Origin of the sequence: Pseudomonas sp. NY15463 (assembly GCF_048068415.1) — a bacterium.
Lineage (GTDB): Bacteria > Pseudomonadota > Gammaproteobacteria > Pseudomonadales > Pseudomonadaceae > Aquipseudomonas > Aquipseudomonas mosselii_C.
This window is the reverse complement of the sequence record NZ_JBLUQD010000006.1, coordinates 279767-336542: the sequence shown is the minus strand read 5'-3', so window position 1 is coordinate 336542 and position 56776 is coordinate 279767. Positions and strand designations below refer to the sequence as shown.

Genomic DNA, 56776 nt, shown 5'->3' with positions numbered 1-56776 from the left:
GCGCCTGGGTGTGGATTGCGTGTACCTGGACATCACCCACAAGCCGGCCGACTTCATCAAGAGCCACTTCCCCACCGTCTACGAGCGCTGCCTGACCTTTGGCATCGATATCACCCGTCAACCCATCCCGGTAGTACCTGCGGCGCATTACACCTGTGGCGGCGTGATGGTGGACGATCGCGGCCACACCGACGTGCCGGGGCTCTACGCGATTGGCGAGACCAGTTTTACCGGCCTGCATGGCGCCAATCGCATGGCCAGCAACTCATTGCTCGAATGCTTCGTGTATGGCCGCGCCGCCGCGACGGACATCCAGGCGCACCTGGAAGCGGTCGGCATGCCACGCGCCCTGCCCTGCTGGGACGCAAGCCAAGTCACCGATTCTGACGAGGATGTGATCATCGCCCACAACTGGGACGAGCTGCGGCGATTCATGTGGGACTACGTGGGCATCGTGCGCACCAGCAAGCGCTTGCAACGCGCCGAGCACCGGGTACGCATGCTGCTTGCCGAGATCGACGAGTTCTACAGCAACTACAAGGTCAGCCGCGACCTGATCGAACTGCGCAACCTGGCCCAGGTGGCCGAGCTGATGATCCGCTCGGCGATGCAGCGCAAGGAAAGCCGTGGACTGCATTACACCCTGGATTATCCAGGCATGCTGCCAAAGGCGGTGGATACGGTTCTCAGCCCGACCTGAATCAGGCGCCGCATGCCCAGCGGCGCCGACCGAACTTGAGCCTGACCCGTAAACGGCGGTGCTGCTCAAGGTCCAGTGCATCCTGCGCGATGCACTGGGATTCAGTCCACCAGCGCCCTTCACGGGCGAAACGCAGCACCACGCAGCGTGGCACCGCAACACTGTCGCGGCGCAAGCGCACCGACTGCCACCCCTGCGAACGGCTGAACACCCACCAGCCAAGCGCGTCGCGGCGTAGCCCCGTGATGGCGTGCGGGTGACTCAACAGGATACGACGGGGAATGGCCCAGCCCGCGTGGGCAACGCAGGCGCCCAGTACAGCCAGGCATACCCACCCAGGCAGAGCACTCAGCCACAATGCCGCCAGCGCCAGAGCCTGGCATGCGAGGTAGAGCACCAACAGCCGGCGCGAGCCGTGCCAGTGGCACTCGAAACCATCACTTGGGCTGAACACGGTCCAGAATGATCCGCACCATACGCTGAAGCTCGGGGTCTTCGGACTCGGTGCGCTCCATGAACCAGCCAAACATGTCCTGATCCTCGCAGCTCAACAGGCGCACATACAGCTCGCGGTCGGTCTCGCTCAGGGTGGGGTAGACCTCCTGGGTGAAAGGCACCAGCAGCACGTCCAGTTCCAGCATGCCACGACGGCTGTGCCAGAAAAGCCGATTGAGTTCAGTTTGTTCGACCATGGGGCCCTCCTCGAATGGTCGCGCAGTATACCGCGACGCAGACGAAGCGACACCGGGCGTTGGTCTAGTCACCTACCTATTTTGTTACCGCCGTTCTATGATGACCGCCAGTCTTTAAGCCACCGCGATGACCCATGGCCGATTCCGCTTTCTTCTGTACGCTCGCCCACGAGGGCGTCCTCGCCGTCCGCGGCTCCGATGCCGGCAAATTCCTGCAAGGCCAGCTGACCTGCAACATCAACTACCTCAGCGACGCGTATGCCAGCTTGGGCGCACGCTGCATGGTCAAGGGGCGCATGCAGTCCAGCTTCCGCATCGTGCCTGAGGGCAACGGCTACCTCCTGGCGATGGCCAGCGAGCTGCTCGAAGCGCAACTGGCCGACCTCAAGAAGTACGCCGTGTTCTCCAAAGCCACCCTCACCGACGAGAGCGCCGCCTGGGTACGCTTCGGCCTGCAACACGGCGATAGCGCGTTGCAGGCACTGGGCCTGGCCCTGCCGGACAGCCCGGGGGCGACGGTTCGCCATGAACGCCTGTTCGCCATCCGCGCCAGCGCCCAGCGCGCCGAGCTGTGGGTGGCCGCCGAACAGGCCACGCAGGTGCGTGAACAGCTCGCCGCCACACTGCCCGAAGGCACGCTCAACGACTGGCTGCTCGGCCAGGTGCGCGCAGGCATTGGCCAGGTAATGGGCCCGACCCGCGAGCTGTTCATCCCGCAAATGATCAACCTGCAAGCAGTCGATGGCGTGAGCTTCAAGAAAGGCTGCTACACCGGGCAGGAAATCGTCGCGCGTATGCAGTACCTGGGCAAGCTCAAGCGTCGCCAGTACCGCCTGGCCCTAGAGCAGACCGAGCTGCCGGCACCGGGCGCCGAGATCTTCTCGCCTACTCACGGTTCATCGGTCGGCGAGGTGGTGATCGCCGCGTCCACCGGTCATGGCATCGAGCTGCTGGCGGTGCTCAGCGCCGAGGCGGTGGCCGACGACAACCTGCACCTGGGCGACCTTCAAGGCCCACGCCTGACACTGCTCGACCTGCCTTACGAACTGGACCGCGACCGGGAAATCCAGCGCTGACCAGCCCGCCCCGCCTGCCTGCGGGGCCGCACCACCTTTGCGGTAGAGAAGTCCCATGAACAAGCTGGCCGAGATGGTCCAAGCACAATTGCTGGCAGCCATCGACAACGACGACCTGGTCCTGCCGACCCTACCAGAGGTCGCCCTGAGCATCCGCGAGGCGGCCGAGGACAGCGAGATCAGTGTCTCGGCCCTGAGCAAAGTGATCGGCCGCGACGCCGCCTTGTCGGCGCGCCTGATCAAGGTGGTCAACAGCCCGCTGCTGCGCGCCGCCGTCGAGGTCACCGACCTGCATACCGCCATCACACGGCTGGGCATCAACTACAGCAGCAACCTGGCCATCGGTCTGGTGATCGAGCAGATCTTCCACGCACGAGCGCCGGCAGTCGAAACGAAGTTACGCGATATATGGACCAATAGCCTTGAAGTTGCAGGCATCAGCTACGAAGTATGCCGACGCCACACCACACTCAAACCCGACCAGGCGGCCTTGGGCGGGCTGGTTCACCAGATCGGCGCCCTGCCGGTACTGATCTACGCCGAGGAGCACAACGAGCTGCTCTCGGACCCGGTCTGCCTGCATTATGTGATCGAGCAGATCCAGCCGGCGCTGGGTGACAAGATCCTCAGCGCCTGGGAGTTCCCCGAGCAACTGGTGAACCTGCCCAGCCAGGTCCAGGACCTCGATCGGCGCACCGACCAGATCGACTACATCGACGTGGTCCAGATCGCCCGCTGCATCAGCCAGCGCGGGCGCAGCCGTCCGCTCGCCGCCCTGCCCGCCTACCGACACCTTGGGCTGCCCTTCGGCACCGAGCTGGAGATGGACGAGTTGCTGGACGCGCGCAGCATGTTGCGCTGAAAGCGCTGTCCGACCTGGGCGCCGCGCACTACAACGCAGGCACGCCGCTCAATCGGCGATGAAACTCACCCGTACCTTCAACCCGCCTCGCTCACCATCGTGCAGGCTGATCTGCGCCAGATGCGCCCGGCAGATCTCCCCGACAATCGCCAGGCCCAAGCCGCTGCCTTGGGCACTGCGCCGGTAGAAGCGCTCGAACACCCGCTCGCGCTCGCCCTCAGGGATACCAGGGCCATCATCTTCGACCTCCAGCACCGCTGGCGCCAACACGCGCAGGATCACATCGCCTCCGGCAGGGGTGTGAGCCAAGGCGTTGTCCACCAGGTTGCTCAGCAGTTCGTTGAGCAGGGTCGGCTCGCCCTTGAGCCATACAGGTGCCTGCGCCTCCAGCGCCAAGGCCACGCCACGGGCATGGGCCAACGGCGCCATGGCCATCCCCAGCTCGCGCGCCAGTTGGCTCAGATCAAGACGCTGGGCGCCGCCTTCGGCGATGGCCCGAGCGCCGTTCTCGACCCGCGCCAGCGACAGCAACTGATTAGCCAGGTGGGTGAGCCGATCGGTCCCTTGTACCGCGGACGCCAAGGTCTGACGCCACTCCTCGGGCGCCTTGGAACGTAACCCAAGCTCCACCCGCGCCTTGAGCGCCGCCAACGGCGTACGCAGCTCGTGGGCGGCATCGGCGATGAACTGCGCTTGACGCTCGAACTGGCCTCGCAGGCGCTCGGTAAAGTGATTGAGCGCACGCACCAACGGCCCCAGCTCGCGTTGCACCTGCACCACCGGCAAGGCACGCAGGTCGTCAGGCTGGCGCTCCTCAACGGCACTGCGCAGGCGCTCCAACGGCCGCAGGGCGGCGCTCACGGCGAACCACACCAGCCCCAGCGCACCCAGCGCCAGCATGCCCAGACGCAGCAGGGTATCGGCCATCAGGCTGCGGGCCATGCGCACCCGCGCCTCTTCGGTTTCGGCGACGCGGATCTCGGCCATGCCGTTCATGTTCGGCTCGCTGACCGCCTTGAGCAAGCTCACCACCCGCACGTCCTGACCCAGATAGGTGGCATTGTAGAAACGCGCCAAGGCCGGATAGTCGTCAGTGCGCGGTGTGCCCGGCGGTGGCGGTGGCAGGCGCTCGTAACCGGAGATCAGTTTCTGGTTGATGTCCAGCACCTGGTAGTAGATACGCCCGGCGCTGTCGTAGGCGAAGGTATCCAGGGCCACGTACGGCACGTCGGCACTGAGGGTGCCGTCACGTTGCGAAAGGCCGGCGGCGATGGTCCGCGCCGAGGCCAGCAGGGTGCGGTCGTAGGCGGTATCGGCCGCTTCGCGGCCGTTCCAGTAGGCGCTCAAGCCGCTGGCCAGCATCAGCACCACCAGCAACAGCGCCAGGTTGCCCAGCAAACGACCGCGCAGGCTTCCGTTGTCACGCATCGCGGTGCTCGAGCAGGTAACCCAGGCCGCGGAACGTGACGATGGCCACCGGCTGGCCATCGAGCTTCTTGCGCAGGCGATGGATGTAAATCTCGATGGCGTCAGGGCTGGCCTCTTCGTCCAGGCCAAATACCTGGGCGGCCAATTGCTCCTTGCTCATCACCCGCCCCGGTCGGGCGATCAAAGCTTCGAGCACACTCTGCTCGCGCTGGGTCAAGGTCAGGGGGTCGTTTTCCAGGCTAAAGCGCCGGGTATCCAGGTCGTAGACCAACGGGCCGCAGCGCTGCTGGCGCTCGCCACCGAGCACGCTGCGCCGCAGCAGGGCCTTGACCCGCGCTTCGAACTCGGCCAATTCGAACGGTTTGGCCAGGTAGTCGTCGGCGCCAAGGTTGAGCCCGTGGACCCGATCCTTGACATCGCTGCGCGCGGTCAGCATCAGCACCGGCAAGGTCTTGCCACGCCCACGCAGACGCGCCAGCACCTCGAAGCCGTCCATGCGTGGCAGGCCGACATCCAGTACAGCCACGGCGTAATCCTCGCTGGCCAGGGCCAGGTCGGCGGCCACGCCATCGTGCAGGACGTCCACGGTCAGGCCTTGGCTCTTGAGGGCCTGGGCCACGCTTTCGGCCAGTTGCAGGTGGTCTTCGACCAGCAGCACACGCATCGGATTCTCCCTGCTCGGGTGGGTCGGTGGCGCGGAGTTTACCGCTGTCCAGGGGCCTGTGAAGCCCCTTGTAACAAACCTTTCACGCTGAAAGGTTAGCGAAAGGTTCGTTACCTAGCATCGCACCACGGTCGCCCTACGCGCCGAAAAAAGCACCAGCAAGGTGCAACGAATAAGAACAATAAACGGAGTCATCCCGATGCTGTCATCGCAGCCTAAGGCGTTCGCGCCTAGCCGTTCCCTGTCCGCACGTCCATCGGCGATTGCCAGCGCCCTTGCGCTTGCAGGCGTAGCCCCGCTGAGCCAGGCCGCCTTCTTCGAAGACAGCACGGCCACCTTCGAAACCCGCAACATGTACTTCAATCGCGACTTCCGCGATGGCACCAGCGCGCAACAATCCAAACGCGACGAATGGGCCCAGGGGTTCATGCTCAACTTCGAGTCCGGCTACACCGAAGGCCCTGTAGGCTTTGGCCTGGACGCACTGGGCATGCTGGGGGTCAAGCTCGACTCCAGCCCTGACCGTACCAACTCCGGCCTGCTGCCGACCCACGACGATGGCCGCGCCGCCGACGAATACTCTAAGCTTGGCCTGACCGGCAAGGTGAAGATTTCCAAGACCGAACTGAAGATCGGCACCCTGATCCCGGAACTGCCGACCCTGCAGCCCAACGACGGGCGCATCCTGCCGCAGACCTTCGAGGGCGGCCTGCTCACCTCCCAGGAGATCAAGGGCCTGACCTTCACCGGTGGGCGCCTGGACCACGCCAAGGACCGCAACGACACCAACTGGGAAGCACTGGCCCTCAACAACAAGAACGGTCGCTTTGGCGGCACCTTCAGCTCCGACCACCTGAACTTGGCGGGCCTGGACTACAAGTTCACCGACCGTATCACCGGCAGCTACCACTTCGCCCAGCTCGACGACATCTACCGCCAGCACTTTATCGGCATGGTCGCCACCCAGCCTTGGGGACCGGGCACCTTCGGCGCCGACCTGCGCCTGGCGGTCAGTGACGAGGCAGGCTCGGCCAAGGCCGGGCGCATCGACAACACGACCTTCAGCAGCATGTTCAGCTATGGCCTGGGCGGGCATAAGCTCAGCGCCGGCTGGCAGCAGCTGTCCGGCGACAGCGCCTTCCCCTACGTCGACGGTGCCGACCCCTACTTGGTCAACTTCGTCCAGATCAACGACTTCGCAGATGCCGACGAGCGCTCCTGGCAGGCGCGCTACGACTACAACTTCGCAGCCCTGGGCATCCCCGGCCTGACCTTCATGACCCGCTACATCAATGGCGACAACGTCAGCCGCGCCGCCGCTGGCGAAGGCAAGGAATGGGAACGCAACACCGAGCTGAAGTACGTGGTACAAACCGGCCCGTTGAAGAACGTCGCCGTGCGCCTGCGCAACGCCACCTTCCGCTCCAACTTCGCCCGCGATGCCGACGAAGTGCGGCTGCTGGTGAGCTACAGCGTGGCCCTGTGGTAACCCATAACAACAATGCTCACGGAGATAGACGATGACCTTTTCACTGCGCCACCTCGCCCTCGTCACTGGCTGCCTGCTGCTGGCCGGCAACGCCCTGGCCGCCGAGCCCAAACGTCCTGAATGCATCGCCCCGGCCTCGCCCGGTGGTGGTTTCGACCTGACCTGCAAGCTGGTGCAAAGCGCCCTGGTGCAGGAGAAGATCCTCAGCAAACCGATGCGCGTCACCTACATGCCCGGTGGCGTGGGTGCGGTGGCCTACAACGCGGTCGTCGCCCAGCGTCCGGCAGATGCCGGCACCTTGATCGCCTGGTCCAGCGGCTCGCTGCTCAACCTGGCGCAAGGCAAATTCGGCCGTTTCGACGAGAACGCCGTGAAATGGCTGGCCGCCGTGGGCACCAGCTACGGCGCCATCGCGGTGAAGAGCGACTCGCCCTACAAGACCCTCGACGATCTGGTCGCGGCCTTGAAGAAAGACCCAAGCAAGGTGGTGATCGGCTCCGGCGGCACCGTCGGTAGCCAGGACTGGATGCAGACCGCCCTGATCGCCAAGGCCGCTGGCATCAATCCACGCGACCTGCGCTACGTGGCCCTGGAAGGCGGCGGCGAGATCGCCACCGCACTGCTCGGCGGACACATCCAGGTCGGCTCCACGGATATTTCCGACTCCATGCCGCATATCCAGAGCGGCAACATGCGCATCCTCGCGGTGTTCTCCGAAAAGCGCCTGGACGAGCCAGAAATGAAAGACATCCCGACCGCCAAGGAACAAGGCTACGACATCGTCTGGCCGGTGGTACGTGGTTTCTACCTAGGGCCAAAAGTCAGCGACGAGGACTACGCCTGGTGGAAGCAGTCGTTCGACAAGATGCTCGCATCGGAAGACTTCGCCAAGCTGCGTGACCAGCGCGAGCTGTTCCCGTTCGCCATGACCGGCGAGGAGTTGGATGGCTACGTGAAGAAGCAGGTGGCGGACTACAAGACCCTGGCCAAGGAATTCGGGTTGATTCAGTAATCGAGCCCCCTGTGGGAGCGGGCTTGCCCGCTCCCACAGGGAAGTGTGAAAGCCGCTTCAATCGAGGATTCCCCGATGATCCTGCAACGCCTCTTCGCCCTGGTCCTGCTCGCCGTGTGCGCAGCCCTGGCCGTAATGGCCTGGCCCTACCAGGCCGCGTTTTCCTATGAGCCGGTGGGCCCGCGCGCTTACCCGTTGCTGATGCTCGGGCTGATGAGCCTGGGCCTGTTGTACCTGGCCATCCGCCCCACCCCCATCGTACGCAAGGATGACGAACCGGAGCTGGACCGCGAAACCCTGATCAAGATCGCCATCTGCGTGGGCCTGCTGATCGTCTTCGCCGGCACCTTCGAGCCGCTGGGCTTCATCCTCAGCGCGATCCTGGTCGGCCTGCCGATGGCACGCCTGTATGGCGGCCGCTGGCTGCCCAGCGCCGTCGTGGTAGTGGGCATGAGCCTCTTCCTCTACTGGCTGTTCGACCGGGTCATGGACGTCCCCCTGCCCCTTGGCCTGCTGAGCGTACTGGAGAACTGATACATGGATACCTTGAGCTACCTCGGCCAGGGCTTCGGCGTCGCCCTGAGCCCGTATAACCTGGTCACCGCCCTGAGTGGCACCCTGATCGGCACCGTGGTCGGCCTGTTGCCAGGCCTGGGCCCGATCAACGGCGTGGCCCTGCTGATCCCTATCGCCTTCGCCTTGGGGCTACCGCCGGAGTCGGCGCTGATCCTGCTGGCGGCGGTGTACCTGGGCTGCGAATACGGCGGGCGCATCAGCTCGATCCTTTTGAACATCCCCGGTGAAGCCTCCACTGTGATGACCACCCTCGACGGCTACCCGATGGCGCGCCAAGGGCTGGCAGGTGTGGCCCTGTCGCTGTCGGCCTGGAGTTCGTTCATCGGTGCCTTCATCGCCACCTGCGGCATGGTGCTGTTCGCCCCGCTGCTGGCCAAGTGGGCAATCGCCTTCGGACCAGCGGAATACTTCGTGTTGATGGTCTTCGCCATCGTTGCCCTGGGTGGCATGGCCGGCGACAAGCCGTTGAAGACCTTCATCGCCGCGTTGATCGGGCTGTTCCTGTCGGCAGTCGGCATCGATGCCAACAGCGGTGTGTACCGCTTCACCGGTGACAGCGTGCACCTGGCCGACGGCATTCAATTCGTGGTGCTGGTACTGGGCCTGTTCTCGATCAGCGAAATCCTGTTGCTGCTGGAAAAGACCCACCACGGACACGCAGCAGTCAAGGCCACCGGCCGCATGCTGTTCAACTTCAAGGAAGCCGCCTCGGTCTTCGTGGTCAACATCCGCTGCGGTCTGCTCGGTTTCGTCATGGGCGTACTGCCTGGAGCAGGCGCCACCCTGGCCAGCGCCGTGGCCTACATGACCGAGAAACGCATCGCGGGTGACAGCGGCAAGTTCGGCAAGGGCGATGCCCGCGGCCTGGCCGCCCCGGAAACCGCCATCGGCGCCTCGTGCTGCGGCGCCCTGGTGCCAATGCTGACCCTCGGCGTTCCAGGCTCGGGCACCACGGCGGTGATGATCGGCGCCCTGACCCTGTACAACATCACCCCAGGCCCGCTGCTGTTCGAACAGCAACCGGACATCGTCTGGGGCCTGATCGCCTCGCTGTTCATCGCCAATATCATGCTGGTGATCCTGAACATCCCGATGATCCGCATCTTCACCCGCATCCTGGCCGTGCCGAACTGGGCGCTGGTGCCGGTGATCGCAATCATCACTGCGATTGGTGTGTACGCCGTGCACGCCACCACCTTCGACCTATTCCTGATGGTCGGCATCGGCATCATGGGCTATATCCTGCGCAAGCTGGACTTCCCACTGTCGCCGATCCTGCTGGGCTTCATCCTCGGCGGGTTGATGGAGCAGAACCTGCGCCGCGCGCTGTCGATTTCCAACGGTGAGCTGGGCATTCTCTGGTCGAGCCCGATCAGCCTGTCGGTGTGGGTGCTGACCGCCTGCATGCTCTCCCTGCCGCTGCTGCGTATCTGGCGCAAACGCACCTTGCAGCGCCGAGCGATGGCCGGTGCCTGATCGCAGCGTGCCTGTGTTTTGGGCAACCGGGCTGGTTGGCCTGGCAGGCGGCTTTGCCGCCAGCCAGGTCGGCTGGCCTTTGCCGTGGATGGTCGGCTCGTTGCTGGCGATCATCCTGGTGCGCTGCCTGACGCCCTGGCAACTCAGCGAAATCCCCAACGGGCGCAAATGCGGACAGTGGATCATCGGGATCGGGATCGGCCTGCACTTCACCCCGCAGGTGATCGAACAAGTCGCCAACCACTTCGCCTTGATCGTGTTCGGCGCGCTGTTCACCACACTCTCCAGCGTCATCAGTATCTGGCTGTTGCGGCGTACCGGCGAGGACCGCGCCACGGCGTTCTTCGCCAGCATGCCGGGCGGTTCGGGCGAGATGGTCAACCTGGGGGCACGCAATGGCGCAGTCCTCAGCCAGGTGGCCGCCGCGCAGAGCCTGCGGGTGCTGACGGTGGTGCTCTGCGTGCCGGCACTGTTCAAGCTACTGCTCGGTGATGGCGTGGCGCTGGACCATGCTGGGAGTGTCAATTGGGCCTGGCTGGCGCTGATCGCGCCGCTGGGCGTGGCAGTGGCGTTGCTCTGGCAGCGCCTGCGCCAGCCCAACCCATGGTTGTTCGGCCCGCTGCTGGTGGCCGCCAGCGTGAGCCTGGCGGGTAACCTGCAAATCGGCTTGCCCAACGGCGCCAGCCAGGTTGGCCAGTGGCTGATCGGCAGCGGCTTGGCGTGTCACTTCAACCGGGCCTTCTTCCGCCGCGCTCCTGCGTTCCTCGGCCGCACCCTGCTGGCCACCGCCTTGTGCATGCTGATCGCGGCAGCGGCGGCCTGGGGCTTGAGCCTGCTCACCCAACTGGACCTGCGCTCGCTGACCCTGGGCATGATGCCTGGCGGCATCGCCGAGATGAGCCTGACGGCCGAGACCTTGCAGTTGTCAGTGCCGCTGGTGACCGCGCTGCAGGTGATGCGCTTGTTGCTCGTGCTGTTTTTGGCCGAGCCGTTGTTCAGGCGCTGGAACGCCAGCCAGGAATAATGTGCTGGCCTCTTCGCGGGTAAACCCGCTACCACAGGTACGGCGCAGGCTCTGAGGGCGGCGTATTTGCTGTGGGAGCGGGTTTACCCGCGAAGAAGCCAGCACCACGCGTCAGCCGATCACAGTGGCGGCACCGCCCAGTCGATTGGCGTCATCCCGCGCTGCTCGAGAAAACCATTGGCCCGGCTGAAATGCCCGCACCCAAAGAACCCACGGTACGCCGACAATGGCGAGGGGTGCACCGACTTGAGCACCAGATGCTTGCTGGCATCGATCAGCTTCTGCTTGCTCTGGGCATGTGCGCCCCACAGCAGGAACACCACGCTCGGGCATTGTTCGCTGACCACCTGGATGATCCGGTCGGTGAAGAACTCCCAGCCTTTCTTGGCGTGGGAAGCAGCGTTGGCGCGCTCCACGGTCATAGTGGTGTTAAGCAACAACACGCCCTGCTCGGCCCAGCTCTGCAAATACCCATGGGACGGAATCGGCAGGTTCAGGTCGCGCTGCAGCTCCTTGTAGATGTTGACCAGCGAAGGCGGCGTGGCAACGCCCGGTTGCACCGAGAAGCACAGGCCGTGGGCCTGGCCTGGGCCGTGGTACGGGTCCTGGCCGAGAATCACCACCTTGACCTGGTCCAACGGCGTGGAGTTCAAGGCATTGAAGATCATCGGCCCCGGCGGATAGATCTGCTTGCCAGCAGCATACTCGGCACGCAGGAACTCGCGCAGTTGGTGCATGTACGGCTGGTCGAACTCGGCGCGCAGGGCGGCCTTCCAGCTGGATTCGAGCTTGATGCGATCGTCGTCGGTCATGGGCCTGTCCAGAAGCAAAGTGGCGCGACACTAGGAAAGCTGCGCCGGGTTGTCAATCGAAGCGACCGGCGACCTGCAGCTTCGCCTCGACGAGCCATACTGATGGGATGACTTGCGCGAGGTAGCTCATGTCCATTCAATGCGAAGTACTCACTGGCGCCGACGGCGCCCGAATCGGCATCGCCAGCCTGGATGCTGCCAAGACCCTCAATGCCCTGACACTGCCAATGATCGAGATGCTCCACACGCAGTTGCAGGCCTGGGCCCGCGACCCAAGGGTGGTTTGCGTGCTCTTGCGCGGCAACGGCCCCAAGGCGTTCTGTGCCGGGGGCGATGTACGCGCGTTGGCCCAGGCCTGCCGTGACGCTCCCGGCAGCGTGCCTGAACTGGCCGCCACCTTCTTCGCCAGCGAGTACCGCCTCGATCACTGCTTGCACACTTACCCCAAGCCCCTGCTGTGCTGGGGGCACGGCCATGTGCTAGGCGGCGGCATGGGCTTGTTGCAAGGGGCTGCGGTGCGCATCGTCACCCCCAGCAGCCAGTTGGCGATGCCAGAGATCAGCATCGGCCTGTACCCCGATGTGGGCGCCAGCTGGTTCCTCTCGCGCCTGCCCGGCAAACTCGGCCTGTTCCTCGCCTTGACCGGCGCCCCCCTCAACGCCCGCGACGCCCTGGACCTCGGCCTGGCCGACCGTTTCCTCGGCGAGGGGCAACAAGACGTTCTGATCGAGGAACTGCTGCAACTGAACTGGCAGGAGCAAACGGCGCTTCAGCTCAACAGCCTGCTCAAGGCCGAACAACACCGCGCCTGGGCCGAGCTGCCCGAAGGTCAGTGGCTGGCACGCCGGACACAGATTGACGCAATGCTCGATGTGGCTGATCCGGTTGCCGCCTGGCGCGCCTTGAGCAGCCTGTCAGGGCACGCCGACCCTTTGCTGGCCGAGGCCGGCCAGCGCTTGCAGAAAGGCTGCCCGCTGACCGCGCACCTGGTTTGGGAACAACTGCGCCGAGCCCGGCATCTGTCACTGGCGCAGGCGTTGCAAATGGAGTACGGCCTGAGCCTGAACTGTTGTCGCCACCCCGAATTCAGCGAAGGCGTACGCGCCAGGCTGCTGGACAAGGACCACGCACCCCATTGGCATTGGCCGGATGTGGCGCAGGTTCCCAACAGTGTGGTGCAGGCGCACTTCTCGAAGGTGTGGGAGGGACGTCATCCGCTGGCCGAGCTGGATTGAACGCATCGCCGTGCGCAGCGGACGATCCGACACGCACGGCGATGGCTTCAACGCTGCCAGTTGCGGTCCCCGCCGCGTCCATTGCCGCTGTCGTTACCGCCGCCAGCGTTCGGCCTGCGGTCGCGGTTACCCTGGCCTTGCGAATGCCAACGATCACCGCCATTACCGCGGTTGTCGTTGCGGTAGTCTTGCCGGTCACGGTCGCGCCCATAGTCATAGCGCTGCCGGTTGCCGTAGTCATGGCGCGGGTTGCCTTGCCACTGCGTTGGCCTGCCAGGAGGCGGGCCAGGGCGGTAGTGAGGCGCAGGCTCAGGCCGGTAATAACGCGGAGCCGGTTGGTAGTAACGCGGCGCAGGCTGGTAGTAGTAGCGCGGCTGTGGCGTCACGTAATAGCGATCCTGGCGGTAATAACCGGGGTAGACGTAACGATCGCTGCTGTAATAGTCGCTACGGTAATAGCCGTCGCTCTCGTAGTACGGCGCGCAGGCGGATGTCAGCAGTCCCAACAGGACAATGATGAGGATTCGTGGGTACATGGCGGCCTCCTGGACCGCAGGGGTGCCCGGTTCAGCGGCGCTGACGGGCGTCGACGATAGGCGGATCACCGACACCTGATAAGACCGCGAGACCGGTAAACAGTGCCATTTCGGCAACAAATTGAAACAGCTCGTATAACCCTGAAAAACATGCAGTCATTTATCGGCCATCTCACTAGAATGTGAACTCTGGCACATATCACGGGACGATCATGCCTTCGCCTTCCGCCCTGTTTTCGCAACGCTCGCTGATCTTCACGCTCCTGCTGTTGCTGGCCTGCGGCTTTTTGGCTACGTCGCTGCTGAGCTACTACGCCTCGCGCGGGGCGATCCGTGATGGCATCGTCAACACCGAGTTGCCGCTGACCTCCGATACGGTCTACTCCGAGATCCAGAAAGACCTGATCCGTCCCGTGCAGATGTCGGCGATGATGGCCCAGGACACCTTCCTGCGCGACTGGGTACTGGCCGGTGAACAGGACAGCGAACGCATGACCCGCTACCTGAGCGAGGTGATGGATACCCAGAACACCTGCACCAGTTTCTTCGTCTCCGACCGCAGCCTCACCTACTACCAGGCCAAGGGCGTGCTCAAGCGAGTCAAGCCCGAGGCCTGGCGCGATGCCTGGTATTTTCGCCTGCGCGAGTCGACCGAACCCTACGCGATCAACGTCGACCTGGACATGGCTAACCAGGACACGCTCACCGTGTTCATCAACTACCGCGTGCTCGACTATCAGCAGCGCTTCCTCGGTGCGGTCGGCGTGGGCCTGAGCGTGGAGTCGGTGGTGAAACTGATCGACGATTACCAACGCCGCTACCAACGCTCGGTCATTTTCACCGATGCCAAGGGCAAGATCATGCTCACCGGCTCCGACGGCGGCCCCCATGGTTTGCGTGCAGGTCAGCAACTGGCTGACAGCGACCAGTGGGAGGAACTGCTCACGCGCATGCCCACCCCTTCTGCGGGCAGTCACGAGTACCGCGACAGCAATGGCCACAGCCATTTCCTGAATATACGCCTGCTGCCCGAGCTGGATTGGTACCTGCTGGTGGACAAGCGCGAGACCGACGCACTGGACCGCATCCGCCAGTCGCTGTACCTGAACCTGGCCATCTGCACGATGATCACGTTGGTGGTGTTGTCGCTGCTCAACGCCATGATCAAGCGCCACCAGGCCAACGCCGACGCCCTGGCGACCCTCGACAGCCTCACCGGGCTGCCCAACCGACGCAGCTTCGACCTGCTGGCCGGCCAAGCGCTGATCGAGGCCCAGCGCGACAATGCGCCCTTGGTCGCCTTGCTGATCGACCTTGACCACTTCAAGGTGCTCAACGATACACACGGCCACCTGGCAGGCGACGAAGTGCTGCGCCAATTCGCCCACGTGCTGCAAAGCAGCCTGCGTCAGTCCGATATACTGTGCCGCTGGGGCGGCGAGGAGTTCATCGTGCTGCTGCGCGAAGCCGAGGGCCGCCAGGCCATCGAGGTGGCCGAAAAGATCCGGCGGCGCACCGAGCAACTGACCTTCAGCTACGCCGACCAGCCGCTGCGCCTGACCACCAGCATCGGCCTGTCGGGCTTGCAGCGCGGCGACTCGCTGCACACCCTGCTCAGCCGCGCCGACCACGCGCTTTATCGTGCCAAACAAGGCGGACGCAACCGTGTCTGCAGCGAGATGCTCGGAACCGACCATGACTGACGCCAGCCACTGTCCCGCTTGCGGCGCCGCCAACCGCTGCGGCCTCGCCGCCCCACGCAGCGCCGCGCGTGGCTGCTGGTGCTTCGAGGTGAGCATCGACCCGGCAATCCTCCAGGCCCTGCCCGCCGAATTGCGCAACAAGGCCTGCCTGTGCCCGCGCTGCGCGGCGGTAGACGACCAGCTCAAGGCAGCGCCAGCACCTGGGATCGGTTAGACTGCGCGCCGATCCACGGCCACCGTCAGCCCATGCGCCTCGACCGATTTCTCGCCAACCTGCCCACCTACAACCGCCAGCACGTGCGCCTGCTGCTGGCCCAGCGGCGTGTGCGGGTGGATGGCCAGGCAACCGCCGACCCGCTGCATGAGGTGCGTGAGTTCAGCCGGGTAGAAGTGGATGACCAGTTGCTGCAAGCAGGCCGAGCGGCCCGTTACCTGATGCTGCACAAACCCACCGGCTGCGTCAGCGCCACCCGCGACCCGCAGCACCGCACCGTGCTCGACTTACTGCCGCGCGAACTGCACGAGGACCTGCACATTGCCGGGCGCCTGGACTACAACACCACCGGCCTGATGCTGCTGACCAACGATGGCCAATGGTCACGGCGTCTGACTCAACCGCGCACGCGGCTGGAGAAAATCTATCGGGTACACACCGAAGCCCCGATCGGCGAGCATTACATCGACAAGTTCCACGAGGGTTTCTACTTCGCCTTCGAAGACCTCACCACCCTACCCGCCCGGCTGGAGATCCTCGGCCCGCACGAGGCACGCCTGGCCATCGTCGAGGGACGCTACCATCAGGTCAAACGCATGTTCGGCTATTTCCAGAACAAGGTGGTGGCGCTGCATCGCGAACGCATGGGCCCGATCGCGCTCGACCCGGCCCTGGCGCCTGGTCAGTTCAGGGCGCTGACAGCACAGGAAATTGCCCTGATCTGACGGGCTGGCGCGGCTGTCTGCGCGCAAACGATTGGGTAGCCGGGCACGCGGCGCACTACATATACCGCCCGGCGGTTTGCCTTGAAAAATCCCTTGAATGGCACTTGCGCGAGCCGCGCCCCACTGCTTGACTCCTCACTTGTCGGTCTGCATGTGACCCAACAGTCACAGGTGCAGTCCAAGACACCTTTTTGCCGGCCACCCGGGGTCTCGATGCCTTGGGGCACGGCAAATCGCCCGCCACAACAATACCGTCGACGCTGCGTCAAGGATCGACACAAGGGCCCACCGGTTGTACTTCCAGGCGAATGCCTACCTGTCATAAAGCACGTGCACCCTAGGTGACGCGAATACCCTTTTGGCGCCAGGAGTCGATGACATGAGGCCAGAAATCGCTGTACTTGATATCCAAGGGCAGTACCGGGTTTACACGGAGTTCCATCGCGCCGAAGGCGCCGAAAAAACGATCATCCTGATCAACGGCTCATTGGCCACCACGGCTTCCTTCGCCCAGACGGTGCGCAACCTGCACCCGCAATTCAACGTGGTGCTTTACGATCAGCCGTACGCTGGCAAGTCCAAGCCCCACAACCACCAGGAACGCCTGATCACCAAGGAGACCGAGGCGCACATCCTGCTGGAGCTGATCGAGCACTTCGCTGCCGACCACGTGATGTCGTTCTCCTGGGGCGGCGCCTGCGGGTTGCTGGCCTTGGCGCACCAGCCGCGGCGCGTGAAGAAGGCCATCGTCAGTTCGTTCTCGCCCGTGATCAACGAACCGATGCGCGACTACCTGGAGCGGGGTTGCCAGTACCTGGCTGCCTGCGACCGCTACCAGGTGGGCAACCTGGTCAACGACACCATCGGCAAGTACCTGCCGTCGCTGTTCAAACGGTTCAACTACCGCCACGTCAGCAGCCTGGACAGCCACGAATACGCGCAGATGCACTTCCACATCAACCAGGTGCTCGAACACGACCTGGAGCGGGCCCTGAAGGCTGCACGCAACATTGACATCCCGGTGCTGTTCATCAACGGTGACCGTGACGAGTACACCACGGTCGAGGACGCCCGCCAGTTCAGTCGCCATGTAGGTCAGAGCCACTTCAGCGTGATCCGCGATGCTGGGCACTTCCTCGACATCGAGCACAAGGGCGCTTGCGAAGACACCCGTAGCGCGATGCTCGGCTTCCTCAAGCCGACCACACGCCAGCCCCGCCAACGCTTCGCTCCCGTACAAGGGCAACATGCACTGGCCATCTGAGCATATCGGCGCCCTGTAGCGCTTCACCTACCCGCAGGCTACAGGTCGCCGACAGGCTTTTTTATAACGTGGGCTTCTATTTCGCGGAGGTTTCTGGTAAAAAGTCGAGCACCGAAGCGGGTATAGTTTAGTGGCAAAACGAAAGCTTCCCAAGCTTTAGTTGAGGGTTCGATTCCCTCTACCCGCTCCAAAAAATCGCATTACCCCGCATGGCGTTCCAGTAACGTCATCGCTGTCAAAAGGAGCCTCGGCTCCTTTTTTCGTTTCTGCGCCTTCGTTGACCTGGCCCATGGCCGCTGACCTGCCAATCCGCTTGAATGCCCGACTTTCGCGCACTTGCCTGCCACACCGGTTGCGGCGATAAATGCCTGTATTCATCGAAACATCACCAAGGACTGCGCATGTTTCTCTCCCGCTGGCTACCGGGCCTGGCCAACCTGTTGCACTACCGCCGCGAATGGTTTCACGCCGACCTGCAGGCCGGGCTGTCGGTGGCCGCGATCCAGATCCCGATCGCCATCGCCTATGCCCAGATCGTCGGCCTGCCGCCGCAGTACGGATTGTATGCCTGCGTACTGCCGATGATCGTCTACGCCCTGATCGGCAGCTCGCGCCAGCTGATGGTCGGCCCCGACGCAGCCACCTGCGCCATGATCGCCGGCGCCGTGGCCCCGCTGGCCATGGGCGATACCCACCGCATCGCCGAATTGTCGGTGATCGTCACGGTACTGGTGGGGGTGATGCTGATCGCCGCAGGCCTGGCCCGCGCAGGTTTCATCGCCAGCTTCTTCTCGCGGCCGATCCTGATCGGTTACCTCAACGGTATCGGCTTGAGCCTGATCGCCGGGCAACTGTCCAAAGTGGTGGGTTTCACCATCGAGGGCGATGGGTTCATCCTAAGCCTGATCAACTTCCTCCAGCGCCTGGGCGAAATTCACTGGCTCACGCTGGTCATCGGCCTCACCGCACTGGGCCTGCTGATCTGGCTGCCGCGCCGCCGCCCACAGTGGCCGGCGGCGTTGGTGACGGTGGTGGCGTTCACTGCGCTAACCGGCTTGTTCGGCCTGGACCGCTTCGGTGTGGCGATCCTCGGCCCGGTGCCAGCAGGCATCCCGGAGCTGGCCTGGCCACAGAGCAGCCTGGCCGAAGCCAAGAGCCTGCTGCGCGACGCCTTGGGGATCGCCACCATCAGTTTCTGTAGCGCCATGCTCACGGCGCGCAGCTTCGCCGCGCGCCACGGCTATGCGATCAACGCCAACCACGAATTCGTCGCGCTGGGCGTCAGCAACCTGGCCGCCGGTCTTTCCCAAGGTTTTGCCATCAGCGGGGCCGACTCGCGCACCGCCGTCAACGACATGGTCGGAGGCAAGAGCCAACTGGTGGGCATCATCGCGGCGCTGGTAATCGCGTTGATCCTGCTGCTGTTCACCGCGCCCATGGCCTGGATCCCACAGGCGGCGCTTGGCGCCGTGCTACTGATGGCCGGCTGGGGGCTGATCGATGTGAAATCGCTCAAGGGCATTCGCCAGCTCAGCCGCTTCGAGTTCTGGCTGTGCCTGCTGACCACCGTCGGCGTGCTCGGCCTGGGCGTACTGCCGGGCATCGTGTTCGCCGTGACCCTGGCGATCCTGCGTCTGCTGTACAGCATCTATCAACCCACCGATGCCGTACTGGGCTGGGTGCCGGGCATCGAAGGCCAGGTGGACGTGCGCCAACACAAGGACGCGCGCACCGTACCCGGGCTGCTGGTGTACCGCTTCGACGACGCGATCCTGTTCTTCAACGCCGACTACTTCAAGATGCGCCTGCTCGAAGCCGTGCAGCGCGAACACACGATCCAGGTGGTGCTGTTCGACGCCGAGGCCGTGAGCAGTATCGACGTCACCGGCATCAGTGCCCTGCGCGAAGTACGCGACACCCTCCGCGCCCGAGGTATTCACTTCGCCATCGCCCGCGCCCGCGGCACGTTCCTGCGCATGTTGGTGCGCTCGGGGATGGCCCGTGAGATGGAAGACAAACTGCTGTTCGGCTCGGTACGGGCGGGGATTCGGGCCTACCGGGTGTGGCGCAATCGCGAGCGCAGGACGGCTTCGAACAGCGCCCCTAGCGTACCTGCGACGATCACCAGCGAGCCGCCCAAGACACTGGATGAGCCCGCGCCATGACTTGAAGCGTCGCAAGCCGCGCCTGGCGAGCGGTAAAAACCGCATGACATGCTAAAGTCGCGGCGTTTTCCGCCACGCCAACGGACCTGCCGATGCCTGCCCTCGACGCCCATTTGCCCACCTGGGCCGATCTCAACCAGCGCCACCCAAGCCACGCATTGTTGCTCGGCAATGGCGCCAGCCGCGCCCTGTGGAAACGCTTCGGCTATTTCTCGCTGTACGAGCAAGCCCAAAGTGCCGGGCGCAAGAAAGGCCTGGCAGTCAGCGACCAGGCGCTGTTCAAGTCATTCGCAACAGAGCTGTTCGAACCACTGCTGAGCACCCTCAACCAGGCGGTGCGGGCCAACGCTGCATTGGCCATCAGCTCAACTGCGCCGCTCAACCGCTACTACTCGATCAAGGAAGCGCTGATCCACGCCGTTCGCAGCGTTCACCTGCCTTGGGCGCTGCTGCCGCAGACCACCCTGACGACGATCAACCAGGCCTTGCGCAGCTACCGCAGCGTCTACACCAGCAACTACGACCTGATACTGCCCTGGGCGGTACACGCCGCACCACATGGATTCGCCGAACTGTTCGATGAGCAGGGCTTCTTCGATGTACGCCGCACAGCCAGTTCAGGCACGCGGGTGCTGCACCTGCATGGCGGCCTGCACCTGCTCAAACTACCGGACGGCACGACCCGCCAGCGCAGCGCTGAAGGCTCCGAACTGTTCGACGGCTTCGCGGTGAACATACCCGGCGAAGTGCCGCTGTTCATCAACGAAGGGCGCAGCGACGAAAAGCTGGCAGCCATTCGCCACAGCGATTACCTGTCCTGGTGCCTGGGCGAACTGGCCAGCGAGCGCGAAGGGCTGTGCCTGTTCGGCCAGCACCTGGACAGCAGCGACCAGCACCTGGTCGAAGCGATTCGCCAGGCGCAACCCAAGCACCTCGCCATTGCCATCCGGCCATTGAACGATGCGTCGGTGATCAACCAGAAGCAGCATTTCGTCAATCGCTTCGGCGACCTCAACGCAACCGCACTGTACTTCTTCGATGCCAGCAGCCACCCGCTGGGGGATGCCAGGCTGATGATCGAAGATACGCAGCACAGTTATTGAGCGATAGCGTTGGTGTTCATTTGGGCTGCTTTGCAGCGCATCGCGTAGGCCTCTCGTTGCAGGCTCACGCGCCCTCTGAGCGGCCTCGTGCCGCGAAGGGCCGCACAGCGGCCCCGACAATTCAAAGTACAACCAGGATTTCAAACTGCCGGGGCAACACAGCGTTACTCGAACAATTGAACGATCTCGTTAGGCAAGGCACTGCGCTGCTGCGACCACGAGCCGGTGAAATGATAAATGTCATTCACCTTGAGGAAATGTTTCACGAAATGGAAGTGATAGTCAGCGGCAATCTGGAACAAATACAGATCACTCAGAACATTCACGAAGCTGGTGCCGAAACGGTCAAGGGATTTGCTCCGTTCGACCATGCCACTCAACACGGCATTGTCATCCGGTTCGAGGTCGACATTGATCGGCGTGGTCGGCTGTTCGGTAAAGAAGCGGCGCCAGGCGTTTTCCGAACTGTGTCTGCCGGTCTGACTCTTGGACAAATCGCAAGGAAACTCGATCGCCTGCCGGGCCTTGCCCATATCTCCCTGGATGCGCTCATCGAGCACCAACTTCTGGCCGGTTTTTGCCTGGCAGAACAGGCTAGTCAATTCAAGCCAGGCGGCCGCGTACTCTTTCGGGTTATCGCGCTCGACAGTCTGTTTGGGGTCAGACCAGCAAGGCTTGTATCGGTAACGGACAAAACTGTAATCCGGGAAATGCCCAAGCCAGCCGTGCCCCAAGTAACTGGTGCTGTTCGGCGCCGCCTCGAAGTTACTGCTCGCCAGTGAACTCAACACCGTATTGGTCCACGGCTTCGATGGGCCGTCGGTGTAATAGATGGATTGGCGCCCATAGCCCATTTTGGCCGGATTCCAGGAGTCCGGGTCGTAATCCGCATCCCAGTATGTGTTCATCACGTTGTCCAGGCCGCAGTGGTCCTGATGCGCCCAGGTATCGGCAATCACATGGGCCCTGATGCCCAGCAGGATCAAGCGGAACCGGCGCAACACGTCGGCGCGCTCGGCCTTGAGGATCGTCTCGCCACCGATGGCCAGGCTGAGGATCTTCTCCAGGCGCGAGTCATCCTTGGCACACAGCACGGCATCTTCGAACAGTCGCCGGGAAAGCGCGCTTTGCGGACGATTGAGCATTCGCCCGTACTGCAACTCGGCGACCTTGCCCGGGTTGTACTTTCTTAGAATGTATTCACCGCCATGGGTATCTCGTTTGCTGAACGCAGGCAAATGGCTGACCACTTCGGCGCCATGGATTTGCTCGCGCGTTGGCGTTCCCGCCGGATCATTGTAGTTACCCGGAATGAAGTGGTAGGAACACCACAAACCATCCTCAGGGCTCAACAAGTCACCCAGATGTCCATGTTGGAACGTATACCGAGGGTTATCCATGTGCGCGACAACTGTGTAATTGCTCGACGACGCGGTTTCGCTGACCAGGCGCCAATAGGAGGCGTAGGTATTCTCACTGAAGAAATCGATGAAGTTTGCTGCTTTGGCAATCAGCGTTGCGTCGTCCTTGTCGAATCCGCCGGACATGGCCGAATGAAAAGTACCGTAAAAGTGAAAATCCTGATCCATCGTGCCTTCCCCTATACAGTGTTCGGTCAAAGTGACCGAGTACGCTTATAACGGCGGCAGCAGAACGATGTCAAATAGCCATCAGTTAATGAGAATTACCCTGAATATCAATACACACAAGCGCCGTTAAATAACCTGCGCGGTCATTCAAAAGCAGGGTAGTTACACTCAACACGCCTGACTCAAACGGCAGTTATACGCTGCGATATTCGCAAAACCGCCGAGATCTTCATGAGCGTGTACAAGGTGTCGGTACACGTGAACGCCACCTCGCCCGTTTGTCGCAAAGTGCATGTTTAACCTTGGCAAGCACCGTAGCGGGGTTGTGCACAATGCACAGCGCCCCACAGCCCGCATCAAATCAAACCATCGCCTTGCAACAACGTTTCCAGGCAATGCGCTTTCACGCCGTAGAACGCTTTGAGTTCGGCAATCTTGCCGAGCAGCGCGCGGTTGTCCTGAGCCTGCCGGCGCTTGACTGCCAGAATCATCTTGTTCTTGTTGGTGTGTTCCAGCGAGATGAACTCGAACACCTTGGTCTCGTAACCACAGGCCTCAAGGTACAGTGCGCGCAGGCTATCGGTGAGCATCTCGGCCTGTTGGCCCAGGTGCAAGCCATATTGCAACATCGGTTGCAGCAGTTCAGGGCTGTGCAGTTGCGGGCGGATCTGCTTGTGGCAGCACGGCGAGCACATGATGATCGCGGCGTTGCAACGAATGCCGGTGTGGATGGCGTAGTCGGTGGCCACGTCGCAGGCATGCAGGGCAATCATCACCTCGATGGCCTCGGGTACCACACTGCGCACATCGCCACACTCGAATACCAGCCCCGAGTGCTCAAGGCGCGCCGCAGCGCGGTTGCACAGCTCGACCATGTCCGGGCGCAACTCCACGCCGGTCACCTGTGCGTCGCGCTCCAAACTGTTGCGCAGGTAATCGTGCATGGCGAAGGTCAGGTAACCCTTGCCCGAACCAAAGTCGGCAACCCGCAAAGGCTGCTCCTTCGCCACCGGCGCACCCGCCAGGGCGTGATCGAAGACCTCGATGAACTTGTTGATCTGCTTCCACTTGCGCGACATCGATGGAATCAACGCACCCTGGGCATCGGTCACGCCCAGGTCACGCAGAAACGGCCGCGACAGCTCCAGGTAACGTTTCTTTTCCCGGTCATGCCCGGCCGGGGCCGCTTCGCGCGGGGCCTGCTGGGCCAGGTGGCGCTGCAACATCGGTTTGCCCTTCTTGCTGAAGGCCAGCTGCACCTCGCCAGCCGCCGTGAACAGGTGCGCATTACGAAACTGCTCTGGCAACTGCTCAGCCACGAACGCCTCGACCTCGGTCAGCGGCAGATTGCGCGTAAGGTCACGGGTCTGATGGCGGTACACCAGTTGCAGGCAGGCTTGCTCCTTGATCTGCACGGGCTTGGCGATGATTCGTTGCAGGCTGGCGTCGGCGCCGACATGCCGGGCCAGGACCAGCTTGATCAGGCTGGCATCAGCCAGGGCTTCGGCCAGCAGGCTCAGGAATTGGGCGCGCGGATCTGGCGCAGAAGTCGTGCAGGACATGGACAAAGGTGCCTCGGGAATGCGGGGAGCGCTCGGCGCAATGGCGCGCATTCTACGTGGCTGAATGCCCATCGCGAAGGTTTTCACGATAGGCGCGGTTCAATCGAGGATCACCAGACGGTTAGGCAGCTCGTTGCGCGCGTGGGTGGGCGGCACATACTCGCTGAGCAGTTCGCCACAGGCTTCGATGCACTCGACGAAGCCTTCCAACGTGCGCCCCTGGCCCACCTGCTCGGTGAACCGCGCAACGATCGCCTCACGCGCACGGCTTGGCAGGTGCTGGGCAATACCGTCATCGACCAGGATCTCGACGTGCCGCTCGGCCTCGCTGACGAAGATCAACACCCCGGTGGCGCCTGCGGTGCGTTGCAGGTTGAGTTCGAGAAATTGCTGCCGGGCCAGGCCCGAGGCGCGCCGACGGCGCAAGATCGACGGCACCACCCATGCCGCCAGGCGTGGGTGACGCAGTAAGAGGCACAAGGCAATGAAGGTCAGCATCTGCGCGAGCAGCAGGCCATGCAGGCCGATACCGTTCTGCAAGCGGTGCAACAGCAAAGGGATCGCCAAGGCCAGCAGCGCAGCCCACAGCAGCGGTAGATAAGGGTAGTCGTCGGCGCGGCGGGCCAACACCGTGACCAGTTCTGCGTCAGTGCACCGCTCGGCGCGAGCGATCGCCTCGGCGATCTGGCGCTGTTCGTATTCGGTCATGCCATCGTCTCTTGAGCATTCTTATCGTTGTTATCCCGGCATCGGGCTGGCAAGAGTGTATCTCATCGCAGGCCATATATAAGGCATAATCGCCCGCTGCCACGGGATCGAAACGGCACGTCCTGGCCAACAGGGATACCGGGACATGCCGAACAAAAACAGCCGCCTGAACCACTTCGGCCACACGCGTATCCCCGTGGATACGGCGCAGGCCTTCATAAAACGGAATCAACGATGAAACTGTCTTTGCTGGGCCTGGCCATGGGCCTTGCCAGCCAGGCGGCCCTAGCCGCCAACACCGCCCCGCCCCTGCAGGACAAGCAGGCCTTCATCGACCACCTGGTCGGGCAAATGACCGAGGCCGAGAAAATCGGCCAGTTACGCCTGATCAGCATCAGCCCGGAGATGCCCCGCGAGAAAATCCGTGAGGAAATCGCCGCTGGTCGCATCGGTGGCACCTTCAATTCACGTACCGCCCCCGAGAACCGGCCGATGCAGGACGCCGCCATGCGCAGCCGCCTGAAGATCCCGATGTTCTTCGCCTACGACACCCTCCATGGCGAGCGCACCATCTTCCCGATCAGCCTGGGCCTGGCCGCCACCTGGGACATGGACGCCATCGCCAAGGTCGGCCGCACCTCGGCCATCGAGGCGTCCGCCGACGCCCTGGACATGACCTTCGCGCCCATGGTCGACATCGCCCGCGACCCACGCTGGGGTCGCACCAGTGAAGGCTTTGGCGAAGACACCTACCTAACCTCGAAGATCGGCCAGGTAATGGTCCGCTCGTTCCAGGGCTCGAGCCCGGCCAACCCCGACAGCATCATGGCCATCGTCAAGCACTTCGCCCTTTATGGCGCGGTAGAAGGCGGGCGCGACTACAACACGGTCGATATGAGCCCGGTGAAGATGTACAACGACTACCTGCCGCCCTACCGCGCCGCAATCGACGCGGGTGCTGGCGGGGTAATGGTGGCGCTGAACTCGATCAACGGCGTGCCTGCCACCTCCAACACCTGGCTGATGAACGACCTGTTGCGCAAGGAGTGGGGCTTCAAGGGCGTGACCATCAGCGACCATGGCGCCATCCAGGAACTGATCCGCCACGGCGTCGCCCGCGATGGGCGCGAGGCCGCCAAGCTGGCGATCAAGGCCGGCATCGACATGAGCATGAACGACACCCTCTACGGACAGGAGCTGCCGGGCCTGCTCAAGTCAGGCGAGGTGAGCCAGGCCGAGTTGGACCAGGCGGTACGCGAAGTGCTCGGCGCCAAGTACGACATGGGCCTGTTCAAGGATCCGTACGTGCGCATCGGCAAAGCCGAAAGCGACCTCAAGGACTACTACGGCAACGACCGCCTGCACCGCGACGCTGCCCGTGACGTGGCCCGCCGCAGCCTGGTGCTGCTGGAAAACCGCAACCAGACCCTGCCACTGAAAAAGGCCGGCAGCATCGCTCTGGTCGGCCCGCTGGCCGACGCGCCCATCGACATGATGGGCAGTTGGGCCGCCGACGGACGCCCGGAGCACTCGGTTACCGTACGTGAGGGCCTGGCCGCGGCCCTTGCTGGCAAGGCCAAGGTGGTCTACGCCAAAGGCTCGAACGTCACGGGCGACAAGGCGATGTTCGACTACCTGAACTTCCTCAACTTCGCCGCCCCCGAGATCATCAACGACCCGCGCCCGGCTTCGGTAATGATCGACGAAGCGGTCAAGGCCGCGCAGCAGTCGGACGTGGTAGTGGCCGTGGTCGGCGAGTCGCGGGGCATGTCCCACGAGTCCTCCAGCCGCACGACCCTGGAAATCCCGGCCGTGCAGCGCGACCTGATCAAAGCCCTCAAGGCCACGGGTAAACCGCTGGTACTGGTGCTGATGAACGGCCGCCCACTGTCGATCGCCTGGGAGCGCGAACAGGCCGATGCCATTCTGGAAACGTGGTTCAGCGGCACCGAAGGCGGCAACGCCATCGCCGATGTGCTGTTCGGCGACTACAACCCGTCCGGTCGCCTGGCCATCACCTTCCCGCGCTCGGTCGGGCAGATCCCGATGTACTACAACCACATGCGTATCGGCCGCCCGTTCACCCCAGGTAAGCCCGGCAACTACACCTCGCAGTATTTCGAGGAGCCAAACGGCCCGTTGTATCCATTCGGCTATGGCCTGAGCTACACCGACTTCGAGCTGTCGGGGCTGAAGCTTTCGCAACAGGCACTCAAGCGCGGCGCGACCCTGCACGCACAGGTCACGGTGAAAAACACCGGCAAGCGTGACGGCGAGACCGTGGTGCAGTTGTACGTGCAGGACGAAAGCGCCTCGATGAGCCGCCCAGTGAAGGAACTGAAACACTTCCAGAAGCTGATGCTCAAGGCCGGGGAAAGCCGTACCTTGACCTTCGACATCAGCGAACAGGACCTGAAGTTCTACAATAGCCAGCTGCAGCATGTGGCCGAGCCTGGGCAGTTCAATATCCAGGTCGGACTCAACTCGCAGGATGTCCAGCAGCAGAGCTTCGAACTGCTCTGAAACCTGCGCAGGCCTCTTTGCGGATAACCCCGCCCCCACAGGTTTTCCGATTACTGTGAGAGCGGGTTTACCCGCGAAAGGGCCAGACCTGAAACCGCCCTACCGGATCCGGCCCATGCCCACATCCTTTCGCGCCCTGCGTCTGGGGCTGATCATCCTGCTGATCGTGGTCGGCACCGCGCTCAGCGCCGGCTGGGCCATGCACAAGGCCAAGCGCGAAGCCATGCAGCTCGACGCACGCCGAGCCAATCAACAGCTAGGCCTGTACGCCAACGCCCTGCACACCCTGATTGAACGCTACCGCGCCCTGCCTGCGGTGCTGGCCCTGGATCCGCAACTGATCGACGCCCTGCGCGGCCCGGTCAGCGAGCCGCTGCAGGACGCGTTGAATCGCAAACTCGAACGCATCAACGGCGCAGCCAACTCCTCCACCCTGGAACTGCTCGACCGCACCGGCCTTGCCATCGCCGCGAGCAACTGGCGCCTGCCGACGACGTACGTCGGCTCCAACTATGGCTTTCGGCCTTATTTCAAACAGACCCGCAGCCAAGGCAGCGGGCGCTTCTACGCGGTCGGCGTGACCAGTGGCGTGCCGGGCTACTTCCTGTCCAGCGCGGTGAGCGATGAACACGGACGCTTTCTCGGTGCCATGGTGGTCAAGCTGGAGTTTCCCGAGCTTGAGCGCGAATGGCGCCAAGGCAACGACATCCTGCTGGTCAGCGATGCCCGCGGGATTACCTTCATTGCCAACCAGGACGGCTGGCGCTACCGCGAGCTGCATCCGCTAAGCCTCGCCGACCGTGCCGAACTGGCCGAAACCCGCCAGTACGACAAGCAGCCACTGGTGCCTTTGCAGCGCCAGTTACTGACCCGTTTTACCGACAACAGCCATCTGACCCGGGTCCAAGGCCCGGATGGCCAGGCCGAGTACCTGTGGGAAAGCCTGCCACTGGATGCAGAAGGCTGGACCTTGCATCTGCTGCGCAAGCCGCAGGTGGCCGAAGACGGGCGCAACGCAGCCCTGGGCGCAGCCGCCGTGTGGTTGACCCTGGTGTTCGCCGTGTTGTTCGTCAGCCAGCGCCTGCGCCTGGCACGCCTGCGCCAACGCAGCCGCGATGAACTCAAGCGCCAGGTAGAAGAACGCACCCGCGAACTGCGCACCGCTCAGGAAGGCTTGGTGCAATCGGCGAAACTGGCGGCATTGGGACAGATGTCCGCCGCCCTGGCCCATGAGATCAACCAGCCGTTGACCACCCAGCGCATGCAGTTGGAGACCCTGCGCCTGCTGCTCGACAGCGGTCGCTTCGAGCAGGCGCGTCAGGCCCTGGAACCACTGGAGCAGATGCTCACGCGCATGGCGGCGCTCACCGGCCATCTCAAGACCTTCGCCCGTAACAGTCCTGGCGGCCTGCGCGAGCGCCTGGACCTGGCCTGCGTGGTCGACCAAGCGCTGCACCTGCTCGAAGCGCGGATCCGCGCCGAACAAGTCGAGCTGGCGCTGTACCTGGCGCGCCCAGCGTGGGTGCGCGGCGATGCGATTCGCCTGGAGCAAGTGCTGATAAATTTGCTGCACAATGCCCTCGACGCGATGGCCGACAAACGCTACAAACGCCTGGAAGTGCGCATCGAGAACATCGGCACACAATGGCAACTGAGTGTGCTCGACTCCGGCGGGGGCATCGAGCCCGCGAACCTGGCCAAGGTATTCGATCCGTTCTTCACCACCAAACCGGTGGGTGAGGGGCTGGGGTTGGGCTTGGCGATATCCTATGGCATCGTCGTCGAAGCAGGCGGTAGCCTGCTGGCCGAAAACCTGGCCGGTGGCGCACGCTTGAGCCTCACCATGCCCCGTGACCTGGAGCCTGTATGTTGAACTCAGTGATCGTCGTCGATGACGAAGCCAGTATCCGCACGGCAATAGAACAGTGGCTGAGCCTGTCGGGCTTCAAGGTGCAGTTGTTCGCCCGCGCCGAGGACTGCCTTGCGCAGGTGCCGCGCGACTTTCCTGGGGTGATCCTGAGCGATGTGCGCATGCCGGGGCTCGGCGGCCTGCAACTGCTCGAGCGCCTGCACCAGCAAGACCCGGACCTGCCGGTGATCCTGCTGACCGGCCATGGCGACGTGCCAATGGCCGTTGAAGCCATGCGCAACGGCGCCTACGACTTCCTGGAAAAACCCTTTACCCCACAGCACCTGATGAGCAGTCTTGGCCGCGCCCTGGACAAGCGCCATCTGGTGCTGGAGAACCGTCGGCTGCATGAACAGGCCGATTTCAAGGCCCAGCTCGAAGGCACGCTGTTGGGCATGTCCCAAGGCTTGCAACAGCTGCGCCGCCAGGTGCTGGACCTCGCCAGCCTGCCGGTCAACGTGCTGATTCGCGGTGAGACAGGCAGCGGCAAGGAGCGCGTGGCGCGCTGCCTGCACGATTTCGGCCCGCGCGCCGATAAGCCCTTCGTCGCCCTGAACTGCGCGGCCATCCCCGAGGCGCTGTTTGAGGCCGAGCTGTTCGGCCACGAGAGCGGCGCGTTCACCGGCGCCCAGGGCAAGCGCATCGGCAAGCTGGAGTACGCCAACGGCGGCACGTTGTTCCTCGACGAAATCGAAAGCATGCCACTGGCCCAGCAGGCCAAGCTACTGCGGGTGATCCAGGAACACACGCTGGAGCGGCTGGGGGCCAACCAGAGCATCGAAGTGGACTTGCGCATCATTGCGGCGACCAAGCCTGATCTGCTCGAGGAGGCCCGCGCCGGACGTTTTCGTGAAGACCTGGCCTACCGTCTGAACGTTGCCGAACTGCGCCTGGCGCCACTGCGCGAGCGACGTGAAGACATCCCGCTGCTGTTCGAGCACTTCGCCCGCCACGCCGCCGAACGCCTGGGCCGCACAGCGCCTGCGCTGAGTGGGGCGCAGTTGGCGCGCCTGCTGGCGCATGACTGGCCAGGCAATGTACGCGAGTTGGCCAATGCCGCCGAGCGCCATGCGCTGGGGCTGGACTCACCGAACCTGGCATCGGCGCCCGCAGGTCAGTCGCTGGTCGAGCAGATGGAGGCGTTCGAAGCCCAGTGCCTGCGCGCAGCGTTGCGCCAGCATCAGGGTGAGATCAAGGGGGTCATGGAAACGCTGCAAGTGCCACGACGTACGCTGAATGAAAAGATGCAGCGCCACGGGTTGGTGCGGGAAGATTTTCTGCTGCGCGAGTGAGCGGATTTCCGCCTACGCATTCACGGCAATAAGCGAAAAACCGCCTATTAGTGCCTGAAATAGCCCCCCGCTGGGTGCGCTGAGCGCAGCCGGACGGGCGCTGCGTATCCCTTACGGGGCAGGGGCTGCAAGGGTACGCGATGCACCCAGACGGATCACCCTGCCCCAGTTTGGCACACCTTCTGCAAAAGCCTTCTCAAGCTGCGCCATCGAGCGCGCTCCACAAAAACAACGAGAAGGTATCCCTGATGGATAACGCCAGCACTCTGCCCGCCGGAGCAGCCGCCGCGCCTGCCGTGGAGAAAACCACCGCCAGCCGCCTCAAATCGATCTTCAGTGGCTCGGTCGGCAACATGGTCGAATGGTACGACTGGTACGTCTACGCCGCATTCTCCCTGTATTTCGCCAAGGCCTTCTTCCCCGCCGGCGACACCACTGCCCAACTGCTCAACACCGCCGCGATCTTCGCCGTGGGCTTCCTCATGCGCCCGATCGGTGGCTGGCTGATGGGCCTGTACGCCGACCGCAAGGGCCGCAAGGCGGCACTGATGGCCTCGGTGCTGCTGATGTGCGCAGGCTCGCTGGTCATCGCGCTCACCCCCGGCTACGAGACCATCGGTGTCGCGGCGCCGATCCTGCTGGTCATCGCGCGCCTGATGCAGGGCCTGTCGGTGGGCGGTGAATACGGCACCTCGGCCACCTACCTCAGCGAGATGGCCAGCAAGGAGCGTCGTGGCTTCTTCTCCAGCTTCCAGTACGTGACCCTGATCTCCGGTCAGCTCATCGCCCTGGCGGTACTGATCATCCTGCAGAACACCCTGACCACCGAGCAGCTGTATGCCTGGGGCTGGCGTGTACCCTTCGTGATCGGCGCGCTGTGCGCGGTGGTTGCGCTGTACCTGCGTCGCGGCATGGAAGAGACCGCCTCCTTCACCAAGAAGGAAAAGTCCAAAGAGAGCCTGATGCGTACCCTGATGCGCCACCCCAAGGAGCTGCTGACCGTGGTCGGTCTGACCATGGGCGGCACGCTGGCCTTCTACACCTACACCACCTACATGCAGAAGTACCTGGTCAACACCGTGGGCATGAGCATCAGCGACTCGACCACCATCTCGGCGGCGACCTTGTTCCTGTTCATGTGCCTGCAACCGGTGATTGGCGGTCTGTCCGACAAAATCGGCCGACGCCCGATCCTGATCGCGTTCGGCGTGCTGGGTACGCTGTTCACCGTGCCGATCCTGAGCACCCTGCACACCATCCAGACCTGGTGGGGCGCGTTCTTCCTGATCATGGCCGCGCTGATCATCGTCAGCGGCTACACCTCGATCAACGCGGTGGTCAAAGCCGAGCTGTTCCCCACCGAAATCCGCGCTCTGGGCGTAGGGCTGCCGTACGCGTTGACCGTGTCGATCTTCGGCGGCACCGCCGAGTACGTGGCCCTGTGGTTCAAGAGCGCAGGCATGGAAACCGGCTTCTACTGGTACGTCACCGGCTGCATCGCCTGCTCGCTGCTGGTATACGCGACCATGAAAGACACCAAGCAGCACTCGCGCATCACCACTGACTGATCTGCGCCGCAACCCGCAAAAAGGGGCACTCCGCTTGGCGGAGCGCCCCTTTTCTGTTGAACGAGCCGAATAGTGAGATTATTTGGCTCACAAAATGAGCAGAATACGCCGCCCCGGGCAGGGCTCTAAGCGCAACTGGGGCAGTTCCTTGATTGGTTCTAAGGCAGCCGTAGCGACAATCAGCTCGACCCACTGTTGCGGGCCGGCATCGCCCCATTTCTGGTTCGTCACCTTGCACCCATTCGCCGATGGCAACGGTCGGCTGACCCGGGCGCTGACCGACCTGGCGCTGGTCCAGGGCAAACAACAGGCCATTCGCTTCTACGCCATGTCAGCCAACATCCTCGACGACCGCACGGGTTACTACCAGGTGCTGGAGCGCAGCCAGAAAGGCGCCCTGGACATCACTGAATGGCTCACTTGGTTCCTCAGCACACTGCTGCGCAGCCTTGAACAGGCGCTGCTGCGCATCGACCGAGTGCTGATCAAGGCACGCTTCTGGCAAACCACCGAGGTGATGGCCTGACACCTGAATAGACCAAGGTACTCAATCGCCTGCTGGACGGCGGCCCGAAAGGGTTTGAGGACGGTATCAGCGCCAGCCAGTACCAGGCAGTGGCCAAGGTATCCAAGGCCACCGCCACTCGCCACCTGGCCGGTCTGCTGGCCCAGGGTTGCGTGGTACGCATGCCCGGCGGAAGACGCAGTACGCGATATGCCATCCACCCAGACTGAGCCTTACACGCGTTCAAGCCCCCGTACAGGCTCACGACGCTGGTAATAGGTCGCCATCAGGACCAACACCACCAGCACTGCGCCCAGCACTGCAGATGACCCCACGGTGCCAAAATCCAGCCCGCCCTTTTCGTGGGACTTGGTCAGCACATCGCCCAAGGTCGCACCGAACGGTCGGGTGAGGACGAAGGCGATCCAGAACAACACCACGCCAGAGATACGTGTCCAGTAGCGCGCGGCCGCCACCACGGCAATGGCTGAGCCGATCAGCAGCGCGCCACCGGCAAAGCCCAACCCCGAATCATCGGCCAGGTAGTCGCCCAGCGCAGTGCCGAGGGTGTTGGAGAACAGGATCGCTACCCAGTAGAACAGCTCACCGCCACGGTTACGGATGCGCGAGACATCCAGAGGGTTACCACTGAGCCGCCACAGCGCGAAGGTAAGCAGCAAGATACCGATCAACAGCGCGGAACCGGCGGCATAACCCAAACCCAAGGTGCGGTCCATGAAGTCGGACATGGTGGTGCCGGCGGTGCTGGTTGACAGGATCACCAGCCAGTACAGCAACGGGTGGTAACGCCGCGAGTAGAGCTGGGTGACCAAGGTGGCCAGGAACACGCTGATCAACAACAGCGAACTCATGGCGTAACCGATGTTCAGGGTCATCGACAGCAGGTCGCCGGCTGTCTCGCCAAGAGTGGTGGCGCAGATCTTCATGACCCAGAAGGCCAGGGTGATTTGCGGAAGTTTATTCATTGTGATGCCGCTCCAAGGGTTGGGTGCGGCGATGGTGAAGAGCCAGGGCTGAAAAATTGGTTGATGCCGAATGAAAAAGGCATTGATCGGTGAGCAGCAGCGGGCGTTGAGGCTTAATTGGCCATTAACGGTCGGCGTTTAGTCTGATCGCAGGATTCGAGCTGCAAGAGCACATCGGCGCATTCCTAAACGCTCACGCTGAGGGTGTGAAGGCATTCGCGCAACCTTAAATATCGAATAAATCGATTTTTAGGTGCTATTTTTTGCGCTTTTTAATCACATTAATCGGCGTAACATCAAGTCCATAGAAACAAACAACCCCTAGCGAACCCCGGAGCAACCACCATGAAAAACAAACTGATCCTCACCTTGGCCCTCTCGGTTCTGGCCACTGGCGCCTTCGCCGAAGACGGCTTCGACCGTACCAATGCCCACACCTTCGCCGCCGTACAGTCCCAGTCGGCCACTTATGCCGAAGATGGTTTCGACCGCACCAACGGCCAACGCTTTGCTGAAGACGGCTCCGACCGCACCAACGGCCAGCGCTTTGCCGAAGATGGCTTCGACCGCACCAACGGCCAACGCTTCGCCGAAGACGGCTCCAACCGCACCAACGGCCAACGCTTTGCCGAAGATGGCTTCGACCGCACCAACGGCCAACGCTTCGCCGAAGACGGCTCCGACCGCACCAACGGCCAACGCTTTGCCGAAGACGGCTTCGACCGCACCAATGGCCAACGCTTTGCCGAAGACGGCTTCGACCGCACCAATGGCCAACGCTTTGCCGAAAATGGCTTCGACCGCACCAACGGCCACCGCTTCAGCTAATCGCTGACAGCGTGCAACCAGCCCGGCTTCGGCCGGGCTTGATCATTCCCAGCCAGGCAAAGCCTTGGCACACTATGCGCTTCGTCCCCTGACAGGAAGGGCCTTGCGGCCTCGCGCAGATGTACTACTACGAACCCGCCAAAGGCCACGGCCTGCCCCACGACCCCTTCAACGCCATCGTCGGCCCGCGCCCCATAGGCTGGATCTCCAGCCACGACCGCGAAGGCCACCTGAACCTGGCGCCGTACAGTTTCTTCAACGCCTTCAACTACATTCCACCGATCATCGGTTTCTGTAGCGTCGGGCGCAAAGACAGCCTGAACAACATCGAGCAGACCGGCGAGTTCGTCTGGAACCTGGCAACCCGTCCGCTGGCCGAGCAGATGAATCAGAGCTGCGCGGCTGTCGCAGCCGATGTCGACGAGTTCGTGCTCAGCGGCCTCACCCCGGCCGCCTCGAACGTAGTCAAGGTGCCGCGAGTCGGCGAAAGCCCTGTGAGCTTCGAATGCAAGGTGAGCCAGATCGTCCAGCTCACCCGCGCCGACCAGGCGCCGGTGCCGAGCTGGTTGATCCTGGGTGAGGTGGTAGCGGTGCACATTGCCGAACACCTGCTCAAGGACGGCATCTACGACACCGCTGCCGCCGAGCCGATCCTGCGTGGCGGTGGCCCGGCCGACTACTTCGCCCTAGGCGAGCTGTTCAAGATGAGCCGCCCACAGGCCTGATCAGAAGATCAGCTCACCTTCCTCGCCAACGCCTTGCAGGCGTTCGAGTTCGGCGCAGGCGGCCTCGTCGGCCGCCAGTGCGCTTTTGAACACCTGCCCGTCAAGAACCTTGTGAAAGCGCGGTGCACCGCCCAGGTGCAGGGCTTTCACGGCGATTGCCGCGTTATAGCCACCCCCCTCGACGGGGACCATCGCCGAAACGGCTTCGAACTGGGGAAACTCTCTACGTGCCATGCTCAACTACGCCTGTATGAACGAGGCCGGCATTCTACACCCTAGGCGAAGGTGTGCAGGTCCAGGCTACTGACCACCTGCTCCTGCACCAGCTCGCCGAACATCGAAAGGGTTGGCGAGGCGAAGTACCCACTCATCGCCTGCTGGTCGCGCCAGCTGCCACTGAGCAGCCACAGGTCAGCGTCGACCTGTGAACGCTGCACACTGAAACTCAGGCAGCCTGGCGTTTGCAACGAGGGTTCGAGCAGATCGCGCAAGCGCATGCCAAGCTCTGCCGAACGACCATTGCTGGCGCGAATGAAAGCCAGATGTGTGACCGGTTGCTGCGGGGTCATGGACGATCTCCTTGAAGCGCTACGAACGGGAAAACCAGGCTGCCAAGGTTAGGACCCTGCCCGCGCGCGGCGTTAGGTCATTACTGCCTGTCGATTGCCTGATCCTGCCGCACGGCAGGATCAGGCAATCGACAGGCAGCATTCGACTAGCGCCTAGCATTGCCCAAACCTATGCTGGCCCGGTCAGCAGAGGAAACCCGTCATGACCACGTCCGCCGATCTCTCGCTCGAACCCCAGCGCCAGGAACTGGCCGGGCTGATCCTGCGCCACGCCCACGGCCCACATGGCCCGATGTCGGCAGTGCCGGACCTGTACCTGTCAGCCTACCGCGAGAACGTGCGCTCCGTACCGAGCCTGGCGCAACCGGCGCTGTGCATCTTGGCCCAAGGCAGCAAAGCGCTGTTTCTGGGCGATGAACAGTACACCTACGACCCACTGCACTACATGGTGGTGTCGGTCACCCTGCCGATCAGCGGCGTGCGCCTGGACGCCAGCCCCGAACACCCCAGCCTTGGTCTGCGCCTTGACCTCGATGCAGCCGAGATCAGTCAACTGATCGCCGAGAGTGGGCCGATGCTGGTGCCCAACCTGCCCTCTGGACGTGGCCTGTATGTAGAGCGCAGCGACCCGCAGTTGCTCGATGCACTGCTGCGGCTGGTGCGCCTGCTGGACAGCCCGCGGGATATCCCGATGCTGGCGCCGCTGATCCGCCGTGAACTGCTGTACCGCCTGCTGCGCGGGCCGCAGGGCCATCGCCTGTATGAAATCGCCCTGGCCAATAGCCAGACTCACCGCGTCTGCCAGGCCATCGCCTGGCTCAACCGGCACTTCCAACAGCCACTGCGCATCGAGGACCTGGCGCGGGAAGTGAATCTGAGCACCTCTACCCTGCACCACCGATTCAAGGCGGTGACCTCCATGAGCCCGTTGCAATATCAAAAGCAGCTACGCCTGCAAGAGGCGCGGCGGCTGATGCTCAACGACGGACTGGAGGCCGCGGTGGCGGCGTATCGGGTGGGCTATGAAAGCCCATCGCAATTCAGCCGCGAGTACAGCCGCTTGTATGGTGCTCCACCGATCCGCGACGTGGCACGCTTGCGCGCCACCACGGCCTAAGGCGAGGTCCCTGTAGGAGCGGGTTTGCGAAATCAGTTCTCTGCGCGACAGCGCAGCCCAAAGGGATGGGTAATCTCCCACAGGATTGTGCAAAGCCTGAATCCAGCGCTGTACCTGTAGGAGCGGGTTTACCCGCGAACACCGGCAAAGCCGGTGCCATCCCTCGGTGCTTCAACCCCGCACGTGCATCTGCCACTGCTGCTGATCGACCTGGATCAAGGTCGGCCCACACCGCTCCACCGCCCGCAACAACGCCGCCTGCAACTGCTCGACATCGCCGACATCCTCGGCCTGAGCGCCCAGCGCCCGTGCCACACCGATGAAGTCCGGGGTAAGAATATCCACGCCCACCGGCTCGATGGCGCGGTTGACCATGTACTTCTTGATTTCCTCGTAGCCGTGGTTGTTCCAAAGCAGCACGATCAAAGGCACCTGCGCCTCCACCGCGCTGGCCAACTCCGGCAGTGTGAACTGCAAGCCCCCATCACCGATCAGGCACACCGCCGGCGCTCGCTCAGCCGCGGCTTCGGCACTGCCCAGCCAGGCGCCCATGGCTGCCGGCAAGGCGTAACCCAGGGTGCCGTAGCCGGTCGACGCGTTGAACCAACGGCGCGGCCGGGGCATGTCCAGGGTCAGGTTGCCGGTATACACCGGTTGGGTCGAGTCCCCCACCAGAATGGCTTGCGACAGCGTCTCCAGGATGCTGGTCAACAGGCGCGTCTGGCTCAGGGTCGGGGCATCCCAGGTCGCAGCGTTGTCCTGGCGCAGGCGTGCGGCGCGCACACAGCCCCAACCGGCATCGCAAACCGGGCTCGGCAGTGCACGCAGGGCGCTCAGCAAGGCTTGCGCGGCCTCCTCGGCGTCGGCCACCAGCGCCAACGCCGGCAGATAGTTGCGCACGGTCTGGTCAGGATCGATATCGATACGCAGCAGGCTGCCGGGGATCTCGAAACCACCCTTGAAGGTCACGTCGTAGTCGGTCTCGGCCAGTTCCGTCCCGATCGCCAGCACCACATCCGCCTCGGCGACCAGAGCACGGGTGGCGGGCAAGGTCTGGGTCGAGCCGATCTGCAACGGGTGGCTGGCCGGTAGCAAGCCCTTGGCGTTGATGGTCAGCGCAACCGGGGCCTGCAAATGCTCGGCCAAGGCCGCTAACGCAGGACCTGCGCCCAACGCCCCGCCACCGGCCAGGATCAAGGGGCGCTGCGCGTTCGCCAAGCGCTCGGCCATCGGCGCCACCACCGCAGGCGCAGCACCGGCACGAGCTGTGCGAACCGGGCGACCGGGCAGCAGGTGGTCGGCAGGCTCCACCAGCACATCCAGCGGGATTTCAATGTGCACTGGGCGCGGACGGGCGCCATCGAACACGGCAAAGGCACGCGCCAGCACGTGCGGCAGGTCGTCGGCGCTCATCAGGGTGTGGGAAAACGCCGCGACCCCAGCCACCAGGCCAGCCTGATTGGGCAACTCGTGCAGCTTGCCGCGCCCGCCGCCCAGCTGGCTGCGCGACTGCACGCTGGAAATCACCAGCATTGGAATGGAATCGGCATACGCCTGGCCCATGGCGGTAGTGATATTGGTCATGCCGGGGCCGGTAATGATGAAGCACACACCGGGTTTGCCACGGGTACGCGAGTAGCCGTCAGCCATGAATCCTGCGCCCTGCTCGTGACGCGGAGTGACATGCCGAATACCGGAAGCCGCAAGCCCACGGTAAAGCTCGACGGTATGCACACCGGGAATACCAAAGACATGGTCCACACCATAGTCTTCAAGAAGTTTGACCAGCACTTCGCCACAGGTTGCCATTATCGTGTACCCGATTCTTGTTGAAATCAGGGGTATGGAACCAAGCCGCCGCTATCCCCACAATCCAAAAAAACACATACTAGCCATGACCTAGCATCATGGCTCAAGACAATGAACCGCTTACCTCCCCTGCCCGCCCTGCACACGTTCCTGATCACCGCCCAGCACTGCAACTTCACCCGCGCCGCGCAGCAGTTGCACATTACCCAAGGAGCTGTCAGCCGACAGATCGCCGGGCTGGAAGCGCACCTGGGCTACCCGCTGTTCCAGCGCCAGGCACGCGGGCTGGCCCTGACCCGCGAAGGTCAGGACTGGTTACCCCGGGTGCAACAGGTCTTCGCGCTGATCCAGGAGGGGGTACGCGAGGTGGGTGGTCGCAGCGCCACGCTTCAGCTCAAGGCCCCCACCTGCGTGATGCGCTGGCTGCTGCCACGGCTGATGGAATGGCAGGCATTGCGCCCGGATGTGCCGGTGGAACTCACCACCACGGTTCAACATGGCGTGGACTTTCGCCGCGAAGGCTTCGATGCGGCGGTGGTCTATGGCGAGGCGCCGAACCACGGTCTGCAAGTGCGCAAGCTGTTCGATGAACAACTCACCCCGGTCTGCGCGCCAGCCCTGCTCGAAGGCCCACTGCCACTGCGCCAGTTGCAGGACCTGGACCGGCACATGTTGCTGCACCCTTCGCGTGACGAGCATGACTGGCGCCTGTGGTTGCAGGCAGCCGGGGCCAACTTCGAGCCGCGTGGCCCGCGACAGCACTTCGAGACCCTGGACATGGCCATGGCCATGGCCTCGCAAGGCACCGGCGTGGCAATCGGCGACTGGGCATTGATCGGCGATGACCTACGCAGCGGCAGGTTGTGCATGCCATTCGGGCTGAAAGTCATGACGGGCAAGCGTTATGACCTGGTGAGCCCAGGCAAGACGATGCCGGCGGGGTTGGCACAGTTGATCGATTGGCTTGAAGAGCGCGCAAAGCTCTAGATCGCAGGGGAGCAACGCCCCCGCGAGCGCCAGGCGACTCAGTAACCGACGGTGAACCGCTGCCGCGAATGCGCAGGTTTCTCCAACTCGTCGATCATGGCGATCGCGTAGTCGGCGAAGGTGATCCAGCTGCGGCCATCAGCGCCAAACAACAGGTGATCCTTGCCCTGCGTGTAGCGCCCGCTACGCTCGCCTTCGACGAACTCCGCCGAGGGCGAGAGGAACGTCCAGTCGAGCGCCGACTCCTGACGCAACGCGTCGAGAAAACGCACGCCGCCATTGGCCTCGGCTTTATAGGCCTCGGGGAAATCCGGGCTGTCGATCACCCGCTGCCCCGACGGCAGCAACAAGCTGCCCGCCCCGCCCACCACGAGCAGGCGCTTGACCCCGGCGGCCTTGACCGGACCGATGATCGCCTGCGGTTCAAGGGTCGAGAAATGCGCAGCACTCAGCACCGCATCGCTGCCGGCGACTGCCGCCTGCAGGGCGACGCTGTCGTTGGCGTCCAACGCCTTGACGGTCACCCCGTCACGACCTTGCAGGCGCAACGGGTCACGGGCAATGGCGACCACGCTATGCCCTCGACGCAGGGCCTCTTCCAGCAACTGGCTGCCGGCGCGGCCGGTGGCGCCGATGATTGCAATCTTGCTCATGGGAAACACTCCATCAGGTTGAAAGGAATTACCACTTCATCTCGCCCTTGGCGACCTTGGCACCCAGTTCCAGGGAGCTCTCGTCGGCCAGGTTCGGGTAACGCTGCTTCATCGTGGCGATCAGTGCATCGGCATTGGCTGCCTTGACAGAGGCCGCGTCGAAGTCACGGATGTAGCCGGCAGTAAAGCGCACCGCCTGCAACGAACGGCTGCTGTCCCCCAGGTAGTGACCGGGGATCACCGTACGCGGCTCAAGCTGTTCGATATGCGCCAGGGTGGCGAGCCAGTCGGCGTGGGATTGTGCTGTCTGGGTGTCGGCCATCCACACGTGGATATGCTCGGAGACCACCACACCGCCGACCACCGCCTTGATCGACGGAATCCACACAAAACTGCGATCAGGCTGCGGGCCGTCGAGGCCGATGACCTCCAACGCTTGCCCTTCCAATTCAAGCCGGTTGCCTTTGAGCACCTGCGGCACCACCAGCTTGCCCGGCTTATCAGCCCCCATCTGCGGGCCCCAGTAGGCCAGCTTGGCGTCCATGGTCTTGCGGATATGCGCAACCGTCGCGGCGGAAGCCACGACACGCGCCTCAGGGAAGGCCTGGGTGAGCGTATCGAGGCCAAAGTAGTAGTCTGGATCACCGTGACTGACATAAATGGTGGTCAACCGCTTGCCCCCCTGGCGCAGGCGTTCGACCACGTGCTCGGCCTGGGCCTTGCCGAACTGGGCATCGACTAAAATGGCGTCGTGCTGACCACTGACGATCACCGAGCTGACCGGAAAAATAGCGTCATGCCCTGGGTTGTAGACATCCAAACTCAGTGGTTCGGCAGCCATGGCAGGGCCGGCCAGGGTCAAGCAGGCGAGCAGCAGGTGACGCAAAGGGGCGAAGAGCGGCATCGGGCATTCCTGTGTACGGGACGATGACGCTAAGCTTAGTTGCCCTATCCGATACAAAAAATGCGATGCTGCAACATAGTTTGTTTCTAATATCGAGCAGATCATGGACCGCCTGAACGCCATGCGCGTATTCGTCACCGTCGTCGACCTGGGCAGCCAGTCGGCAGCGGCGGATCACCTACAACTTTCACGCCCGGTGGTGTCGCGTTACCTGGCAGAGCTGGAAGACTGGGTCGGTGCGCGGCTGATGCAGCGCACCACGCGCAAGCTCAGCCTGACGGCAGCCGGCCAGGAAACCCTGCCACGCTGCCGCCAGTTGCTGGAGCTGACCGACGAGTTGCATAACGCCGTGCGCCAGCCCGACGACACACCACGCGGCGAACTGCGCATCAGCGTCAGCACCTCGTTCGGTCAAGCGCAGCTGGTGGACGCACTGGCCGCCTATGTCGAACGCTACCCTGGGGTGAAAATCGAGCTGCAGATGCTCGATCGCACGGTCAACCTGGTGGACGAGCGCATCGACCTGGCGATTCGGACCAGCAACGATGTGGACCCCAACCTCATCGCCCGCCGCCTGAGCGTGTGCCGTTCGGTGATCTGCGCCAGCCCCGCCTACCTGCGCATCCATGGCGCACCGCATCAGGTGCAAGCGCTGAGCAAGCACAATTGCCTGACCCACGCCTATTTCGGCCACAGTCTGTGGCATTTCGAAGTCGACGGCGAGGAACTGGCCGTACCGGTGCAAGGCAACATCAGCGCCAATGAGGCCATGACCTTGCAGAAGGCTGCGGTAGCCGGCGTGGGTATCGCCATGCTGCCCACTTACCAAGCCTGCGCGGCGATCAACAGCGGCGAATTGGTACGCCTGCTGCCTGAAGCCAAACCACGCGAGCTGACACTGAACGCCGTGTACACCTCACGCAAGCACATGCCTGCGACCTTGCGCAGCATGCTGGATTTTCTGGTGGAACGCTTCGCTGATGAACCGACGTGGGATCGGGGATTGGTGTAGAGCAGATTACCGGTGCAGATCGATCAATCCAGCCTATGCTTAGGAAGGATCACCTGTTGCATCAGCAGGAGGTAGGCACCATGAGCATCAAGTTCAGGCGTTGCGCCCTCATCTTCGCCATTGTCGCCGTTGCCGGACTCTACGCCTCGGCCTGCTGGCGGGTCGAGCTGCTACGCAGCCAACCCAACAGCGCTGCCAGCTGCGCGCTGGAGCATTGCGTACCGCACACCGCCACCTTGAGCGCCGTCAGGTAAACCGCCAGGTCACTCCTCGACGCTCATGTACTCCTTGGCCCAGCGGATGTAGTCCTCAGGCTGGGTGTAGGTGTGCGAAAGTTCGGTGGCGCTGAGGTTTTCCGACTTGTTCTGCTGACCACGTTGCAGGCGCAGGCAGTCGTAGGTGGCCTTGATCGCAGCAAAGTAGGCGGCGTGCCCATCAACCACGATGCGCACGCCCAGGCGCGCGAGGCGCTCGTCGTCACGCAGGTTCGGATTGCCGTAGGTGACCAGCATCAGCGGCACGCTGAGGTGTTCGGCGATCTGCTCCAGTTGATCGAAGTCCTTCACCCCCACCATGCAGATACCATCGGCGCCAGCCTTCTGGTAGCTCTGGGTCCGCACGATGATCTCCTCGGTGCTCAGCACGCCGGCGTTGGTCCGGGCGATGATCGCCAAGGCTGGGTCGACGCGTGCCTCAAGGGCCGCGCGGATCTTGCCCACGCCCTCTTCCACGGAAATCAGGTCGGTGGACTTGCGGCCGAATTGGGCCGGCAGCAGGGTATCTTCGAGGGTAAGCCCGGCGACGCCAGCGCGTTCAAGTTCGATCACCGTGCGCATCACGTTGAGCGCATTGCCATAGCCATGGTCGGCATCGGCAAGCACCGGCAGTTGGGCAACGCGGCCGATGCGGGTGGCCTGCTCGACGAATTCACTGAGGGTGATCAGGGCGAAGTCCGGTGCAGCAAGCACCTGCAACGAGGCGACCGAGCCCCCGAGAATACCGACTTCAAAGCCCAAGTCGGCGGCGATGCGCGCAGACATGGGGTCAAACACCGAAGCGGTGTGATAGCACGAACCGGAATCGAACAGTTCGCGCAAGGCATTGCGCAGATCGTGGTGGGAAGCCTTGGGCATGATCACTCCGCTTTATATAGAAAATGTTGAACGGCTGAAAACCGACCCCTGTATCGGGTCTACCTGACTGTTACAACCGTCGCCATCTGGGCGGTCATGCTCGACATGCAGGCAGAGGAATAGAAGGTGTGGACATACAGCGACGCGAAACCCTGCGGCAAATGGCTGCACCACGCTGGTGCAGGCCCCGGATTTCAGCCTCTGCGGCCTTATCACGATATCACGCGGCCATGCTTTGAACGATGAATGGGCCAATGCCGATCTTGCATAGGGGATGCACGTAGTACATAGGAAGCTACGTAACTCAGGTTACAATCGGTCCATTACAAATTGGCTGATCGCCGTTCAGGCCGCCTCCCCGCACACTGTCGGCGCGGAAAAGCTCTGCGCTGACCGCCCACCACAAGGTAATCCCGTGACTGCCGCCCTGCCCCCTAGCGTTCTGCGCAGCGTTCTGACCGCACTGATGCTGGCGATCTTCCTCGGTGCCCTGGACCAGACCATCGTCGCCGTGTCGATGCCGGCAATCAGCGCCCAGTTCAACGACGTCGCCCTGCTGGCCTGGGTCATCTCCGGGTATATGGTGGCCATGACCATCGCCGTGCCGATCTACGGCAAGCTCGGCGATTTGTATGGGCGCCGGCGCATGATCCTCACCGGCACGGCGCTGTTCACCCTGGCCTCGATGGCCTGCGGCCTAGCCCAGGACATGCCACAACTGGTGCTGGCGCGGGTGATCCAGGGGATCGGCGCTGGCGGCATGGTCTCGGTGAGCCAGGCGATCATCGGCGACTTCGTGCCGCCGCGCGAACGCGGGCGCTATCAGGGTTATTTCAGCAGTATGTACGCCCTGGCCAGTGTCGCAGGGCCGGTGCTGGGCGGCTGGCTGACCGAGTACCTGTCGTGGCGCTGGGTGTTCTGGATCAACCTGCCACTGGGGCTGATCGCGCTGTGGGCGATCCACCGCGCCCTGGACGGCCTGTCGGTGAAACGCCACGAGGCACAGGTCGATTATCTGGGCGCGTTGCTGATGATCATCGGCCTGGGCAGCCTGCTGCTGGGCATCACATTGGTCGGCCAGGGGCATGCCTGGCTATCCGCACACGTGCTGGCGCTACTGGGGTGCGCGATGCTCGGGCTGCTCGTATTGATTGCCCACGAGCGCCGCTGCCGCGAACCGTTGCTGCCGATGAGCCTGTTCGCTAACCGCACAGCGGTGTTGTGCTGGGGCGTGATTTTCTTCGCCAGCTTCCAGTCGATCTCGCTGACCATGCTGATGCCATTGCGATACCAAGGCATCACCGGTGCCGGTGCCGACAGCGCCGCCCTGCATTTGCTGCCCCTGGCCATGGGGCTGCCGCTAGGCGCCTTCACCGGCGGGCGCATGACCAGCCGCACCGGCCGCTACAAACCACAGATCCTGGCCGGCGCACTGCTGATGCCACTGGCGATCGCCGCCATGGCCCTGACGCCTGTGCAGGCAGGCGGATGGAGTACCCTGTTCATGCTGCTAAGCGGAATCGCCTGCGGCTTGCAGTTCCCCACTTCGCTGGTGGGCACCCAGAGCGCCGTGGAAGCCAAGGATATCGGCGTTGCGACCAGCACCACCAACCTGTTCCGCTCGCTCGGCGGTGCGCTGGGGGTAGCGTGCATGTCGAGCCTGTTGCTGGCGCTGCTGCACCTCGAAGGGTTCGAAATGAGCGGCAACCCGCTGCTGGGCAGCTTGCAAACCGGAGAAACGGACGCGGCGACCCAAGCCCGACTGGTGGAGACCTTCCGCCACCTGTTGCTCGGCAGTGCCAGTGTGGCACTACTGGGATTGATGGCGGCGCTGGCACTGCCGGACCGGCAATTGCGCGGGCGCTGAGGCCGTCAGCGTCTGCGCCGCCATGCTGCGCGCGCGGGCGCGACAAGCCTTAATCACCGCTTAATGAAAAGCGGGCAACACTTCCTCACAATCATTCACAAAGTCTCATTTGCGCAGCCCCGGGCTCAAGCGCAGCATATCCAGCCCGGTGTCGACCCATTTCTCGGCATCGCGCAGCAGGTCGAAACTCTCCGGCAACAGCAGCCAGCGCCCGATCAAACCATCGACATACGCGAACAGGGCCACTGCGGCACGCTCGCAATCGAGGTCTGCCGGCAACTGTTGCCGGCGCACCGCGTTACTGAGGGCCAGGGCGATGCCCTCATGGCAATCGATCACGGCGCTCTGGCGCTGCTGGCGGATTTCACACATGTCATCGGTGAACTCGCACTTGTGATGCAGGATTTCGTTGATACGCCGGGTCCGGGCGTCGAGCACCAGCTCGTTGAACACTTGCAGCAGCAGCTTGCGCATGCAGCCAAGCGGGTCAAGCTCGTCCTCGCTCTCGCTGGCACGTGCAAGGTGGTCATGGGTTTCGCGCAAGCTGTCGAGCAACGCCTGGACAAGGTCGGCTTTGTTACTGAAATGCCAGTAGATCGCGCCACGGGTCACGCCCGCGCGTTCGGCGATATCGGCCAGGGTGGTACGCGCAACCCCGCGCTTATAGAAGGCCTTTTCCGCAGCCTCGATGATCTGGGCGCGCGTTTCCTGGGCTTCTTCTTTGGTTCGACGGACCATGGCAGTACAACCTCATCAGGCCCCGCACAGGCAATAGCCGCACGGGAATCAGGCCGGGGTCGCCTCTTGCAGGGCGATACCCGGGAAAATGGATCACTTCGCGGTGGTAATCGAGTACCTGCCGGCGCTATTTACAAACAACCATGAATGTAAGTATATTCCTTAGCAAGCTATTTATCCACCCGATAGCATTCTTCTGACAGAACTCTTCCACTATTCTTGAGCTTCCCTGCTCCTGCGACCCGAGGATCCTCATGCAATTCAAGCCAGCTGTTACCGCTCTGGTTTCCGCCGTCGCCCTGGCAACACTGCTCAGCGGCTGTAAGAAAGAAGAAGCCCCGCCCGCAGCGCAGGCGCCTCAGGTCGGCGTCGTTACCCTACAGCCGCAGGCCTTCACCCTGACCTCGGAACTGCCGGGGCGCACCAGCGCCTACCGGGTCGCCGAGGTTCGCCCTCAGGTCAACGGCATCATCCTCAAGCGCCTGTTCAAGGAAGGCAGCGACGTCAAGGAAGGGCAGCAGCTCTACCAGATCGACCCGGCCGTCTACGAGGCCACGCTGGCCAACGCACAGGCCAATCTGCAGGCTACCCGCTCGCTGGCCGATCGCTACAAGCAACTGATCGACGAGCAAGCCGTCTCCAAGCAGGAGTACGACGATGCCAATGCCAAACGATTGCAGGCCGAGGCCTCGCTCAAGAGCGCCCAGATCGATTTGCGCTACACCAAGGTGCTGGCCCCGATCAGCGGCCGCATCGGTCGCTCCTCGTTCACTGAAGGCGCCCTGGTGAGCAACGGCCAGACCAACGCCATGGCCACCATCCAGCAGCTCGACCCGATCTACGTCGACGTCACCCAGTCCACCGCCGAGTTGCTCAAGCTGCGCCGTGACCTGGAAAGCGGCCAACTGCAAAAGGCCGGTGACAACGCCGCGCAAGTGCAGTTGGTGCTCGAAGACGGCAGCCTGTACAAGCAACAAGGTCGCCTGGAGTTCTCTGAAGTGGCCGTCGATGAGACCACAGGTTCCGTCACCCTGCGCGCCATCTTCCCCAATCCCGACCATACCCTGCTGCCGGGCATGTTCGTGCACGCGCGTCTGCAAGCCGGTGTCAATGCCAACGCCATCCTGGCCCCGCAACAAGGCGTGACACGCGACCTGAAGGGCGCGCCGACCGCGATGGTGGTCAACCAGGAGAATAAAGTCGAACTGCGCCAGCTCAAGGCCAGCCGTACCCTGGGCCACGACTGGCTGATCGAGGAAGGCCTGAACCCAGGTGACCGCCTGATCACTGAAGGCCTGCAGTACGTGCGCCCAGGCGTCGAGGTCAAGGTCAGCGAAGCCACCAACGTCAACAAGCCGGGCAGCTCTGATCAGTCCAGCGCAGCGAAAGCAGACGCCAAAGCGGAGTAAACCATGTCGAAGTTCTTTATCGATCGCCCGATCTTCGCTTGGGTGATCGCCTTGGTGATCATGCTGGTCGGCGCCCTGTCGATCCTGAAGCTGCCGATCAACCAGTACCCCAGCATCGCGCCGCCGGCCATCGCCATCGCCGTGACCTACCCCGGCGCCTCGGCGCAAACGGTGCAGGACACCGTGGTACAGGTCATCGAGCAGCAGCTCAACGGCATCGACAACCTGCGTTATGTGTCGTCCGAAAGTAACTCCGACGGCAGCATGACCATCACCGCCACCTTCGAGCAGGGCACCAACGCGGACACCGCGCAGGTGCAGGTGCAGAACAAGCTCAACCTGGCTACCCCGCTGCTGCCGCAAGAAGTGCAGCAGCAGGGTATCCGCGTCACCAAGGCGGTGAAGAACTTCCTGCTGGTGATCGGCCTGGTGTCCGAAGACGGCAGCATGACCAAGGACGACCTGGCCAACTACATCGTCTCGAACATGCAGGACCCGATCTCGCGTACCGCAGGGGTCGGTGATTTCCAGGTGTTCGGCGCCCAGTACGCCATGCGTATCTGGCTCGATCCGGCCAAGCTGAACAAGTTCCAGCTGACCCCGGTCGACGTCAAGACCGCCGTGGCCGCGCAGAACGTGCAGGTGTCCTCCGGCCAGCTCGGCGGCCTGCCGGCAGTGCCGGGCACGCAACTGAACGCCACCATCATCGGCAAGACCCGTCTGCAGACCGCCGAACAGTTCGGCAACATTCTGCTCAAGGTCAACGCCGACGGATCGCAGGTGCGCGTCAAAGACGTTGCCACGGTCGGCCTGGGTGGTGAGAACTATTCGGTCAGCGCACAGTTCAACGGCAAGCCGGCCTCGGGCCTGGCGGTTAAGCTGGCGACCGGCGCCAACGCCCTGGATACCGCCAAGGCGCTGCGCAAGACCATCAGCGACCTGGAGCCGTTCTTCCCGCCAGGCGTGAAGGCCGTGTTCCCGTATGACACCACCCCAGTGGTCACCGAATCGATCAGCGGCGTGATCCACACCCTGATCGAGGCCGTGGTGCTGGTGTTCCTGGTGATGTACCTGTTCCTGCAGAACTTCCGTGCCACCATCATCACCACCATGACCGTGCCGGTGGTACTGCTGGGCACCTTCGGCATCCTGGCCGCAGCGGGTTTCAGCATCAACACCTTGACCATGTTCGCGATGGTCCTGGCGATCGGCCTGCTGGTGGACGACGCCATCGTCGTGGTGGAAAACGTCGAGCGGGTGATGTCCGAAGAGGGGTTGCCGCCCAAGGAGGCGACTAAGCGCTCCATGGAGCAGATCCAGGGGGCGCTGGTGGGTATCGCCCTAGTGCTGTCGGCGGTATTGCTGCCGATGGCGTTCTTCGGCGGCTCAACCGGCGTGATCTACCGTCAGTTCTCGATCACCATCGTCTCAGCCATGGGCCTGTCGGTACTGGTTGCGCTGATCTTCACCCCAGCACTGTGCGCCACCATGCTCAAGCCCCTGAAAAAGGGCGAGCACCACACCGCCAAGGGCGGTTTCTTCGGCTGGTTCAACCGTAACTTCGACAAGAGCGTGCAAGGCTACGAGCGCAGCGTCGGCACCATTCTGCGCAACAAGGTGCCGTTCCTGCTGGCCTATGCGCTGATCGTGGTCGGCATGATCTGGCTGTTCGCGCGCATTCCTACCGCGTTCCTGCCCGAGGAAGACCAAGGCGTGCTGTTCGCCCAGGTGCAGACTCCGGCCGGCTCCAGTGCCGAGCGCACCCAGGCGGTGGTCGACCAGATGCGCGAATACCTGCTCAAGGACGAAGCCGACACCGTGTCGTCGGTATTTACCGTCAACGGTTTCAACTTCGCCGGTCGCGGTCAAAGCTCGGGCATGGCCTTCATCATGCTCAAGCCATGGGGCGAGCGCTCCGCCGAGAACAGTGTGTTCAACCTGGCACAACGCGCCCAGCAACACTTCTTCAGCTTCCGCGACGCAATGGTGTTCGCCTTCGCCCCGCCTGCGGTACTGGAGCTGGGTAACGCCACCGGCTTTGACGTGTACCTCCAGGATCGCGGCGGTGTCGGCCACGCCAAGTTGATGGAAGCGCGCAACCAGTTCCTGGGCATGGCCGCGCAGAGCAAGATCCTCAGTGCCGTGCGCCCGAACGGCCTGAACGATGAGCCGCAGTACCAGCTGAGCATCGATGACGAGCGTGCCAGCGCCCTGGGCGTGACCATCTCGGACATCAACAACACCCTGTCGATTGCCCTGGGGGCCAGCTACGTCAACGACTTCATCGACCGTGGCAGGGTCAAGAAGGTGTACATCCAGGGGCAACCCAACGCGCGGATGAACCCGGAAGACCTGCAGAAGTGGTACGTGCGCAACAGCGCCGGTGAAATGGTGCCATTCTCCTCGTTCGCCAAGGGTGAATGGACCTACGGCTCGCCGAAGCTGTCGCGCTACAACGGCGTCGAGGCGATGGAAATCCTCGGTGCGCCAGCCCCTGGCTACAGTACCGGTGAAGCCATGGCCGAGGTCGAGCGCATCGCCGGCCAACTGCCAGCGGGCATCGGCTACTCCTGGACCGGCATGTCCTACGAGGAAAAACTCTCCGGCTCGCAGATGCCGGCACTGTTCGCCCTCTCGGTACTGTTCGTGTTCCTCTGCCTGGCAGCCCTGTACGAAAGCTGGTCGATCCCGATCGCCGTGGTACTGGTAGTACCGCTGGGGATCATCGGTGCGCTGCTGGCCACCAGCCTGCGCGGGCTGTCAAACGACGTGTACTTCCTGGTCGGCCTGCTGACCACCATCGGCCTGGCGGCGAAGAACGCCATCCTGATCGTCGAATTCGCCAAGGAACTGCACGAGCAAGGCCGCAGCCTGTACGATTCGGCCATCGAGGCGTGCCGCATGCGTCTGCGTCCGATCATCATGACCTCGCTGGCGTTCATCCTCGGCGTGGTACCGTTGACCATCGCCAGCGGCGCCGGTGCCGGCAGCCAACACGCCATCGGTACCGGTGTGATCGGCGGCATGATCAGCGCCACGGTACTTGCGATCTTCTGGGTACCTCTGTTCTTCGTCGCGGTGTCGTCGCTGTTCGGCAAAAAAGAACACGACAAACACGCCACCCCTGAAACTCCACGTTATGAGGCTGGGCAATGACCAAGTCTTTGTTGTCCCTGGCGGTCACCGCCTTCATCCTCGGCGGCTGTTCGCTGATTCCCGACTACCAGACCCCCGAGTCGCCGGTAGCTGTGCAGTGGCCGCAAGGCCCTGCGTACTCGCCGACCGAGTCGGCCGACGTGGCAGCCGCCGAGCAAGGCTGGCGCCAGTTCTTCCACGACCCGGCGCTGCAGCAACTGATCCAGGCCTCGTTGGAAAACAACCGAGACTTGCGCGTCGCGGCGTTGAACATCGACGCCTACCGCGCGCAGTACCGCATCCAGCGCGCCGACCTGTACCCAGCAGTGTCGGCAACTGGCAGCGGCAGTCGCCAGCGTGTCCCGGCCGACATGTCGCAGACCGGCGAGGCCAATATCACCAGCCAGTACTCCGCGACCTTGGGCGTCAGCGCCTACGAACTGGACCTGTTCGGCCGTGTGCGCAGCCTTACGCAACAAGCCCTGGAAACCTACCTGTCCAGCGAACAGGCACGCCGCTCCACGCAGATCAGCCTGGTGGCCAGCGTGGCCAACGCCTACTACACCTGGCAAGCTGACCAGGCGCTGCTGAAGCTGACCGAAGAAACGCTGAAGACCTACGAAGAAAGCTACAGCCTCACCCGCCGCAGCAACGAAGTCGGCGTGGCATCGGCGTTGGACCTGAGCCAGGCGCGCACCGCCGTCGAAGGCGCGCGGGTCAAGCTGTCGCAGTACCAGCGCCTGGTCGCACAGGACCTCAACAGCCTGACCGTGCTGGTCGGAACCGGTGTGGGCAACCTGCCTGCACCGCTGGCTCTGGACGCCGACCAACTGGCTGAAGTCCCGGCAGGCCTTCCCTCCGAGCTGCTGCAACGCCGCCCGGACATCCAGGAAGCCGAGCACCTGCTCAAGGCCGCCAATGCCAACATCGGCGCCGCCCGCGCAGCGTTCTTCCCAAGCATCAGCCTGACCGCCAATGCTGGCACCCTGAGCCCGACCATGGGCGGGCTGTTCAAGGGCGGCTCGGGCACCTGGCTGTTCCAGCCGCAGATCAACCTGCCGATCTTCAACGCCGGCAGCCTGAAAGCGAGCCTGGACTATTCGAAGATCCAGAAGGACATCAACGTCGCCAAGTACGAAAAAACCATCCAGACCGCCTTCCAGGAAGTCGCCGATGGCCTGGCCGCACGCAAGACGTTCGAAGAGCAGTTGCAGGCCCAGCGCGATCTGGTGCAAGCCAACCAGGACTACTACCGCCTGGCCGAGCGTCGCTACCGTATCGGTATCGACAGCAACCTGACCTTCCTCGATGCCCAGCGCAACCTGTTCAGCGCCCAGCAGTCGCTGATCAGCGATCGCCTGTCGCAGTTGGTCAGCGAGGTCAACCTGTACAAGGCCCTCGGTGGTGGCTGGTACGAGCAGACCCAGCAGCAGGCCTCGATCGACAAGCCCAAGGGCTGATCGATCTGGCTACGGCAAAAAGCCCACCCTCGCGGTGGGCTTTTTGTTACCCGTCGTTCACCTCCCCTGTAGGAGCGGCCTTGTGTCGCGAAAGGGCCGCAAAGCGGCCCCGACAATGTGTGTCTTGGCTGGAATCCTGGGGCCGCTGCGCAGCCCTTTCGCGACACAAGGCCGCTCCTACAAGTGCAGAATTAACTAACTGGAACATTTCGTTCGATAATCGCCCGTTTCCGTTTGCGACGAATTGCCTCGCCCCCACCCTGCCGCGCACCATCCTCCTCGCAACGTTGCACACGCTCTTACAAAAAGACGCCCAGACCCTGTGGTCCGCACCCGCAACGCCACGGCTCGCCCAATAAAAACAAGAGATTCACGACAGATGAGCACTTTGCACCCCGCACGCCAGCTGCTGCCCGGCCTGTTGGCCATGTCCTGCGCCCTGCCCGCCCTGGCCGCCGACGGCGGTTTTTTGGAGGACGCCAAGGCCAACCTCAACCTGCGCAACTTCTACATCAACCGCAATTTCGTCGATCCGGCCAACGCACAAGGCAAGGCCGAAGAATGGACCCAAAGCTTCATCCTCGACGCCCGTTCAGGCTTCACCCAAGGCACCGTCGGCTTCGGCGTCGATGTACTGGGGATGTATTCGATCAAGCTCGATGGCGGCAAGGGTACTGCCGGCACTCAACTGTTGCCGGTGCACGACGATGGCCGTCCTGCCGACGACTTCGGCCGTTTGGGCGTGGCCTTCAAGGCACGCCTGTCGCAGACTGAACTGAAGGTCGGCGAATGGATGCCCGTGCTGCCAATCCTGCGCTCGGACGATGGCCGCTCGCTGCCGCAGACCTTCCGCGGCGGCCAGCTCACCTCGAAGGAAATCGACGGCCTGACGGTGTATGCCGGCCAGTTCCGCGGCAACAGCCCGCGCAACGACGCGAGCATGGAAGACATGTTCATGCAGGGCCGCGCCGCCGTGACTTCGGACCGCTTCAACTTCGCAGGCGGCGAATACACCTTCAACGACAAACGCACCATGCTTGGCCTGTGGGACGCCCAACTCAAGGATATCTACCGCCAGCAGTACCTGAACCTGGTACACAGCCAGCCGCTGGGCGACTGGACACTGGGCGCGAACCTTGGCTACTTCATCGGCAAGGAAGACGGCAGCGAACGCGCAGGCGAGCTGGACAACCGCACAGCCTCGGCCCTGCTCTCGGCGCGCTACAAGGGCCACACGCTGTATGTCGGCTTACAGAAGGTCAGCGGCGACGACGCCTGGATGCGGGTCAACGGCACCAGCGGCGGCACCCTGGCCAACGACAGCTACAACTCAAGTTTCGACAACGCCAAGGAACGCTCCTGGCAGATCCGCCACGACTTCAACTTCGCCACCGTCGGCATTCCGGGGCTGACCCTGATGAACCGCTACATCAAAGGCGACAACGTGCACACCAGCGTGGTGGACGATGGCAAGGAATGGGCACGCGAAACCGAACTGGCCTATGTGGTGCAGTCAGGGACGTTCAAGGACCTATCGCTGAAGTGGCGCAACTCGACCATGCGCCGGGACTACAGCACCAATGCGTTCGACGAGAACCGGGTGATCGTGAGTTACCCGCTGAACCTGCTTTAACAGGCCCGGCCTATTCGCAGGCAAGCCCGCCCCCAGCATCAGCCTGTGGGAGCGGGCTAGCCCGCGCAAAAGCCAGCAGCCCAAAAAGAACAAAAAGACATATATAAATCAAATAACATTCTTTGACGCTATATGTAACAAAAGCTAAAACCGAGTCCTGCCCCTCGTACCAGAGCCCGAGCATGGACCTCCGCCAACTGCGCTACTTCATCGCCCTCACTGAATACCGCAGTTTCGTCCGCGCCGCCGAAGCCATGGGCATCACCCAGCCGGCCTTCAGCCGGGCTATCCAAAGCCTCGAACACACCCTTGGCTGCACCTTGGTCGATCGCGGCAACAAGGCCCTGCCACCAACCCCCGAAGGCCAGGTGGTCCTGCAACACGCCCGCCGCCTGGTACAAGGCGCCGCGCAGCTGAACAACGATGTTCTGCAAATGACCAAGCTTGACGCCGGCGAGCTGCATTTTGGCAGCGGCCCGGCCCTGGCCGCGCGCCTGGTGCCCGAGGCCCTGCAACGCTTCATGGCCAGCCACCCAGGCATCCGTAGCGCGCTGCTGGTGGATAACGCCGAACGCCTGGGCCAGGCGTTGCGCCGCGAGCAGATCGAATTCTTCGTCGACGACATCCGCCCCTTCGAGGCTGACCCTAACTTCCACACCGAACCGCTCAGCCCGCGCCCCGGCTTGTTCTTCTGCCGCCCCGAGCATCCGCTGCTGGCCAAGGAAAGCCTGTCGACCAACGACCTGTTCAACTACCCCTTGGCGTGCTCCCTGCTCGCCCCCGGCGTGCGCAAGCGCCTGGCCAACCTCAGCGGGCGCGACGACTTCACCCCGCACCTGCAAACCGAGCACCTGGCCGTGCTGCGCAGCGTGGTGCTGGCCAGCGACGCCATCGGCAGCGCCAGCGAGGAGGCTGTGGCCGATGACCTGGCAGGCGGTAGGCTGGTGCGCCTGCATTGGCGCAACCTGCCACCGGGGCTGGAAGTGCTGAGCGTGCGTTGCGGGATCGTCAGCCGCAGCGGCTACCGGCTGTCACCGGCAGCCCGGGCGATGATCGATACGCTGGTCAGCCTGGATGCTGAGCCAGCGCGCGCAGACGTTGCGCATCGACAATCTCCACCTCACCGTAGCCCAGGCGCAGCACGCCGGACTGCTCGAAGCTCCTGAGTATCTGGTTGATGGTCTGGCGCGACAACGACAGCATCAGCGCCAGTTGCTCCTGGGACAACTGCAAGCGCCACTGCGCGACATCACGCTCGCCATAGCCTTCGGCAATCTGCAGCAATCGATGCGCCACCCGCGGCGCGGCGCCCAGCAGGCTCTGCTGTTCCAAGGCGACGAACACCCAGCGCAGCTTGTGGCTCATCAGCAGGGCCAGTTCACGCCAGTGTTGCGGCTGTCGCTCCAGCCAGTTCAGCAATGCCGCCTGGGGAATCCACAGCAGTCGCGTCGGGCCCTCGGCAAACGCGTCATGGGTTCGCGGCTGGCCGTCGAACAGGCTGATTTCACCGAACCAGTGCGGCGCCTCGACCAAGGTCAACAACGCCTCCTTACCTTCGCTACTGACCGCCCCTACGCGCATGGCGCCAGCCAGCACCGCATACAGCCCGCAAGGCACGTCGCCGCGCTGGAACAGGCACTGCCCCGCCACCAGCTCCCGCACCCGCGCCAAGGCGAGCAGGCTATCCTGAACCGGGTCGGGTAATTGCCGAAACCACTGGCCGTGCAGCAGTTGGGAACGCAGCTCGTGCATGACACCTCGCAAACGCACTCTGTCGGCCAGGCGACAGACGACGACGACAGGACGGGGCACGCTGGGCTACCCCTGATGGAGGAACAACAATGAAAAACCTCGTCGAGCACCTGAGTCAATATGCGGCCTACCACCGCGATCCACGCAACATCGCCACGCATTTCGTCGGCATCCCGCTGATCGTGCTGGCGGTGAGTATCCTGCTGTCGCGTCCCGGCTGGGAAGTCGCGGGTATCTGGTTGTCACCGGCGCTGCTGCTGGCGGGTTGGTCGGTGTGGTTCTACCTGCGCCTGGACCTGCGTTTCGGCGTGCTGATGGGATTGCTGCTGGGCCTGTGCCTGTGGGCCGGTCAGGCGCTGGCGGTGCAGGCCACCGGGGTGTGGCTGAGTGCAGGGCTGGGCGCGTTCGTGGTCGGCTGGATCATCCAGTTCGTCGGGCACTGGTACGAAGGACGCAAGCCCGCCTTCGTCGATGATCTCAGCGGGTTGATCATCGGGCCATTGTTCGTGGTGGCGGAGCTGGCGTTCATGGCCGGGCTGTGCAGCGAGCTTAAGAAAGCCGTGGAGGCGAATGCCGGCCCGGTGTCGGTGCGCCAGAAGAAGGCGGTCGTGTAGCCTGATACGGGCAATGTGTAGAAGCGGCCTGGTGCCGCGAACGGGGCGCGTAGCGGCCCCAGGATTCCAGTCACATGCACGATCGCCAGGAGGGCTGCGCCCTCCTTTCGCGGCACAAGGCCGCTCCTACAGGGGTAACGCTGGATTCAGGCATTGCACTATCTTGTGGGAGCGGGCTTGCCCGCGAACACCGGCAAGCCCGCTCCCACAGGGTGTGCGTGCACCTACACGACCAGTTCTTTGCGCGACAGCGCAGCCCAAAGGGCTGGGGGATCGCCTACACAGGTCCGGCGTTTGATTCGATCAGGTGACCTGCTGACGCGACTCGACCCCCAGCTCATCCCAGACGGCCTCGGCCATGTGGAAGGTGGCATTGGCGGCCGGGATGCCGCAATAGATCGCGCTCTGCATCAGCACTTCCTTGATCTCGTCGCGGGTTACGCCGTTGTTGGCCGCGGCGCGCAAATGCAGCCTGAGTTCATCGTTGCGGTTCATGCCGATCAGCATGGCGATGGTGATCAGGCTACGGGTGTGGCGTGGCAGCCCCGGACGGGTCCAGATATCACCCCAAGCATGCCGGGTGATCATCTCCTGGAACTCGCCATTGAAATCGTTGAGCTTCTCCAGGCTCCGGTCTACATGGGCATCGCCAAGCACCGCGCGGCGTACCTGCATGCCTGCGTCGTAACGTTGTTTCTCATCCATCGGGCAATCCTCAGCGGGCCAGCAGGAAATCGAGCACGCGGGCGGTGAACGCCTCGCCGACCTCGACGTTGGACAGGTGCGCAGCCGGGAATTCGGCATATGTGGCATTGACGATGGCGCTCTGCATGAAACGCGCATGTTCGGGCGTGGTCACCACATCCTCGGTCCCCGCCACGATCAAGGTCGGCACCTGGATGCGCGCGATCTGCGTGCGATAATCGGCATCACGCACCGCGGCGCAGTTGGCCGCGTAACCTTGCGCGCTGGTTTGTGCGAGCATCTGGCAGATGCGCTGGGCCTCAGTCGGCTGCTGCTGTGCGAAAGCCGG

51 protein-coding genes, 1 tRNA gene and 2 pseudogenes (2 of these 54 cut by a window edge) are annotated in these 56776 nt (G+C 63.2%); 34 read left to right on the top strand and 20 right to left on the bottom strand.

The window, feature by feature from the left end; translation table 11 throughout:
* Window positions 1-700, top strand: partial view of an L-aspartate oxidase gene (gene nadB, locus ACNFIC_RS17445; RefSeq protein ID WP_416781513.1) — the 3' portion only. It extends 905 nt beyond the left edge of the window; only the last 700 of its 1605 coding nucleotides appear in the window; its start codon lies beyond the left edge, outside the window; the stop codon is at window positions 698-700.
* 1 nt (window position 701) lies between these two features.
* On the opposite strand, the gene ACNFIC_RS17440 is transcribed toward nadB, so the two are convergent.
* Window positions 702-1154 (bottom strand): protein YgfX, encoded by a 453-nt coding sequence (locus tag ACNFIC_RS17440; protein ID WP_416781512.1) that lies wholly within the window; start codon window positions 1152-1154, stop codon window positions 702-704.
* Window positions 1138-1392 (bottom strand): succinate dehydrogenase assembly factor 2, encoded by a 255-nt coding sequence (locus ACNFIC_RS17435; RefSeq protein WP_138220033.1) that lies wholly within the window; start codon window positions 1390-1392, stop codon window positions 1138-1140. The genes ACNFIC_RS17440 and ACNFIC_RS17435 overlap by 17 nt, the downstream gene beginning before the upstream one ends.
* A gap of 134 nt (window positions 1393-1526) precedes the next feature.
* On the opposite strand from ACNFIC_RS17435, the gene ACNFIC_RS17430 reads away from it, so the two are divergent.
* Both ACNFIC_RS17430 and ACNFIC_RS17425 read left to right on the top strand, forming a co-directional pair.
* The gene (locus ACNFIC_RS17430) at window positions 1527-2468 is read left to right on the top strand and encodes a YgfZ/GcvT domain-containing protein (RefSeq protein ID WP_416781511.1); all 942 of its coding nucleotides are present in this window, start codon (window positions 1527-1529) and stop codon (window positions 2466-2468) included.
* Window positions 2469-2523: 55 nt separating this feature from the next.
* Entirely contained in the window at window positions 2524-3330 is an 807-nt protein-coding gene (locus tag ACNFIC_RS17425; RefSeq protein ID WP_138220031.1) for an HDOD domain-containing protein, read from the top strand.
* A gap of 48 nt (window positions 3331-3378) precedes the next feature.
* On the opposite strand, the gene ACNFIC_RS17420 is transcribed toward ACNFIC_RS17425, so the two are convergent.
* Entirely contained in the window at window positions 3379-4758 is a 1380-nt protein-coding gene (locus ACNFIC_RS17420) for a sensor histidine kinase (RefSeq protein WP_416781510.1), read from the bottom strand.
* The gene (locus tag ACNFIC_RS17415; protein WP_138220029.1) at window positions 4751-5422 is read right to left on the bottom strand and encodes a response regulator; all 672 of its coding nucleotides are present in this window, start codon (window positions 5420-5422) and stop codon (window positions 4751-4753) included. The genes ACNFIC_RS17420 and ACNFIC_RS17415 overlap by 8 nt, the downstream gene beginning before the upstream one ends.
* Window positions 5423-5621: 199 nt before the next feature.
* Here ACNFIC_RS17415 and ACNFIC_RS17410 point away from each other — a divergent pair, with 199 nt between their 5' ends.
* The 5 genes from ACNFIC_RS17410 (at window position 5622) to ACNFIC_RS17390 (ending at window position 10999) form a co-directional block, all read left to right on the top strand.
* A complete protein-coding gene (locus tag ACNFIC_RS17410) occupies window positions 5622-6911 on the top strand; it encodes an OprD family porin (protein WP_416781509.1) in 1290 nt (429 codons plus the stop codon).
* Between the two features lie 31 nt (window positions 6912-6942).
* Complete coding sequence (locus ACNFIC_RS17405; protein WP_416781508.1) at window positions 6943-7923, top strand: Bug family tripartite tricarboxylate transporter substrate binding protein; 981 nt, start codon at window positions 6943-6945, stop codon at window positions 7921-7923.
* A 75-nt stretch (window positions 7924-7998) separates the two neighbouring features.
* On the top strand, window positions 7999-8457 hold the full coding sequence (locus tag ACNFIC_RS17400) for a tripartite tricarboxylate transporter TctB family protein (protein ID WP_138220026.1): 459 nt from the start codon (window positions 7999-8001) through the stop codon (window positions 8455-8457).
* Between the two features lie 3 nt (window positions 8458-8460).
* Complete coding sequence (locus ACNFIC_RS17395; protein WP_138220025.1) at window positions 8461-9975, top strand: tripartite tricarboxylate transporter permease; 1515 nt, start codon at window positions 8461-8463, stop codon at window positions 9973-9975.
* Complete coding sequence (locus tag ACNFIC_RS17390) at window positions 9968-10999, top strand: AbrB family transcriptional regulator (RefSeq protein ID WP_138220024.1); 1032 nt, start codon at window positions 9968-9970, stop codon at window positions 10997-10999. Before ACNFIC_RS17395 ends, ACNFIC_RS17390 begins: the two co-directional genes overlap by 8 nt.
* A 119-nt stretch (window positions 11000-11118) precedes the next feature.
* Here ACNFIC_RS17390 and ung read toward each other — a convergent pair whose 3' ends face one another.
* Window positions 11119-11811 (bottom strand): uracil-DNA glycosylase, encoded by a 693-nt coding sequence (gene ung / locus ACNFIC_RS17385; protein WP_416781507.1) that lies wholly within the window; start codon window positions 11809-11811, stop codon window positions 11119-11121.
* A gap of 128 nt (window positions 11812-11939) precedes the next feature.
* On the opposite strand from ung, the gene ACNFIC_RS17380 reads away from it, so the two are divergent.
* A complete protein-coding gene (locus tag ACNFIC_RS17380; protein ID WP_416781506.1) occupies window positions 11940-13046 on the top strand; it encodes an enoyl-CoA hydratase/isomerase family protein in 1107 nt (368 codons plus the stop codon).
* 47 nt (window positions 13047-13093) lie between these two features.
* On the opposite strand, the gene ACNFIC_RS17375 is transcribed toward ACNFIC_RS17380, so the two are convergent.
* Window positions 13094-13582: a hypothetical protein gene (locus ACNFIC_RS17375; RefSeq protein ID WP_138220020.1), complete on the bottom strand. Its 489-nt coding sequence runs from the start codon at window positions 13580-13582 to the stop codon at window positions 13094-13096.
* A gap of 212 nt (window positions 13583-13794) precedes the next feature.
* Here ACNFIC_RS17375 and ACNFIC_RS17370 point away from each other — a divergent pair, with 212 nt between their 5' ends.
* The 7 genes from ACNFIC_RS17370 to ACNFIC_RS17340 all read left to right on the top strand — a co-directional run bounded on the left by ACNFIC_RS17370 (window position 13795) and on the right by ACNFIC_RS17340 (window position 20756).
* Window positions 13795-15285: a diguanylate cyclase gene (locus tag ACNFIC_RS17370; protein WP_138220019.1), complete on the top strand. Its 1491-nt coding sequence runs from the start codon at window positions 13795-13797 to the stop codon at window positions 15283-15285.
* Window positions 15278-15499, top strand: a complete 222-nt coding sequence (locus ACNFIC_RS17365; protein ID WP_138220018.1) for a cysteine-rich CWC family protein — start codon at window positions 15278-15280, stop codon at window positions 15497-15499. The genes ACNFIC_RS17370 and ACNFIC_RS17365 overlap by 8 nt, the downstream gene beginning before the upstream one ends.
* 32 nt (window positions 15500-15531) lie before the next feature.
* Window positions 15532-16224 carry a pseudouridine synthase gene (locus tag ACNFIC_RS17360; RefSeq protein ID WP_416781505.1) on the top strand — a complete coding sequence of 231 codons (693 nt, stop codon included), beginning with the start codon at window positions 15532-15534 and terminating at the stop codon, window positions 16222-16224.
* A gap of 379 nt (window positions 16225-16603) precedes the next feature.
* Entirely contained in the window at window positions 16604-17488 is an 885-nt protein-coding gene (locus ACNFIC_RS17355; protein WP_138220016.1) for an alpha/beta fold hydrolase, read from the top strand.
* A 116-nt stretch (window positions 17489-17604) separates the two neighbouring features.
* Window positions 17605-17678: transfer RNA gene (locus tag ACNFIC_RS17350), tRNA-Gly, on the top strand.
* A gap of 211 nt (window positions 17679-17889) precedes the next feature.
* On the top strand, window positions 17890-19653 hold the full coding sequence (locus ACNFIC_RS17345) for a SulP family inorganic anion transporter (protein ID WP_240791753.1): 1764 nt from the start codon (window positions 17890-17892) through the stop codon (window positions 19651-19653).
* Window positions 19654-19745: 92 nt separating this feature from the next.
* Window positions 19746-20756 (top strand): DUF4917 family protein, encoded by a 1011-nt coding sequence (locus ACNFIC_RS17340; protein ID WP_416781504.1) that lies wholly within the window; start codon window positions 19746-19748, stop codon window positions 20754-20756.
* A 164-nt stretch (window positions 20757-20920) separates the two neighbouring features.
* Here the strand turns inward: ACNFIC_RS17340 and ACNFIC_RS17335 are convergent, their stop codons facing one another.
* From ACNFIC_RS17335 to ACNFIC_RS17325, 3 genes are all read right to left on the bottom strand, one after another.
* Window positions 20921-22345 carry a DUF6765 family protein gene (locus ACNFIC_RS17335; RefSeq protein ID WP_138220014.1) on the bottom strand — a complete coding sequence of 475 codons (1425 nt, stop codon included), beginning with the start codon at window positions 22343-22345 and terminating at the stop codon, window positions 20921-20923.
* A 356-nt stretch (window positions 22346-22701) separates the two neighbouring features.
* Window positions 22702-23907 (bottom strand): methyltransferase, encoded by a 1206-nt coding sequence (locus ACNFIC_RS17330; protein ID WP_416781503.1) that lies wholly within the window; start codon window positions 23905-23907, stop codon window positions 22702-22704.
* 99 nt (window positions 23908-24006) lie between these two features.
* The gene (locus ACNFIC_RS17325; protein WP_416781502.1) at window positions 24007-24615 is read right to left on the bottom strand and encodes a TPM domain-containing protein; all 609 of its coding nucleotides are present in this window, start codon (window positions 24613-24615) and stop codon (window positions 24007-24009) included.
* A 234-nt stretch (window positions 24616-24849) separates the two neighbouring features.
* Here ACNFIC_RS17325 and bglX point away from each other — a divergent pair, with 234 nt between their 5' ends.
* From bglX to ACNFIC_RS17300, 5 genes and pseudogenes are all read left to right on the top strand, one after another.
* On the top strand, window positions 24850-27138 hold the full coding sequence (gene bglX, locus ACNFIC_RS17320; RefSeq protein ID WP_138220011.1) for a beta-glucosidase BglX: 2289 nt from the start codon (window positions 24850-24852) through the stop codon (window positions 27136-27138).
* Between the two features lie 115 nt (window positions 27139-27253).
* A complete protein-coding gene (locus tag ACNFIC_RS17315; protein ID WP_138220010.1) occupies window positions 27254-29011 on the top strand; it encodes an ATP-binding protein in 1758 nt (585 codons plus the stop codon).
* Complete coding sequence (locus tag ACNFIC_RS17310) at window positions 29005-30339, top strand: sigma-54-dependent transcriptional regulator (RefSeq protein WP_416781501.1); 1335 nt, start codon at window positions 29005-29007, stop codon at window positions 30337-30339. The genes ACNFIC_RS17315 and ACNFIC_RS17310 overlap by 7 nt, the downstream gene beginning before the upstream one ends.
* A gap of 248 nt (window positions 30340-30587) precedes the next feature.
* The gene (locus ACNFIC_RS17305; protein ID WP_416781500.1) at window positions 30588-31907 is read left to right on the top strand and encodes an MFS transporter; all 1320 of its coding nucleotides are present in this window, start codon (window positions 30588-30590) and stop codon (window positions 31905-31907) included.
* Between the two features lie 108 nt (window positions 31908-32015).
* Window positions 32016-32642 (top strand): annotated as a pseudogene (locus ACNFIC_RS17300) (Fic family protein); the annotation flags it as partial.
* 3 nt (window positions 32643-32645) lie between these two features.
* Here the strand turns inward: ACNFIC_RS17300 and ACNFIC_RS17295 are convergent.
* Entirely contained in the window at window positions 32646-33398 is a 753-nt protein-coding gene (locus tag ACNFIC_RS17295; protein ID WP_138220007.1) for a hypothetical protein, read from the bottom strand.
* Between the two features lie 345 nt (window positions 33399-33743).
* On the opposite strand from ACNFIC_RS17295, the pseudogene ACNFIC_RS17290 reads away from it, so the two are divergent.
* Window positions 33744-34067 (top strand): annotated as a pseudogene (locus ACNFIC_RS17290) (heme utilization protein); the annotation flags it as partial.
* 278 nt (window positions 34068-34345) lie between these two features.
* Window positions 34346-34951 carry a flavin reductase family protein gene (locus ACNFIC_RS17285; RefSeq protein ID WP_138220005.1) on the top strand — a complete coding sequence of 202 codons (606 nt, stop codon included), beginning with the start codon at window positions 34346-34348 and terminating at the stop codon, window positions 34949-34951.
* Here the strand turns inward: ACNFIC_RS17285 and ACNFIC_RS17280 are convergent, their stop codons facing one another.
* Both ACNFIC_RS17280 and ACNFIC_RS17275 read right to left on the bottom strand, forming a co-directional pair.
* Window positions 34952-35185, bottom strand: coding sequence for a hypothetical protein (locus ACNFIC_RS17280; protein ID WP_138220004.1), 234 nt, complete (start codon window positions 35183-35185; stop codon window positions 34952-34954).
* Between the two features lie 41 nt (window positions 35186-35226).
* Window positions 35227-35520 carry a putative quinol monooxygenase gene (locus tag ACNFIC_RS17275; protein WP_138220003.1) on the bottom strand — a complete coding sequence of 98 codons (294 nt, stop codon included), beginning with the start codon at window positions 35518-35520 and terminating at the stop codon, window positions 35227-35229.
* A gap of 202 nt (window positions 35521-35722) precedes the next feature.
* Between ACNFIC_RS17275 and ACNFIC_RS17270 the strand changes: the two genes are divergently transcribed.
* The gene (locus ACNFIC_RS17270; protein WP_138220001.1) at window positions 35723-36637 is read left to right on the top strand and encodes an AraC family transcriptional regulator; all 915 of its coding nucleotides are present in this window, start codon (window positions 35723-35725) and stop codon (window positions 36635-36637) included.
* A 171-nt stretch (window positions 36638-36808) separates the two neighbouring features.
* Here the strand turns inward: ACNFIC_RS17270 and ACNFIC_RS17265 are convergent, their stop codons facing one another.
* The gene (locus tag ACNFIC_RS17265) at window positions 36809-38446 is read right to left on the bottom strand and encodes a 5-guanidino-2-oxopentanoate decarboxylase (protein WP_416781499.1); all 1638 of its coding nucleotides are present in this window, start codon (window positions 38444-38446) and stop codon (window positions 36809-36811) included.
* A gap of 111 nt (window positions 38447-38557) precedes the next feature.
* Between ACNFIC_RS17265 and ACNFIC_RS17260 the strand changes: the two genes are divergently transcribed.
* Window positions 38558-39433 carry a LysR substrate-binding domain-containing protein gene (locus ACNFIC_RS17260; protein WP_138219998.1) on the top strand — a complete coding sequence of 292 codons (876 nt, stop codon included), beginning with the start codon at window positions 38558-38560 and terminating at the stop codon, window positions 39431-39433.
* Between the two features lie 38 nt (window positions 39434-39471).
* On the opposite strand, the gene ACNFIC_RS17255 is transcribed toward ACNFIC_RS17260, so the two are convergent.
* A complete protein-coding gene (locus ACNFIC_RS17255) occupies window positions 39472-40086 on the bottom strand; it encodes an NAD(P)-dependent oxidoreductase (protein WP_416781498.1) in 615 nt (204 codons plus the stop codon).
* A gap of 28 nt (window positions 40087-40114) precedes the next feature.
* Complete coding sequence (locus tag ACNFIC_RS17250) at window positions 40115-40990, bottom strand: MBL fold metallo-hydrolase (protein ID WP_416781497.1); 876 nt, start codon at window positions 40988-40990, stop codon at window positions 40115-40117.
* Window positions 40991-41093: 103 nt separating this feature from the next.
* On the opposite strand from ACNFIC_RS17250, the gene ACNFIC_RS17245 reads away from it, so the two are divergent.
* Window positions 41094-42002 carry a LysR family transcriptional regulator gene (locus ACNFIC_RS17245; protein ID WP_138219995.1) on the top strand — a complete coding sequence of 303 codons (909 nt, stop codon included), beginning with the start codon at window positions 41094-41096 and terminating at the stop codon, window positions 42000-42002.
* An 80-nt stretch (window positions 42003-42082) separates the two neighbouring features.
* Window positions 42083-42256, top strand: coding sequence for a hypothetical protein (locus ACNFIC_RS17240; protein ID WP_416781496.1), 174 nt, complete (start codon window positions 42083-42085; stop codon window positions 42254-42256).
* Window positions 42257-42265: 9 nt separating this feature from the next.
* On the opposite strand, the gene ACNFIC_RS17235 is transcribed toward ACNFIC_RS17240, so the two are convergent.
* On the bottom strand, window positions 42266-43135 hold the full coding sequence (locus ACNFIC_RS17235; protein WP_138219994.1) for an isocitrate lyase/PEP mutase family protein: 870 nt from the start codon (window positions 43133-43135) through the stop codon (window positions 42266-42268).
* 415 nt (window positions 43136-43550) lie between these two features.
* On the opposite strand from ACNFIC_RS17235, the gene ACNFIC_RS17230 reads away from it, so the two are divergent.
* Complete coding sequence (locus ACNFIC_RS17230) at window positions 43551-45002, top strand: MDR family MFS transporter (RefSeq protein ID WP_416781495.1); 1452 nt, start codon at window positions 43551-43553, stop codon at window positions 45000-45002.
* Window positions 45003-45107: 105 nt separating this feature from the next.
* Here the strand turns inward: ACNFIC_RS17230 and ACNFIC_RS17225 are convergent, their stop codons facing one another.
* On the bottom strand, window positions 45108-45740 hold the full coding sequence (locus ACNFIC_RS17225; protein ID WP_138219992.1) for a TetR family transcriptional regulator: 633 nt from the start codon (window positions 45738-45740) through the stop codon (window positions 45108-45110).
* Between the two features lie 254 nt (window positions 45741-45994).
* Here ACNFIC_RS17225 and ttgA point away from each other — a divergent pair, with 254 nt between their 5' ends.
* From ttgA to ACNFIC_RS17200, 5 genes are all read left to right on the top strand, one after another.
* Window positions 45995-47149, top strand: a complete 1155-nt coding sequence (ttgA, locus tag ACNFIC_RS17220; protein WP_416781494.1) for a toluene efflux RND transporter periplasmic adaptor subunit TtgA — start codon at window positions 45995-45997, stop codon at window positions 47147-47149.
* A gap of 3 nt (window positions 47150-47152) precedes the next feature.
* Window positions 47153-50305, top strand: a complete 3153-nt coding sequence (gene ttgB / locus ACNFIC_RS17215; protein ID WP_138219990.1) for a multidrug efflux RND transporter permease subunit TtgB — start codon at window positions 47153-47155, stop codon at window positions 50303-50305.
* A complete protein-coding gene (locus ACNFIC_RS17210; RefSeq protein ID WP_416781493.1) occupies window positions 50302-51744 on the top strand; it encodes an AdeC/AdeK/OprM family multidrug efflux complex outer membrane factor in 1443 nt (480 codons plus the stop codon). The genes ttgB and ACNFIC_RS17210 overlap by 4 nt, the downstream gene beginning before the upstream one ends.
* 379 nt (window positions 51745-52123) lie before the next feature.
* A complete protein-coding gene (locus ACNFIC_RS17205; protein ID WP_416781492.1) occupies window positions 52124-53377 on the top strand; it encodes an OprD family porin in 1254 nt (417 codons plus the stop codon).
* Window positions 53378-53559: 182 nt separating this feature from the next.
* Window positions 53560-54543 (top strand): LysR family transcriptional regulator, encoded by a 984-nt coding sequence (locus ACNFIC_RS17200; protein ID WP_138219987.1) that lies wholly within the window; start codon window positions 53560-53562, stop codon window positions 54541-54543.
* On the opposite strand, the gene ACNFIC_RS17195 is transcribed toward ACNFIC_RS17200, so the two are convergent.
* Window positions 54443-55129 carry a Crp/Fnr family transcriptional regulator gene (locus ACNFIC_RS17195; protein WP_416781491.1) on the bottom strand — a complete coding sequence of 229 codons (687 nt, stop codon included), beginning with the start codon at window positions 55127-55129 and terminating at the stop codon, window positions 54443-54445. The genes ACNFIC_RS17200 and ACNFIC_RS17195 overlap by 101 nt on opposite strands.
* Window positions 55130-55218: 89 nt before the next feature.
* On the opposite strand from ACNFIC_RS17195, the gene ACNFIC_RS17190 reads away from it, so the two are divergent.
* On the top strand, window positions 55219-55743 hold the full coding sequence (locus ACNFIC_RS17190) for a DUF962 domain-containing protein (RefSeq protein WP_416781490.1): 525 nt from the start codon (window positions 55219-55221) through the stop codon (window positions 55741-55743).
* A gap of 303 nt (window positions 55744-56046) precedes the next feature.
* Here the strand turns inward: ACNFIC_RS17190 and pcaC are convergent, their stop codons facing one another.
* The gene (gene pcaC, locus ACNFIC_RS17185; protein ID WP_138219984.1) at window positions 56047-56448 is read right to left on the bottom strand and encodes a 4-carboxymuconolactone decarboxylase; all 402 of its coding nucleotides are present in this window, start codon (window positions 56446-56448) and stop codon (window positions 56047-56049) included.
* Window positions 56449-56458: 10 nt separating this feature from the next.
* A protein-coding gene (gene pcaD, locus ACNFIC_RS17180; RefSeq protein WP_138219983.1) for a 3-oxoadipate enol-lactonase crosses the window boundary here: on the bottom strand, window positions 56459-56776 show its 3' end. It continues 474 nt past the right edge of the window; the window shows 318 of its 792 coding nt (coding positions 475-792); its start codon lies off the right edge, out of view; the stop codon is at window positions 56459-56461.

Bases quoted from the DNA above. Each gene is read 5' to 3' on its own strand.
- ACNFIC_RS17295 (WP_138220007.1), bottom strand. From the start codon at position 33,398: ATGAATAAACTTCCGCAAATCACCCTGGCCTTCTGGGTCATGAAGATC.
- bglX (WP_138220011.1), top strand. From the start codon at position 24,850: ATGAAACTGTCTTTGCTGGGCCTGGCCATGGGCCTTGCCAGCCAGGCG.
- ACNFIC_RS17420 (WP_416781510.1), bottom strand. From the start codon at position 4,758: ATGCGTGACAACGGAAGCCTGCGCGGTCGTTTGCTGGGCAACCTGGCG.
- ACNFIC_RS17435 (WP_138220033.1), bottom strand. From the start codon at position 1,392: ATGGTCGAACAAACTGAACTCAATCGGCTTTTCTGGCACAGCCGTCGT.
- ACNFIC_RS17380 (WP_416781506.1), top strand. From the start codon at position 11,940: ATGTCCATTCAATGCGAAGTACTCACTGGCGCCGACGGCGCCCGAATC.
- ACNFIC_RS17195 (WP_416781491.1), bottom strand. From the start codon at position 55,129: ATGCACGAGCTGCGTTCCCAACTGCTGCACGGCCAGTGGTTTCGGCAA.
- ACNFIC_RS17425 (WP_138220031.1), top strand. From the start codon at position 2,524: ATGAACAAGCTGGCCGAGATGGTCCAAGCACAATTGCTGGCAGCCATC.
- ACNFIC_RS17280 (WP_138220004.1), bottom strand. From the start codon at position 35,185: ATGGCACGTAGAGAGTTTCCCCAGTTCGAAGCCGTTTCGGCGATGGTC.
- ACNFIC_RS17190 (WP_416781490.1), top strand. From the start codon at position 55,219: ATGAAAAACCTCGTCGAGCACCTGAGTCAATATGCGGCCTACCACCGC.
- ttgA (WP_416781494.1), top strand. From the start codon at position 45,995: ATGCAATTCAAGCCAGCTGTTACCGCTCTGGTTTCCGCCGTCGCCCTG.
- ACNFIC_RS17285 (WP_138220005.1), top strand. From the start codon at position 34,346: ATGTACTACTACGAACCCGCCAAAGGCCACGGCCTGCCCCACGACCCC.
- ACNFIC_RS17235 (WP_138219994.1), bottom strand. From the start codon at position 43,135: ATGCCCAAGGCTTCCCACCACGATCTGCGCAATGCCTTGCGCGAACTG.
- ung (WP_416781507.1), bottom strand. From the start codon at position 11,811: ATGACCGACGACGATCGCATCAAGCTCGAATCCAGCTGGAAGGCCGCC.
- ACNFIC_RS17305 (WP_416781500.1), top strand. From the start codon at position 30,588: ATGGATAACGCCAGCACTCTGCCCGCCGGAGCAGCCGCCGCGCCTGCC.
- ACNFIC_RS17395 (WP_138220025.1), top strand. From the start codon at position 8,461: ATGGATACCTTGAGCTACCTCGGCCAGGGCTTCGGCGTCGCCCTGAGC.
- ACNFIC_RS17325 (WP_416781502.1), bottom strand. From the start codon at position 24,615: ATGACCGAATACGAACAGCGCCAGATCGCCGAGGCGATCGCTCGCGCC.
- ACNFIC_RS17245 (WP_138219995.1), top strand. From the start codon at position 41,094: ATGGACCGCCTGAACGCCATGCGCGTATTCGTCACCGTCGTCGACCTG.
- ACNFIC_RS17270 (WP_138220001.1), top strand. From the start codon at position 35,723: ATGACCACGTCCGCCGATCTCTCGCTCGAACCCCAGCGCCAGGAACTG.
- ACNFIC_RS17310 (WP_416781501.1), top strand. From the start codon at position 29,005: ATGTTGAACTCAGTGATCGTCGTCGATGACGAAGCCAGTATCCGCACG.
- ACNFIC_RS17415 (WP_138220029.1), bottom strand. From the start codon at position 5,422: ATGCGTGTGCTGCTGGTCGAAGACCACCTGCAACTGGCCGAAAGCGTG.
- ACNFIC_RS17345 (WP_240791753.1), top strand. From the start codon at position 17,890: ATGTTTCTCTCCCGCTGGCTACCGGGCCTGGCCAACCTGTTGCACTAC.
- ttgB (WP_138219990.1), top strand. From the start codon at position 47,153: ATGTCGAAGTTCTTTATCGATCGCCCGATCTTCGCTTGGGTGATCGCC.
- ACNFIC_RS17370 (WP_138220019.1), top strand. From the start codon at position 13,795: ATGCCTTCGCCTTCCGCCCTGTTTTCGCAACGCTCGCTGATCTTCACG.
- ACNFIC_RS17265 (WP_416781499.1), bottom strand. From the start codon at position 38,446: ATGGCAACCTGTGGCGAAGTGCTGGTCAAACTTCTTGAAGACTATGGT.
- ACNFIC_RS17240 (WP_416781496.1), top strand. From the start codon at position 42,083: ATGAGCATCAAGTTCAGGCGTTGCGCCCTCATCTTCGCCATTGTCGCC.
- ACNFIC_RS17275 (WP_138220003.1), bottom strand. From the start codon at position 35,520: ATGACCCCGCAGCAACCGGTCACACATCTGGCTTTCATTCGCGCCAGC.
- ACNFIC_RS17430 (WP_416781511.1), top strand. From the start codon at position 1,527: ATGGCCGATTCCGCTTTCTTCTGTACGCTCGCCCACGAGGGCGTCCTC.
- pcaC (WP_138219984.1), bottom strand. From the start codon at position 56,448: ATGGATGAGAAACAACGTTACGACGCAGGCATGCAGGTACGCCGCGCG.
- ACNFIC_RS17365 (WP_138220018.1), top strand. From the start codon at position 15,278: ATGACTGACGCCAGCCACTGTCCCGCTTGCGGCGCCGCCAACCGCTGC.
- ACNFIC_RS17330 (WP_416781503.1), bottom strand. From the start codon at position 23,907: ATGTCCTGCACGACTTCTGCGCCAGATCCGCGCGCCCAATTCCTGAGC.
- ACNFIC_RS17260 (WP_138219998.1), top strand. From the start codon at position 38,558: ATGAACCGCTTACCTCCCCTGCCCGCCCTGCACACGTTCCTGATCACC.
- ACNFIC_RS17200 (WP_138219987.1), top strand. From the start codon at position 53,560: ATGGACCTCCGCCAACTGCGCTACTTCATCGCCCTCACTGAATACCGC.
- ACNFIC_RS17355 (WP_138220016.1), top strand. From the start codon at position 16,604: ATGAGGCCAGAAATCGCTGTACTTGATATCCAAGGGCAGTACCGGGTT.
- ACNFIC_RS17205 (WP_416781492.1), top strand. From the start codon at position 52,124: ATGAGCACTTTGCACCCCGCACGCCAGCTGCTGCCCGGCCTGTTGGCC.
- ACNFIC_RS17400 (WP_138220026.1), top strand. From the start codon at position 7,999: ATGATCCTGCAACGCCTCTTCGCCCTGGTCCTGCTCGCCGTGTGCGCA.
- ACNFIC_RS17405 (WP_416781508.1), top strand. From the start codon at position 6,943: ATGACCTTTTCACTGCGCCACCTCGCCCTCGTCACTGGCTGCCTGCTG.
- ACNFIC_RS17225 (WP_138219992.1), bottom strand. From the start codon at position 45,740: ATGGTCCGTCGAACCAAAGAAGAAGCCCAGGAAACGCGCGCCCAGATC.
- ACNFIC_RS17255 (WP_416781498.1), bottom strand. From the start codon at position 40,086: ATGAGCAAGATTGCAATCATCGGCGCCACCGGCCGCGCCGGCAGCCAG.
- ACNFIC_RS17340 (WP_416781504.1), top strand. From the start codon at position 19,746: ATGCCTGCCCTCGACGCCCATTTGCCCACCTGGGCCGATCTCAACCAG.
- ACNFIC_RS17375 (WP_138220020.1), bottom strand. From the start codon at position 13,582: ATGTACCCACGAATCCTCATCATTGTCCTGTTGGGACTGCTGACATCC.
- ACNFIC_RS17410 (WP_416781509.1), top strand. From the start codon at position 5,622: ATGCTGTCATCGCAGCCTAAGGCGTTCGCGCCTAGCCGTTCCCTGTCC.
- ACNFIC_RS17315 (WP_138220010.1), top strand. From the start codon at position 27,254: ATGCCCACATCCTTTCGCGCCCTGCGTCTGGGGCTGATCATCCTGCTG.
- ACNFIC_RS17335 (WP_138220014.1), bottom strand. From the start codon at position 22,345: ATGGATCAGGATTTTCACTTTTACGGTACTTTTCATTCGGCCATGTCC.
- ACNFIC_RS17360 (WP_416781505.1), top strand. From the start codon at position 15,532: ATGCGCCTCGACCGATTTCTCGCCAACCTGCCCACCTACAACCGCCAG.
- ACNFIC_RS17210 (WP_416781493.1), top strand. From the start codon at position 50,302: ATGACCAAGTCTTTGTTGTCCCTGGCGGTCACCGCCTTCATCCTCGGC.
- ACNFIC_RS17250 (WP_416781497.1), bottom strand. From the start codon at position 40,990: ATGCCGCTCTTCGCCCCTTTGCGTCACCTGCTGCTCGCCTGCTTGACC.